Here is a 55806-nt window from a genome sequence, read left to right as displayed (position 1 = left end):
GCAACTGGGCCACGAGGACTGAGAACGTGCCCCCGCGAGTGCTCCGGAGGCGCCCCCTCGGCGAGCCAATTCGCCGATAGCGCCGCACCGCAACCCGATGCGGCCGTACGGTGGTTGGGGGGCGTTGCAGATCTTTCCGTGCCGAGGGAGGGAGCCGAGGCCATGGAGCGTGACATCCCGGACGGCGAGCCGGTGACCCGCGGCGGCATGTCCGGCCGCGTCCCCCTGGCCGTGGTCGTCGTCGACGGGGACGGGCTCGTCTCCCACTGGAGCACCGGCGCGCGCCGCCTGTTCGGGTACGCCAAGGAAGAAGCCGTGGGCCGCCCGGCCGGTGACCTGCTGCCCGTCTCCGGAGCCCTGCCGCAGGACGGCGGAGCCCGCGGGGAGTACGACGCGCTCGGCCCCGACCTCGGCAGCTCCCTGGACGGACGGCTCTCCTACCCCACCGCGGGCCGCGCCCGCCTGACCGCCTCGACCCGTGAACGCGAGCGCATCGACGTCCTGTGGTGGGCCTACCCGCTCGTCGGACCGGGACCGGAGCGGCTGCTCGTGCTCGCCGCCGACGCCGCCCGCCTCGCCGTCGAGGGCGACCCGGACACCGACCGGGTCGAGCGCATAGCGCCCGGGTTCGCGCTGCACACCGACTTCCCCGGGTCCGACGAACTCGCGCGCCGCCTCCCCGAGATCCTGCCGAGCATGAGCGTCGGCGAGAGCGCCCGCATCGCCGCCCAGGTCCTCGAACTGGGCTATCCGGTGCTTGAGTTCAGCCAGCACGACCGTGTGCCCGTCACCCCCGACTGGGGCGTCCCGCGCCGCGCCGAGCGCCGGGCCCGCAGGCGGCGCGCCGAAGAGGCGACCGCCGCCGGGCAGGCGCCGCCGCCCGACGCCGAAGACGGCGAGGACCTCGAATACGCGGCGGTGCGCGAGCGCCTGGAGTTCCTGAACGAGGTCAGCGGCCGCATCGGCACCTCCCTCGACCTGTCCCGCACCATCGTCGAGGTCAGCAAGGCCGTCGTGCCGCGCTTCACCGACGTCGCGGGCACCTATCTGCGCGAACAGGTCGTCGCGGGCGAGGGCTTCCCCGAGGGCCCGCCCGACGAGACCACCCTCTGGCACCGGGTCGCCGTCGAGCACACGGACGAGCCGGGCCGCTGGGACGACGTCGTGCCGGTCGGCGAGTCCATGCCGTTCCCGGCGCACACCCCGTTCTTCCAGTGCATGACGTCGGGCGACCCCGTCCTCGTACCGCGCATCACCGAGGAGATGGGCAACGCCATCGCCTCCCAGTTCGAGAAGCGCGACATCCGGCCGCTGATCAACCACCGCTCGATGCTGGTCGTGCCCCTGAAGGCGCGCAATGTCGTCCTCGGCTTCATGATCCTGCTGCGCCACCGCGAGCGGCCCGTCTTCAACGACATGGACCGCGTCACCGGCGCCGAACTGGCCGCCCGCGCCGGTCTCGTCCTGGACAACGCCCGCATGTACACCTACCAGGAGTCGGTCGCCGACACCCTCCAGGACAGCATGCTGCCGCACATACAGCCCCGCATGTCCGGCTGCGACATCGCCACCCGCTACCTCCCGGGCACCCTGCTCGGCCGCGTCGGCGGTGACTGGTTCGACTCCGTGAAACTCCCCGGCGCCCGCACCGCCCTCGTGGTCGGCGACGTCATGGGACACGGCCTGAACTCCGCGGCGATGATGGGCCAGTTGCGTACGGCCGTGCAGACCATGGCCGCCCTCGACCTGCCGCCCGCGCAGCTCCTGCGCAACCTCGACGACCTCGCCCAGCGGCTCGGCGAGCACTACTTGGCGACGTGCCTGTACGCGGTGTACGACCCGATCGCCGGTGAGCTCCAACTGGCCAACGCCGGCCACATCCCGCCCGTCCTGGTGCGCGCCCTGGACGGCCGCAGCGAACTGCTCGACCTGCCCACAGGGGCGCCCATCGGCGTCGGCGGCGTGCCGTTCGAGTCGGTGCGGGTCCGCGTCGCGCCCGGCGACCGCCTGTTGATGTGCACCGACGGTCTGGTCGAGGTGCGCGGCGAGGACATCGGCGTGGGCCTCGCCACCCTCGTCGAGTCGGCCGCCCACCCCGCCGCCTCCATGGACGACGCCTGCGACACGATCATCCGCGCCCTCGCCGCGACGTTCTCGGAAGCGGGCCGCGGCGGCCGCAAGGACGACGTCGCCCTGCTGATGGCCCGGCTGAACGGCGTGGCCTCCACCGACGTCGGGCACTGGCGGCTCGCGCCCGACCCCAGCGAGGTCAGCAGGGCCCGCGACCTGGTCCGCCGCCAACTGCGCGACTGGGGCCTCGACGCCATCAGTGACATCGCCGTGCTCCTGGCCAGCGAACTCGTCACGAATGCCGTACGACACGCGCGCGGCGGCCGCATCGGCCTGCGCCTGGTCCGCTCCGGCCAGCTCCTGTGCGAGGTCGAGGACGACGACGCGACCCTGCCGACGCTGCTCAGCGCGAGCCCCGCCGACGAGTTCGGACGCGGCCTGCGCATCGTCACCAGCCTCGCCAAGGAGTGGGGCACCAGCCGGACGAGCACGGGCAAGACCGTGTGGTTCGAGCTGTCCCCGCCGCGCCGGTAGCCGCGCGTCCCGGGCCGCGTCGCCCAGCCGGGCGACGAGCCGCGCCAGGGGCCGGGCGGGCGGGCCGCACGCCGGGGCAGCGGTGCCGCGCAGGCGCACGCGGGGGGAACGCGCCTCGAAAGCGCCGTGAAGGTGCGCGCGTGCGGCTTGTCGGGCGCTTCCCCGAGCGGTAGACCGATCTTGTCGCCGGGTTCGGCGGCGCTTGTCGCACCCCGGGGAGCTGGCATGGGCGTCACTAGTCGGTACCAGGAGGCCTGGGAGGGCTTTTGGAGCGAGGCCCCCGCGGAGGCGGGCGGCGTCTTCTGGGACTCCGAGCCCGCCCTCACCGTGGGCATCCATCTGGCCCTGTTCGAACCGCACTTGACGGCACCCGACCTGCCGATGGTGGACCTCGGCTGCGGCAACGGCACCCAGACCCGCTTCCTCGCCGACCGCTTCCCGCGCGTCCTCGGCGTCGACCTGGCGGCCGCCGCCGTCGACCACGCCCGGCACGCGGACCCCGCGGGCCAGGCCGAGTTCCGCCAGCTCGACGCGGCCGACAAGAGCACGGCCGAGCAACTGCACGCCGAACTCGGCGACACCAACGTCTACATGCGGGGCGTACTGCACCAGTGCGAGCCCGCCGACCGGCAGCCGCTCATCGACTCCGTCGCGGCCCTGACCGGGGAGCGCGGGCGGGCCTGCCTGGTCGAACTGGCCGAGGCCGCGGGGCCGGTGCTGCGCGGCCTCGCTGAGGACGCCGGGGGGCCGCCGCCCAAGCTGGCGCCCGTGTTCGCGCACGGCATCGCGCCGGGCGAGGTGGCCGACGCCGCCGTCCCGGAGCTGGTGCGCTCGGCGGGCCTGACCGTGCTGGCCGCCGGTTCGCTGCCGCTGACCACGACCGAGTACAGAGCGGACGGCACCCGCATCGAACTGCCGTCGAAGTGGCTGGTCGTGGGCCGCGCCGGGGCCACCTCATAGCGCTGGGGCGCCTCGTGGGGAGGGGAGCCACCTCATGGCGCTGGGGCCACCTCGCGACGGCGGGACGCTCATCGCGGCCGCGCCACCTCATGAGGCCCGCCCGAGCGCGGCTCACGCGGGTGCGGGCGAGTCCGGGTGCCGGGACTCCGTGCGCATGCCCATGACCACCACGGTGATGCCACAGAACGCGATGACCGTCTCCGCCCAGAGGAAGGCGATGTAGTCGAGGAGGGATCCGATGGGCGGCGCGCCCGGGGCGGTGTCGCGGAAGGCCGCGAGGGCGAAGAGCGTCGCGGCCGTCCAGCCGACCGCGGGCCACGTCAGGCCCTTCTTCCTGCTCAGCAGGAACCACGCCCCGATGAGGACGGCGACGGCTAGCGCCCACATGGCGGCCCTCATGAACACCGCGAAGAGTGAGCACGCTGGTCGGGCGCGCGAGGCCGAGGTCGAACACCGTGACGCCGTCCTCCTCGGACGCCTCGACCGAGGTCGTGAACAGCGCGTCGTTGTTGGACAGCGCCATCCGGACCGGGACGGCCTCACCGCCCTGCACGGCGCCGAACTCCAGCGCGGCGTCATAGGCGTCGAACGGATAGTCCGTGATGGACCCCGCCGTCAGGGCGACGGGCACGTCCACGATCGAGATCCGGCTGTGGGCAGGGAAGGCGAGGTCCCCGCCCGTCGAGGTCGACGTCTGGAGTGTGAGGTTCTCGGCGGGGGAGATCCCGCCGGCCTCCGCGAGGCCGCCGCCACAGCGAGCAGGACGAGCCCCGCGATCAGGGCCCTGCCGCGGGACGGGGGCGGCGGATGACCACAGCCGCTCCGGGGGTGGGGCGGACGGTCAGTCGACCGGCTCGCCGGGCTGGTCGTGCGTGGAACAGTGGATGCCACCGCCGCCGGAGGCGATGGTGTCGATCTCGACCTGCACGATGTCGCGCTTGGGGAAGTGCTCCTGGAGGATGCTCTTGGCGCGCTTGTCGGCCTTGCGGTCGCCGAACCTCGGCAGGAACACGGAGTCGTTGGCGACGTAGAAGTTGGCGTACGTCGACACGAAGTCGTCGCCCTCGCCGGTGATCCGGTCCAGGTCGGGCTGCGGCAGGTCGATGATCTCGAAGCGGCGGCCCCTGGCGTCCGTGGCCTCGCTCAGGACGGACTTCGCCTGGTCGGCGGAGCGGGACCAGGAGTCGGCGGGCATCCCGGGGAACGCCCGGTCCAGGAGCACCACGCCGGGTGCGGTGAACCGGACGAGGCTGTCCACGTGCGCGTCGGTGATGTCCTCGCCGCGCACGCCCGCGAGCCAGATCACCTTCTCGACGCCCAGGGTCTCCTTGAGCTCGGCCTCGATCCGGTCCCGGCTCTTGCCGCGGTTGCGGTTGCCGTTGACGATCGAGCTCTCCGTGATCAGGAGCGTGCCCTCGCCGTCGGTCTCGAACGAGCCGCCCTCGGAGACCAGGGGCGCCTTCTCGCGGGGGACGTCGTACTTCGACAGCAGAGTGCGGCCCACCCGGGCGTCGTTGGTGTGCTCCTGCTTGTTCCCCCACCCGTTGAAGTTGAAGTCGACGCCGACGACCTCGCCGTCCTCCTCCACGAACACGGGCACGGTGTCACGTGCCCACAGGTCGTCGACCGCCAGGGGGATGACCTCGACGTCGCGCCCGCAGGCCCGCTGGGCGGCCTTCTGCTGGTCGGGCCGCGCCATCATCACCACGTACTCGTACTCCGCGATGGCGCGCGCGACGCGGGCGATGTCCTCCCGTACGTAGGGCAGGTCCTCCTCCCACACCGACTCCAGGGCCGGCCACGACATGAAGGTGCGCGCGTGGCTCTCCCACTCGGCGCCGAGGCGCCGCCCCTCGGTCGCGGTGTCCGCACCGGCCGTGCCCGCGGCCTTCGTCACGCCCGAGCCGCCGGGCCCGCAGGCCGCGGAGCCGAGGGCGACGGCGCCGACACCGGCGAGCACGCGCAGGGCGGAGCGGCGGGAGGGGCGCATCGAGGCGAGGGGGGACGCAGGGGTGAGGGAGGGGAGGCGGGAGTGGGGGGTGCGGGGCGACACGGTGAACTCCGATCATCGTGGTGGTCACAAGCTAGCCGTCGGCAGGGTGGGGCGCTCGACGAGAGCGACGCGGACGGCGCGTGCTGTACCGGGAGCGGCCGGGTGGCGCACCGCGCCTGGGGTGCGACCGTGCTGCCCCGTCGCGGTGGCCGGGATGCCACTCTGGCATGGACTGAAAATTCAGTCAAAGAGAAGTGTGGTGTGTCCGGGGTCGACGGTGGGGCTGGTGTCGGCGACGTGTTCCAGGCGGGCCAGCTTCACCGTCATGGCCTCGCGCATCAGTCGGCGGGCGTGCGCCAGGGGTGGCACTTCGCTGAGTCAGTGCAGGTAGAAGCCCTCCAGTGCGGCGACGAGCCGTTCGGCGACCAGGGCGAGGGTGGGTGCTGCCGGGTGGCTTCTGGATATATTGACTGAAGCTTCAGTTGGTAGCGTGATCGTCCCCAGGGCGGCCCGCGGTCGCCGCGTCAGCACGCGCGGGTGCGGCCACCGACACACCGCACGCTCTCGACGCCGAACTCACCGGCCCCGACCCCGACTACGAGTTCGGCCTGATGGCCGGGAAGGAGGGGCCGGTCGCGGTGGTCGTGAGCCGCCGTCGCAAGAGCGGCTGACCTGCTCCGACCCTGCTGCCCGGTCCAGATCACCGGGCCCGGACCGGCCCGGTAGGGTTCGGATCCATGGCGCCTCGCACTACCCAGATCCTCGAAGCGGCCGCACGGCTGATCGCCCGTCGCGGAGTCCGCGGTCTGCGCGTCGAAGAACTCGCCGCCGAGGCGGGCGTCTCCACCGGGCTGATCTACTACCACTTCAAGGACCGCACCGGGATCCTGCGCCAGACCCTGGAGTTCATCAACGGCCGCGCCGAGCGCTACACCGCCGGCCGCGACCCGGAGGCCGCACCCCTCGCTCCCCGCGAGGAACTGGAGGAGATCCTCCTCCTCGAGCTCCAGGACACCCCCGAGGTCAGGGAGAACAGCTCCGCCTGGGGCGAGTTGCGAGCGAGCGCCGTCTTCGACGAGGTGCTGCGCGAGGACCTGGCCCGGGCCACCCTGGTGTGGGTGCAGGAGGTCGCCGCGCTCATCGGGCAGGTGCAGCCGATGACCCCGGCGCCCGCCCTCGCCGCGGCCGGCGAACGGCTCACCGCACTGCTCGAAGGGCTCAGCATGCGCTGGCTCAGCGGAGGCATGCGGCTCGACCACGCGCGGGACCTGATGCGCGGGGCCATCGACGCGGAGCTGACGCTGCTGCGGCGGAAGTAGCGCCCGCGCCGGTTCGTTGCCCGTTGCCCGCTGGTTCGCTCCTGGCCTGCCGCGCCTGCCGCCGACGGCCACGCCTCACCTCCAGCCTCTGGACGCTTCCTCGCCCCCGGCCGCGCCTTGGGGAAGAGGTCTAGGCCGCGGCGTTCCGTACCGCGTAGCGTGACGCCGTGTGAAGATCTTTACCTCGGACCGGCGGTGTCCGTGGGCCGGGTGAGCGATGCTGATGCCGCTCCCCGCGCCCACGCCTCCCACGCACCGCCTCGCACCCAAGGCTGGAGCTCATGAAAATCCTCATCAGCGCCGACATGGAGGGCGCCACCGGCGTCACCTGGCCCGCCGACGTGCTGCCGGGCACGCCGCAGTGGGAGCGGTGCCGGTCGATGTTCACCTCGGACGTGAACGCCGCCGTGCTCGGGTTCTTCGACGGCGGCGCCGACGAGGTGCTCATCAACGAGGCGCACTGGACCATGCGCAATCTGCTGCTCGAACAGCTCGACGAGCGGGCCGAGATGCTCACGGGCAGGCACAAGTCGCTGTCGATGGTCGAGGGCGTCCAGCACGCCGACGTGGACGGCATCGCCTTCATCGGCTACCACGCGGGCGCGGGCATGGAGGGCGTCCTCGCGCACACCTATCTGGCCAACCAGATCACGGGCGTGTGGGTCGACGGCGTCCGCGCCAGCGAGGGCCTGCTGAACTCCCATGTCGTCGCGGAGTACGGCGTCCCCGTGGTCCTCGTCACCGGCGACGACCTGGCCTGCGAGGACGCCCTCGGCTACGCGCCGGGCGCGCTGAAGGTCGCGGTCAAGGACCATGTGTCGCGGTACGCGGCGGTGTGCCGCACCCCCGCGCGCACCGCCGCCGACATCCGGGCCGCCGCCAAGGGCGCGGCGGCCCTCGCCGTGCGGCACGAGCCGGTGGCGGGCGGCCCGCACACCGTGGAGGTCGAGTTCGACGCGGAGCATCTGTCGATGGCGGCGACGGTGGTTCCGGGCGTGCGGCGCGTGGCGGAACGGAAGGTCGCCTACACGAGCGACACCATGTACGAAGGCATCCGCACGTTCAAGGCGGTCACCACGATCGCCTCCGCCGCTGTTGAGGAGCAGTATGGCTGACCAGGTCGACCCTCAAGCACTGGACGAGGTCGTCCGGTTCACCTCCGACCTCATCCGCATCGACACCACCAATCGGGGCGACGGCGAATGCCGCGAGCGCCCCGCGGCCGAGTACGCCGCCGAGCAGCTCGCCGGGGCGGGTGTCGAGCCCACGCTCCTGGAGCGGACAGCGGGCCGTACGAACGTCGTCGCCCGGATCGAGGGCACCGACCCGTCGGCGGACGCGCTGCTCGTCCACGGGCATCTGGACGTGGTCCCGGCCGAGGCCGCCGACTGGCGCGTGCACCCCTTCTCCGGCGAGATCGTCGACGGTGTCGTGTGGGGGCGCGGCGCCATCGACATGAAGAACATGGACGCGATGATCCTCGCGGCCGTGCGCAGCTGGGCGCGGACGGGTGTGCGGCCGCGCCGGGACATCGTGATCGCGTTCACCGCCGACGAGGAGGCCAGTGCCCTCGACGGCTCCGGGTTCCTCGCCGACGAGCACGCGGGCCTGTTCGAGGGCTGTACGGAGGGCATCAGCGAGTCCGGGGCGTTCACGTTCCACGACGGCCGGGGCAACCAGCTCTACCCGATCGCGGCGGGCGAGCGCGGCACCGGCTGGCTCAAGCTCACCGCGCGCGGCACGGCGGGCCACGGCTCCAAGGTGAACCGCGCGAACGCCGTCAGCAGGCTCGCCGCGGCCGTCACCCGCATCGGGGAGCACCGCTGGCCGGTGCGGCTCACCCCGACGGTGCGGGCGGCCCTGGTCGAACTCGCCGGGCTCTACGGCCTGGAGGCCGACCCGGACGCGCCCGGTTTCGACGTCGACGCCTTCATGGAGAAGCTCGGCCCCACCGCCGCCCTCGTCGAGCCCACGGTGCGCAACAGCGCCAACCCGACCATGCTCCAGTCCGGGTACAAGGTCAACGTGGTGCCCGGTGAGGCCACGGCGTATGTGGACGGCCGATATGTGCCCGGCGGCGAGGAAGAGTTCCGCGCCACCCTTGACCTGCTCACCGGACCCGACGTCGACTGGGAGTTCCACCACCGGGAGGTGGCGCTGCAGGCGCCGGTGGACACACCCACGTATGCCAGGATGCGGGCGGCCGTCGAGGAGTTCGCGCCGGAGGGCCGCGTCCTTCCGTACTGCATGTCGGGAGGCACGGACGCCAAGCAGTTCTCGCGGCTCGGCATCCGCGGCTACGGCTTCTCGCCGCTGCGGACGCCGGAGGGCTTCGACTATCAGGCCCTCTTCCACGGAGTGGACGAGCGGGTGCCGGTCGAGGCGCTGCACTTCGGCACCCGGGTGCTCGACCGCTTCCTGCGCACGGCCTGACCGACCTTTGGGGGAGATGAACGACATGGCGAAGACCAAGCCGTACGGCTCGTGGCTGTCCCCGATCGGCGCCGCGCTCGCCGCGGCCCACGACGGCCACCCCGCCTTCGTCGGCTTCGTGGGGGACGAGGCCTGGTGGACCGAGCCACGACCCACCGAGAGCGGGCGGCGGGCGCTGGTGCGGCGCCGCCCGGACGGGACCGAGGAGTCGGTGCTGCCCGCGCCGTGGAACGTCCGCAGCCGCGTCATCGAGTACGGCGGCCTGCCCTGGGCCGCCGCCGCCCGGCCAGGTGATCCGCGCGGACCGCTCGTGGTGTTCGCCGACTTCACCGACCAGCGCCTGTACGCCTACGAGCCCGACGTCCCCGAGGCCGAGCCCAGACCCCTGACCCCGCTGTCCGGCGTCGGCGGCGGGCTGCGCTTCGCCGACCCGCGCGTCCACATGGACCGCGGCGAGGTCTGGTGCGTCCTGGAGGAGTTCACCGGCGAGGGACCCACCGACGTGCGGCGCGTCCTGGCCGCCGTACCGCTGGACGGCTCGGCGGCCGAGGACCGGGCGGCGCTGCGGGAGCTGTCCGACGGGCGGCACCGCTTCGTCACCGGACCGCGGCTCTCCCCGGACGGCACCAAGGTCGCCTGGCTGGCCTGGGACCATCCGCGGATGCCGTGGGACGGCACGGAACTCCTGGTCGCCGACGTCGTGGACGGCGTCTTCGAGGGTGCCCGGGTCCTCGCGGGCGGCCCGGAGGAGTCGATCGCGCAGGCCGACTGGGCGCGGGACGGGCGGCTGCTGTACGCCGGCGACCGCTCCGGCTGGTGGAACCTGTACCGCGCGGAGCCCGACGGCACGGCGAGCGCGCTCTGTCCGCGCGAGGAGGAGTTCGGCGGGCCCCTGTGGCAGCTCGGCCTCAGCTGGTTCGCGCCCCTGGACAGCGGACTGATCGCCGTCGTGCACGGCACCGGAGCCTCCGCGCTCGGCATCCTCGACCCGGAGACCGGCGAGGTCGTCGACGCGGCCGGCCCCTGGTCGGAGTGGTCGGCCTCGCTCGCCGTCCACGGCACCCGTGTCGTGGGCATAGCCGCGAGCCCCCGCAGCGCCTACGAAGTCGTGGAGCTCGACACCCGCACCGGCAGGGCCCGCGTCGTCGGCGCCGCGCACGACGACCCGGTCGACCCCACGTACTATCCCGAACCCCAGATCCGCACCTTCCTCGGTCCCGCCGGACGCGAGATCCACGCCCACATCTACCCGCCGCACCACCCCGGCCACGTCGCCCCCGGCGACGAACTGCCGCCCTACGTGGTGTGGGCGCACGGCGGCCCCACCTCCCGCGCCCCCCTCGTCCTCGACCTGGCCATCGCCTACTTCACGTCCCGTGGCATAGGCGTCGCCGAAGTCAACTACAGCGGCTCCACGGGGTACGGCCGGGCCTACCGCAACCGGCTGCGCGAGCAGTGGGGCATCGCCGACGTCGACGACTGCGCGGCCGTGGCGCTCGCCCTCGCCGACGAGGGCACCGCCGACCGCGCGCGGCTCGCGATCCGCGGCGGCAGCGCGGGCGGCTGGACCACGGCGGCCTCCCTGACCACGACCGACGTGTACGCCTGCGGCACCATCATCTACCCCGTCCTCGACCTCGCCTCCTGGCAGGACGGCGAGACCCACGACTTCGAGTCGCGCTACCTGGAGACCCTGGTCGGCCCCTACGCCGAGGTGCCCGGCCGCTACGAGGAACGCTCGCCCGCCCGGCACGCCGACCGCATCACCGCGCCGTTCCTGCTGCTCCAGGGCCTCGACGACGTGATCTGCCTGCCCGCGCAGTCCGAGCTGCTCCTGGAGCGGATGCAGCGGCGCGGGGTGCCGCACGCGTACATCGCCTTCGAGGGCGAGGGGCACGGGTTCCGGCGCGCGGACACCATGATCCGGGCCCTGGAGGCCGAACTCTCCCTGTACGCGCAGGTGTTCCGCTTCGACCCGGCGGGCGGCACGCCCACGCTGGAGCTCGCCAAGTGACCGGATCCGAGGAGCCCGTGGACCGCCCGAAGCTCACCGTGCCGCCGCCCGCGCCCGCCCCCGGGCCCGCGGTCGCCATGCCGCCCCTGGTCCGGCCGCCCCGCCTGGCCCCCGGCGACCGGGTCGCCGTCGTCGCGCCGAGCGGGCCCGTGCCCGAGCACCGGCTCGAAGCGGGCCTCGACATCCTGCGCGGCTGGGACCTGGAGCCCGTCGTCGCCCCCCACGTCCTGGACGTGCACCGGGAGTTCGACCACCTCGCGGGCGAGGACGCAGACCGGGCGCGGGACCTGGAGCGGGCCTGGCGCGATCCGTCGGTGGCGGGCGTGTTCTGCGCGCGCGGCGGCTATGGGGCCGCGCGGATGGTGGAGCTGATCGACTGGAATGCCCTGCGGGCCTTTCCGCCCAAGGTGTTCCTCGGGTACAGCGACATCACCACGCTGCACGAGGCGTTCGCGCGGCGCCTCGGGGTCGTCACCCTGCACGGGCCGATGGTGGCCGCGGCCGACTTCCTCAAGAACGCCCGCGCCCAGGAACACCTGCGGCTCACCCTGTTCGAGCCGGAGGCGGTCCAGGTCATCGACTCGCCCGGGCGGCCCCTCGTCGGCGGCCGGGCCCGCGGGGTCACCTTCGGCGGCTGCCTGTCCCTGCTGGCCGCGGACCTCGGTGTGCCGGGGACGCGGGTGCCCGCGCGCGGCGGGCTGCTGTTCCTGGAGGACACGGGCGAGGAGCCGTACCGGCTCGACCGGTGCCTCACGCAACTCCTGCGCGCCGGACAGCTCGACGGCGTCACGGGCATCGCCCTCGGCTCCTGGGAGGAGTGCGGCCCCTACGACGCCGTGCGCGCGGTCCTGCGCGACCGGCTCGGGGGCCTCGGCGTGCCGGTCGTGGAGGAGTTCGGGTTCGGCCACTGCGAGGGGGCGCTGACGATCCCGTTCGGGGTGCCGGGGGAGCTGGACGCGGAGACGGGGACGCTGCGGCTCGACACGGCGGCGCTGGGGGAGCGCTCGGGCTGAGGCGCGGGCGGGGCGGGCGGGACCGTCCGCCCCGCCCGCGTCACCCGAATGGCCCACACCGTCCCGCCCCCGGCGACACCCACCGCGCGGGATCCCGTACCACTGCCCATCCTGGACCCGGGGGAGCGGCCGACGCTCCGACGGAACGGAAGGGTCCAGACATGAGCCCCAAGAGCTCCACGGGCGGCTCCACGAGCCCCTCTCAGGGCGGCGTGGGTGCGCTGATGACGCCCGGCAGAGTGACCGTCGCGGTGATCGCCCTCCTCACGCTGGTCTTCATCTTCGAGAACACCCGCAGCACCAAGATCCGGCTCCTGATCCCGGAAGTCACCGTGCCGCTGTGGATGGCGCTGCTCGGCACCGGCCTGATCGGCGCCCTGTGCGGGGCGTTCTTCGTCAGCCGGCGCAAGTGACGGGGCCCTGGACGCGGCGCCTGGGCGGGAGCGTCCGCGTGCGGTGACGTCGCGGACCGCCGGGTAGCGTGGCCGGATGTCGCACATCCGCCCCGCCCCGCTCGCCGAAGGCCCCCGCGTGGGCATACGCCCCTACTCGTACGCGGACGCGGCCGAGTTCACCGCCCGGGCCCGGGAGAGCGCCGAACTGCACCGGCCCTGGCTGTTCCCGCCGACGACGGACGAGAGCTACGCGGCGTACGCGCGCGTGCTCATCGAGGACCCCACCAAGGCCGGTTTCCTCGTGTACGAGCGGTCCGACGGCGCCCTCGCGGGGTTCATCAACATCAACAACATCGTCGAGGGCGGCTTCCGGTGCGGGGCCCTCGGCTACGGCGCGTTCGCGCACGCCGCGGGGCGCGGACTCATGGGGGAGGCGCTCGGGCTCGTCGTGGGCCACGCCTTCGGGGAACTGCGGCTGCACCGTCTGGAGATCAACGTCCAGCCGCGCAACACCGCCTCCATCGCGCTCGCCCGCCGCGCGGGCTTCCGCCTCGAAGGGTTCTCCCCCCGCTTCCTCTTCATCGACGGCGGCTGGCGCGACCATCAGCGGTGGGCCCTCACCACCGAGATGACGACGGCCGGGGGCCATTGAAAGCGGCCGCGCCGGTCACGGAGGATGAGCGCCATGCGAACTGTTGTGATCATCGACGCGCCCTCCAACCTGGGGCTGCGTCCGCCCGCTCCCGGCACCGTACCCGGTTGCTACAAGCTCGCCGGAGCGCTGCGCGAGCGCGGCATCCTGCGCCGCCTGGACGCCGTGGAGGGCGGCGTCGTCGTACCGCCGCGCTATGACCGCGGCGACTGGAAGGAGGGCGACGGCGTCTTCAACGCCGCCGCCATCGCCGCCTACACACCGATGCTCGCCGACCGCATCGAGACGCATGTGCGCGCCGGTGACCTGCCCGTCGTCCTCGGCGGCGACTGCTCCATCCAACTCGGCGCGTCCCTCGCGCTGCGCCGGATCGGACGCTTCGGCCTCGCCGCGATCGACGCCTCCGCCGACTTCCGGCACCCGGGCAACTCCGAGGGCGTCGGCGCCGCGGGCGGCGAGGAACTGGCGCTCGCCACCGGGCGCGGCCAGCGCGACCTCTCCGACCTCGAAGGGCTCGGCCCCTACCTGCGCGACGAGGACGTACGGCTCTTCGGGATGCGCGACGAGGACGAGGACCGGGCCGAACTCGGCGAGCTCGGCATACCCACCGTCACCGTCGGCGAACTGCGCCAGTGGGGCGCCGACGAGGTGGCCCGCTCCGCGGCCCTGAGCCTGGAGCACGAGGCCCTGGAGGGCTTCTGGGTGCACCTCGACGCCGATGTCCTCGACCCCTCCGTGATGCCGGCCGTCGACAGCCCCGACGCGGACGGCCTGCACCCCGACGAACTCCTCGCGCTGCTCCGCCCGTTGGTGCGCTCCCCGCGCTGCGTCGGCCTCAACGTCACGATCTACGACCCCGACCTGGACCCGGACGGCACCGCGGGCGACGTCCTCACCGATGTGATCGTGGCGGCCTTCACGGAATCCTGACCCTTCTGTGCGAAACGCGTGCGCAATCCTGACCGGTGAAGGCCCTGGCAGGAGCGGGGCCGAGCGTGTTCCATGGTCAACGGGGCCCGGGGACGCGCGGCGTCCTTGAACTGAGGAGGACGCCTTGGCGACGACCGTGCGACGTGACGTGACGACCCTGTCGGCGGCCGAGTTGGGGCCGGAGAACCCGCTGCCCCCGCTCAAGCCGCTCGACACGGCGCACGGCCTCGACGACCGGGACCGGCAGGAGCTGCCGCGCGACATGGCGCGGCAGCTCACGTACGAACCGCTGCGGTCGGTGCTGCCCGCGCGCATCCGCGACGGCTACGGCCGCGAGCGGACCCCCACGTCCTTCGACGCCCTCGTCATCGAGAACACCCGGCTGCGCGTCACCGTCCTGCCCGGCCTCGGTGGCCGGATCCACTCCCTCTTCCACAAGCCGACCGGCCGTGAACTCCTCTACCGCAACCCGGTGTTCCAGCCCGCCGACTTCGCCCTCAACGGCGCCTGGTACTCCGGCGGCATCGAGTGGAACATCGGCGCCACCGGTCACACGGCACTGTCCTGCGCGCCGCTGCACGCCGCGCGCCTGACCGCGCCCGACGGCGGCGAGATGGTGCGCCTGTGGGAGTGGGAGCGACTGCGCGACATCCCCTTCCAGGTCGACCTGTGGCTGCCGGAGGACTCCGACTTCCTGCACGTCGGCGTCCGGATCCGCAACCCCCACGAGCGGCCCGTGCCCGTCTACTGGTGGTCCAACATCGCCGTGCCCGAGGACCGCCGGATCCTCGCCCCCGCCGACGAGGCCTGGCACTACGGGTACGCGCGCACCCTGCGGAAGGTGCCGGTGCCCGAGCACGACGGCGTGGACCGCACCCGCCCGCCGCGCGCCGAGTTCCCCGCCGACTACTTCTACGACGTCCCCGACGGGGAACGCCGCTGGATCGCGGCCCTCGACGCCGACGGGCACGGCCTCGCGCAGACCTCCACCGCCCTGCTGCGCGGCCGCAAGCTCTTCGTGTGGGGCACCGGCGCGGGCGGGCGGCGCTGGCAGCGGTGGCTCACCGAACCCGGCACCGGCGGCTACGCCGAGATCCAGGCCGGGCTCGCGCGCACCCAGCTGGAGCATGTACGCCTGGACGCGGAGAGCGAGTTCGCGTGGCTGGAGTCGTACGGGCCGCTGACCGCCGCCCCGGACGTCGTGCACGGCGCCGACTGGACGGCGGCCCGCGGCGAGGCGCAGACGCGGCTCGACCTGGCGCTGCCCGCCGCCGTCGTGGACGCCGCCTTCGCGCAGTGGCGGCCCTGCGCCGACACCGAGCCGGAGGAGACGCTCGCCGTCGGGTCGGGCTGGGGCGCCCTCGAAGTCCTGCGCGGGCAGTACAAGGTGCCCGGCACGCCCTTCGCCGAGTCCACGCTCGGCCCCGAACAGGAGCCGTGGCTGGAGCTGTTGCGCAGCGGGGCCGTGCCGGAGCCCCGGCGGGTCGGGCCGCCCGGGCCCACTCTGGTCGCCCCGCACTGGCGGGACATGCTGGAGACCGCGCCCGCGCAGCCGCACGCCGAGTACCACCTGGGCGTCGCCCAGTGGCACGCCGGGGATCTGGCCCAGGCGGTGCGCAGTTGGGAGCGCGGCCTGGAACTCGCTCCGTCGCGCTGGCCGTTGCTGCGCTGCCTCGCCGTCGCCGACCAGGAGTCCGGCCATGTGGAGCGCGCCGCCGACCGGTACGCCGAGGCCTTCGACGACCTGTGCGCCGAGCGCCGCGACGACGGCGTGGTGTGGTCCGCGGCGACCGCGGCCCTCGGCCGTGAGGCCATCGGCGCCCTCGTGGCCGCGGGGCGCGCCGAGGCGGCGCGGGGCGTGTGGAACCGTGTGCATCCGCACACCCGGCGCACGGGTCGATTCCGGCTGATCGAGGCCCAGTTGCTCCTCGCGGAGGGCGATCTCACCGCCGCCCGCGCCGTCTTCGACGAGAACTTCGAGGTGGCCGACCTGAGGGAGGCCGACGAGGTCATCGGCGAGGTGTGGGCGGCGGTGTCGGAGGAGCCCCTGCCGGGGAGGTACGACTTCCGGATGCGGCCGTGAGAGGGCTTGTGCGGTGAGTGGGGTGTGCCCTGCCTGACTGTGCTTCACGTCGGCCTGAACCGGCCGACCTTCACGCCTTCACCCTCGTTGGCCCGCCCTCGCACCCTCGCGCCCTCGCCCGTCCCGTCCGCCCCGGTTCGGTGCCGGGGCGACGGTGACGGGTGGGCGCTGTCGGGTCGGGGCGGGGCCGGGTCAGTGGGGGGCGGGGGCGTTGCGGTCCACGTACTCGAAGACCGCGCCGTCGGGGTGCATCGCGATGAGGTTGCGGCCGGCGGGCGTGGGCACGGGGCCTGCGACGATGTGCGCGCCGGAGGCGGTGAGGGTCGCGTGCGCCTCGTCGACGTCCTTGACGGCGATGGTCGCCGCGACCTTGCGCAGGACCTCCAACTCCGCCTCCGGCCCGCTCATGAGCAGGAAGCAGCCGACCGAGGCGACGGCCACGCCGCCCCGCTCGAAGCGCATCGCGGTGCTGCCCGTCAGCCGTTCGTAGAACGTGACGGACGCCTCCAAGTCGCTGACGCACACGCGCAGCACGGTTCCCAGGATCTCCATGGGGACGAGCCTAGTTGGCGCCGCGCGGACACGAGATCGTTTCCGGTTCTCGGGGCACCGGGGCCCGATGCCGTTACGCGCCGCGGGCGCCGGGTACCCGTCCGCCCCGACCGCTTCGGACAGGAAGGACGAGAAGATGCCGGTCCAGGACAAGAACGTACCGCTGACGGACAGGACCCTGGGCGACGCCCTGTCGCAGGTCGTCCGCGACGCGGTGCACGAGTCCCTGCGGGAGACGGTGCGGCAGTCGCTGCGCGAGGAGCTGCGCCACGAGTTGCGCGAGGAACTGCGCGCGGAGGTCTCCGGGGTGGCGCGCAAGCAGCGCCGCAAGGCCGCGCTGTACGCGTCGTCCGGCGTCGCCGCCCTGTACGCGGGCGCCGCCGCCGCGCTCGCCCTCGGCCTGGTCATCGCCCTGGGCCTGCCCGGCTGGGCGGCCGCGCTGATCGTGACCGCGCTGCTCGCCGTGGCCGCCGTGGTGATGCGCAACGCGGCCCGGTCGCCGGGGAAGGCCTCCGGGGCGCGTGAGGCTCCCAGGGCTCCGGCGGTCCCTGAGGCACCCGTGGCCCGCGCGGACGCCGCTGCCCCCGAGGCTCCCGCGGTCCCCGAGGCACCCGCACCCTCCGCGCCGGCCGGGTCCCCGGCGGCGACGAAGCCCCCGGCCGCCCCGAACTTCCCGGCAACCCCGGTGAAGCCCGCACCTCCGGCGGAGCCCGCCCGTCCGGCGGAGCCCGCCCCTCCGACAACCCCGCCCACCGGCACCGGCGGCACGCCCCCGACCGGCGGCACCGCCGACTTCCCGACGGTCCCGCCGTCCCGCGCGCCCCTCAGGAGGCCCAACCCGCCCGGCTGATGACCTCCGCCGCGATGTCGCCCACCGTCCGGCCGTCCGTCGGCACACGGTGGGCGTCCGGCGGCACCAGTTCGTCCAGGTGCCGGGACATGAGCGCGCTGCGCCGCAGCTGCCGCTCCAGCTCCGAGCCCAGCTCGCGCTGCTTGAGGCGCTGTTCGGCAGTGGCGTCGGTCGCCGTGAGCAGGATCCGGATGATCCGGGGGCGGCCCAGGGCCTCGGTGAACAGCCACTCCTCGGAGGGCAGGACGCTCGCCGTGTTCGTGTAGACGAGGCGGCGGCAGCCGAGGTCGGCGTAGTTCGCCCAGAGGGCGGCGAGGTTGCGGCAGGTGAGCCGGGAGCGGTGCGGGTCGCCCGCCGGGGTGGGGTGGACGGCGTCCAGGAAGTCGCCCTCGATCAAGGCGTGGCCGACGTCCGCGGCCACCAACTGCGCCGCGACCTCCCAGCCGACGGACGACTTCCCCACCCCTGAACGCCCCCCGATCAGCACGACGTCCGGTCCCACGTGCCGCCCGGCGCCGTCCGCGGTGCCCGGCCCCGGGGTGGGCACCGCGGACGACGCCGAGTCCCCGGTCGACCCCGCGTCCCTCGTCGACCCTGTGGTCGACGTAGCCGACCCCGCATCCCTCATCGCGTCCATGACCGCCGAGCATGCCCACGCCCCGCCCCCTCACGCGACCGATATTCACCGCACCTCACGCGACCCCTCGACGCGCCCTCACGCGATCCGGTACTCCTCCACGTCCGGCGTGCGCAGCAGCAGCCCGTGGCCGGTGCCGACGCCCGGGCGGACCGTGCCGCCGGTCGGGTCGAGGACGCCGTCGAAGAGGATCGACTCGACCCGGACGTGGTCGTGGAACCATTCGACGTGCCGCAGGTTCGGCACGCACGCCGCGACCGCCGCGTGCGCGTGCGGGGCGCCGCGCGCCGACATCTCCAGGCCGTGGGCCTCGGCGAGCGCGGCGGCGCGCAGCCACGCGGTGAGGCCGCCGCAGCGGGTGGCGTCGGCCTGGAGGCAGTCGACGGAGGGGACCATCCGGGCGAAGTAGGGGAGGCCGTGCCCGTACCCGCCCGCCGCGACGTCGCAGACGAGGGCGTCACGCACCAGCGCGAGCCCCCGCAGGTCGTCGGAGGACACCGGCTCCTCGAACCAGCCCACGCCGTGCTCGGCGAGCACCCGGCCGATCCGTACCGCCTGCTTGCGGGTGTAGGCGCCGCCCGCGTCGACGTACAGCTCGGCCTGCCGCCCGATGACATCGCGGGCCCGCCGCACCCGCGCCACGTCGCGCGCCGCGGCCCGCCCCCAGCTCTCGCCGACCTTGATCTTGACGCGCGGTATCCGCTGGCCGTGCACCCAGCCGTTGAGCTGGGCCGCCAGATGCGTGTCGTGGTACGTGGTGAAGCCGCCGCTGCCGTAGACCGGCACGTCGTCGCGGGCCGCCCCGATGAGCCGGACCAGCGGGACCTCGAAGAGACGGGCCTTGAGGTCCCACAGGGCGATGTCGAGGGCCGAGATCGCGCGGGCGGCGAGCCCCTCGCGGCCGGCGTCGCGCACCGCCTTGGTGAGCGCGTCGTGGGCGGCGGGGATGTCGAGGGCGTCGCGGCCCGCGAGGACGGGCGAAAGCTGCTCCCGTACGAGGTCGACGGTGGCGGCGGGCGCGTAGGTCCAGCCGGTGCCGGTGGCGTCGCCCGCGGAGACCTCCGCGACGACGATCGTCGTGGTGTCCCACGCGAACGTGCCGTCGGCCTCGGGGGCGTCCGCCGGGATCGTGTACGCCGACACCACGGGTGGCTCCACGCTGACGTATCCGGACTCGGCCATGGGGCACACGCCCTTCGCTGTGGTGTGAAGGTCGGGTAACCCGGGGGCGCGGCGGCAAACGGCGGGCGTTTCACCGGGGGCGGGCCAGGGCACGCGGGAGGTCCGTTCCGGAACACACCGGACGTACCGGACCACGCCGGAGGCACACTGTGAGCCGAACTGCCAGCCGACCGCACGTCGTCATCGTCGGTGCCGGCTTCGCGGGGTTCCAGGCCGCCCGCGCCCTGTCGCGACTGACCCGAGGCCGGGCCGACATCACCCTGCTCAACCCCACCGACTACTTCCTGTACCTGCCGCTGCTTCCCCAGGTCGCCGCGGGCGTCCTCGAACCGCGCCGCGTCACCGTGTCGCTCGCGGGCGCGCTGCGCCACGTACGCCTCGTGCTCGGCGAGGCCGACGGCATCGACCTGACGCGGCGCGCCGTGCACTACGCCGACCCCGAGGGCCAGGACGGCGAACTCTCCTACGACCGCCTGGTGCTGGCCGTCGGCAGCGTCAACAAACTGCTGCCCGTGCCCGGGGTCGCCGAGCACGCGCACGGCTTCCGCGGCCTGCCCGAGGCCCTGTACCTGCGCGACCACGTGACGCGGCAGATCGAGCTCGCCGCGGCCGTGGACGATCCCGCCGCGTGCCGGGCGCGCTGCACGTTCGTCGTGGCGGGCGCCGGTTACACGGGCGTCGAAGTCGCCGCGCACGGCCAGCTGTTCACGCGTTCGCTGGTACGGCGGCAGCCGCTGCGGACCGGGATCGAGCCGCGCTGGGTGCTGCTCGACATCGCCCCGCGGGTCCTGCCGGAGCTGGACCGGCGGCTGTCCGACACCGCGGACCGGGTGCTGCGCCGACGCGGCGTGGAGGTCCGCACGGGGACGTCCGTGAAGGAGGCGACCCGCGAGGGCGTGCTCCTCTCCGACGGCGACCATCTGCCCACGCGCACCCTGCTGTGGTGCGTGGGCGTGCGGCCCGACCCGCTCGTCGCCGGGATCGGCAGTCCGCTGGAGCGGGGCCGGCTGCTCGTCGACCCGTTCCTGAACGTGCCCGGCCACCCCGAGGTGTTCGCGTGCGGCGACGCGGCGGCCGTGCCCGACCTGACCGAGAAGGGGCAGTACACGGCGATGACCGCACAGCACGCCTGGCGGCAGGGGAAGACCGCGGGCCACAACGTCGCCGCCTCCCTCGGCCTCGGCAAGCGGCGCCCCTACCGCCACCACGACCTCGGCTTCACCGTCGACCTCGGCGGCGTCAGCGGCGCCGCCAACCCGCTGGGCGTCCCGCTGTCCGGCCCCCTCGCCGGGGCCGTCACCCGCGGCTACCACCTGGCCGCGATGCCCGGCAACCGGGTCCGGGTCGCCGCCGACTGGCTCCTGGACGCCGTACTCCCGCGCCAAGGCGTGCAGTTGGGCCTCGTCCGGTCCTGGTCGGTGCCGCTGGACACGGCGTCACCGGAGACCGCGAGGGTGGCGGGGGCGCCGGAGCGGACGCGGGACGCGGCCGAGCGGACCGGGGAGTAGCCACGACGGACGGCGGGACCCGTCGTGGGGCGCGGGGCGGCGCGTCTCGGCGGTGCGGGCCCCGCACCCCACCGGTTTGGCCCGCGCCCGTGGGGTCACTCGGACCAGGAGGTGGCCATGACCCAGACGTCAAGAAAGCAGAGCGCCAACAAGACCCAGGCCGACACCGACGACCTGCCCGGGCCCGTCGCCGTGCTGCGCTGCGCGCGTGAGCAACTGGCGGAACTCACCGGCCTGACGGTCGAGTCCGTGTCGTCCTTCGAACGGACCGAAGAGGGCTGGGACCTGGCCGTCGAGGTCGTCGAACTGGTCCGCGTGCCGGACACGATGAGCCTGCTCGCGACCTACGCCGTGACCCTCGACCCGCAGGGCGACCTGACCGGGTACCGGCGCGTGCGGCGCTACGAACGAGGGCGGGCCGACCCGCCCCGGCCGGGCGGCGGCTGACCCCCGCCCCGCCGGACGACGACCGACCCGCCCCGGACATCCGCGGCGCGCCCGAACGGCCCGGCTCCCCCGCCGGGCCCCCAGCCGTTCCCGACAACCCCCGACACTCCCCACGCAAGGAGGGCAACTCGGCATGACCGTAGTCCCAGCACAGCAGTCCGGCGGCGCAGGCGGCACCAGCGGCCTGTACGACGTCATCGAACTCATCCTGGACCGCGGGCTCGTCATCGACGCCTTCGTCCGTGTCTCGCTCGTCGGCATCGAGATCCTGAAGATCGACGTGCGGGTCGTGGTCGCGAGCGTCGACACGTATCTGCGGTTCGCCGAGGCCTGCAACCGCCTCGACCTGGAGGCGGGCCCGCACAAGAGCCCCGGCCTGCCCGACCTCGTCGGCGAGATCACCGAATCCGGCGCGCGCGGCAAGTCCAAGGGCGCGCTCTCCGGCGCCGCGGAGACCATCTCCGACGCGTTCCGGCAGGCCCGCGACGAGGGCCGCGGCGAGGAGGAGCCCGCCCGGCCGCGTGCCCGGCGCGCATCGTCCCGCACCCGGAAGGAGGAGCAGGAGTGACCACGTACATCTACGGCATCGCCGCCACCACGCACCCGGCGCTTCCCGAGGGCATGGGCGGCATCGGCGACCCCGCGCACAAGGTCCGCGTCGTCCGGCACGACGGCCTCGCCGCGCTCGTCTCCGACAGCCCCGAGGACCTGCGGCCCAAGCGGCGCGACCTGCTCGCGCACCAGAGCGTCCTGGACGAGGCGGGCGCGGGCGGCCCGATCCTTCCGATGCGCTTCGGCAGCATCGCGCAGGACGACGACGCCGTCGTCGCGGTGCTCGCCGACCGGGCCGAGCACTACGAGGAGCGGCTGCGCGCCCTCGAAGGCAAGGCCGAGTACAACGTGAAGGCCGCTCACGACGAGCAGGCCGTGCTGCACCAGGTGCTCGCCGAGAACCCCGAGCTGCGCTCCATGGTCGAGGCCAACCGGCGTGCGGGCGGCGGCAGTTACGAACAGAAGCTGCGCCTCGGCGAGCAGGTGACCGCGGCCGTGCGGGCCCGCGAGGCCGGGGACGGCGCCGAGGTGCGGCGCGCCCTGGAGCCGTGCGCCGACTCCGTGAGCGCAGGACCCGAGGGCACCGGCTGGCTCGCCAACGTGTCGTTCCTGGTGAGCCGCGACCGAGCCGACGGATTCGTCGCCGCCGTCGAGGAACTGCGCCGCAGCCAGCCCCACCTGGAGCTGCGCGTCCACGGTCCGCTGCCCCCGTACAGCTTCGTCGACCCGGGCCCGGCGCGGCCCGCGGACGACGCGGCGGGCGTGGGCTGAGGCGTCGAGGCCCGGCCATGGGACTCATCGGCGAACTGCTCGCCCTGCCACTGGCACCGGCCCGGGGCACCCTGTGGGTGCTCCGGCAGGTGGCCACGGAGGCCGAGCGGCAGTACTACGACCCCTCGGCCATCACCGAGGAACTCGCCCTGCTAGCCGAGCGGTTGGACGCCGGTGAGATCGACGAGGACGAGTTCGACCGCCGCGAGGACGAACTCCTCGCCCGTCTCGGCCACGGACCCGTCGGCGACGTGGCGCGGGCGGACGACCGACCGCCGGCACCGTCAGGGCAGTGAAGTGAGGACAGGAACGTCATGAATCGACTGGCAGTGGGCCTCGCCGTGGGCGCGGGGTACCTTCTCGGACGCACGAAGAAGGCGAAACTCGCCTTCGCCGTGGGCACGATGGTGGCGGGCCGCAGGCTCCAGCTGAGCCCCGGCGCGCTCGCCGGCGCCGTGACACGGCAACTGGAGAACAATCCGCAGTTCAAGGAGATCGGCGACCAGCTCAAGCAGGACCTGCGGGGCGTCGGCAAGGCGGCGACCGGCTCGCTGCTCGACCGGCAGCTCGAAGGCATCGCCGACCGGCTGCACGACCGCACCCTGGACGTGCGCGACCGGCTCTCGGGGATCACCCCCGACACGGATGCCGTGCCCGGCGCGGACGAGGCGTCCGACAAGGCCCGGGACACGGGCAAGAGCGCGGGCGGTACGGCCAAGTCGGGTACCCGCAAGGCGGGTTCGGCGACGAAGAAGGCCACGTCGGCCGCCCGGGGCGAACGCAAGACGGGCCCGGACCGCAAGGCGAGGACCGCGCGCGGCACGGACGGCGCGCGCGGCTCGCAGCAGCGCGGCACGCAGCGGCGCACCGCGAAGAAGGCCACCCGGGCGCGGGGAGGCAGCGATGACTGACACCCGCGAACAGACCCGCGAGGACACCGGGAACGGCGGCCGGTCCGAGGCCCCGAACATGCTGCGGTCCGCCGTCAACAGCCCGGCGGCGGACCGCCTGAAGGACGAGGCCAAGGCCTATGCGATGGCGCAGGCCGAGCGCGCCCTGATCGGGGTCGGCCGCAAGCTCGGCGAGACCACCGTCAAGCTCAACGACATCGCCGACGGCCGCAGCCCCGGCTTCGGCAAGCTCGCCCTCGAAGGCGGCCGCAAGCTCGCCCAGGGCAAGGGCCCGCTGCGCGGCGCCGTGGAGCTGGGCGGCAGCCGCCTCAAGGACTCCGTCAAGGGCGCCCTGAAGAACCTCACCGGGCGCCGCAAGAAGGGCGGGGGCGGCCAGAAACCCACCGTCATCCTGGAGTACGTCGACGTCGGCGTGCCGGTCCGTGAGGCCTACGACCAGTGGACGCAGTTCCAGGAGTTCGCCACGTACGCCAAGGGCGTCAAGAGCGCGAGCGCGGCGGGCGACACGGACTCCGACTGGCAGCTCAAGGTCTTCTGGTCCAGCCGCAGTTGGAAGGCGCACGTCACCGAGCAGGTGCCGGACCAGCGGATCTCCTGGACGTCGGAGGGCGCGAAGGGCACCACGAAGGGCGTGGTCACCTTCCACCCGCTCGGCGAACAGCTGACCCGCGTCCTGCTCGTCATCGAGTACTACCCGAAGGGCCTGTTCGAGAAGACCGGCAACATCTGGCGCGCCCAGGGCCGCCGGGTCCGCCTCGACCTCAAGCACTTCGCCCGGTATCTGTCGATGCGGGGCGAGGCGAGCGACGGCTGGCGCGGAGAGATCCGTGACGGCGAGGTGGTGCGCGGCCACGACGAGGCGGTCGCGGACGAGGAGGACGAGGAGCGCGCGCACGAGGAAGAGCACCAGGGCGCGTACGAGGAGGAGGACGAGGACGACGAGGGGGCCTACGACGAGGACGGCGAGGACGGCGAGGGGGCCTACGACGAGGTCGACGAGGACGCGCGCGCCGAAGAGGAGGACGAGGCCGACGTGGACCCGGAAGCGGTTGACGACGGCGAGTACGCGGACGCCGATGGCGCCGATGACGAACTCGTCGCTGCCGACGGCGGCCGGAACCGCCGATGACGACCGCGAGCCGGTTGCCCGAGCCCTACCCGCAGGGCGGCGCGAACCTCGCCGACATCCTCGAACGCGTCCTGGACAAGGGCATCGTCATCGCGGGGGACATCCGGATCAACCTGCTCGACATCGAACTCCTCACCATCAAGCTCCGCCTCGTCGTCGCCTCCGTGGAGCGAGCCAAGGAGATGGGCATCGACTGGTGGGAGGACGATCCGGCGCTGTCCAGCGGTGCGCGCCGGACCGCGCTCGCGCGGGAGAACGAGGAACTGCGCCGCCGCGTCGAGCAGTTGGAGACGGACGCGGAGGGCCGCGGCATCCTTGACCGTGGCGGCAGCACCGCACCTGACGGCACCGGGCAAGACGGCCGAGGAGAACGTGAACGTGAACGATGACCTGCGCTATGTGTACGCCGTGTGCCGCCCGCCGGCCGCGCCGCTGCACGCCGACCTCATCGGCGTGGGCGGCGCGCCGCCGCGCCAGCTCGCCCACGAGGACCTGGTGGCCGTCGTCAGCCCCGTCCCCGAACGGGACTTCGGGCGGGAGGCGCTGCACGCGCACCTGGAGGACCTGCACTGGCTGGCCGCGACGGCCCGCGCCCATCAGAACGTCGTCGCCGCCCTCGCGACCGTGACCTGTCCGCTGCCGCTGAGGCTCGCGACGGTCTTCCACGACGACAGCGCCGTACGCGCCATGCTGGAGGACGAGTCCGAGCGGCTGCACCGGATCCTGGACCGCATCGACGGCCATGTCGAGTGGGGCGTGAAGGTGTGGCTGGGCGCCGCGGCCGACGACGGGGGCGCGGAGGGGGGCAGGGGCGCCGACGGGGCCGCCGCACCGCCGCCCTCGCGTGCGCCGAGGTCAGGGCGGGACTATCTGCGCCGCCGCAGGGCCGGGAACGCGGCGCGCGAGGAGGCCGTGGCGCGGGCCGAGGTGTTCACGCGGCGCCTGCACGGCGACCTCGCCCGGTACGCGGCCGACGCGCGGCTGCACCCCGTGCAGAGCGGGCCGCTCACCGACGCCGGATCGGGCCGGAACATCCTCAACTCCGCCTATCTGGTGCCCCGTACCCGGTCCGAGGAGTTCCTGGAGCTGATCGGCCGCACCGAGGGCACTCGGCCGGGGCTGCGTGTGGAGGTGACCGGACCGTGGGCGGCGTACTCCTTCACGGACGACCCCGACGTCATGGACGACCCCGACGTCATGGGCGACCCCGGTGCGGGGGAGGGGGCGCACGGCGGGGAGGGCGCGGTACGCCAGGACGCGGGCGGGTCGCCGTGAGCGCGTCGGCCGACCGTGCCGGGCGTGCGTCCGTCGAGCCGTTCGCGCGGCGGGAGATCGCGCTCGTCGACGTCCTCGACCGGCTGCTGGCCGGTGGTGTGGTCATCGCGGGCGACATCACCCTGCGCATCGCGGACGTCGACCTCGTCCGCATCGACCTGAAGGCGCTGATCAGCGCGGTCAACGCGCGGGTGCCTCCGCCGTGGCCGACGGCCGATGAGGACGACCGGACCGGAGGTGGGCGAGCCGGTGGCGAGCGGTGGGCTGCCCCGGAGAGGCCATGAAGCCGGGGCCGACATGAAGCCGGAGCCGACCATGAAGCGGGAGCCGTCATGAAGCTGGACCTGGAACCGGACACCGTGGAGCGCGACCTCGTCGCCCTCGTCCTGACCGTCGTCGAGCTGCTGCGCGAGCTGATGGAGCGCCAGGCCATCCGCCGATTCGAGTCGGGGGAGCTGACGGAGGATCAGGAGGAGCGGGTCGGCATGACGTTGATGCTCCTGGAGGACCGCATGACGCGGCTCCGCGAGCGCTACGGACTGCGCCCCGAGGACCTGAACCTGGACCTCGGCCCCCTGGGCCCCCTGCTGCCACGGGACTGAACCCCCGCGCTGCCCGGAGGCCGAGCCTGCCGCGCTGCCTGGAGGCCGAGCCCGCGGCGCTGCCCGGAGACCGAGCCTGCCGCCGCCCCCCCGCCGACCGCGTCAGGTCACCTCACGCCCGGCACAGCAACTCCCCGTGCAGCACCACGAACCAGCCGTCCTCCGCCCGCCCCCACTCCCGCCAGGCCGCCGCGACCGCCGCAAGCTGCTCCTGGTCCGCGTGCCCGCCCGCCGTCGCCCGCTCCGCGTACGCGGACGCCACCGTGCGGTCCGCCCACAGCCCGCTCCACCAGGCCCGTTCCTCGGGCGTGCTGTAGCACCAAGTGCCCGCGGACGCCGTGACCTCGGTGAAACCGGCCTCCCGCGCCCAGGACTTGAGGCGCCGCCCGGCGTCCGGCTCGCCGCCGTTGGCGCGGGCGACCCGCCGGTACAGATCGAGCCAGTCGTCCAAGCCCGCCACGCGCGGGTACCAGGTCATCGCCGCGTAGTCGCTGTCGCGCACCGCGACGACGCCGCCCGGGCGGCACACCCGGCGCATCTCGCGCAGCGCCCGCACGGGATCGCCGACGTGCTGGAGCACCTGGTGGGCGTGCACGACGTCGAAGGTGTCGTCGGGGTGGTCGAGGGCGTGCACGTCGGCGACGGCGAACGTCACGTTGCCGAGGCCGCGTTCGGCCGCCGTGGCGCGCGCCCGGTCCAGGATGTCGGGCGCGCGGTCGACGCCGGTGACGTGCCCGTCCGGGACCAGCGCGGCCAGGTCGGCGGTGATGGTGCCCGGGCCGCAGCCGACGTCGAGGATCCGCAGGTGCGGCCGGAGCGAGTCGAGGAGGTAGGCCGCCGAGTTGGCGGCGGTGCGCCAGGTGTGGGAGCGGAGGACGGACTCGTGGTGCCCGTGCGTGTAGACGGCGGTCTCGGCGTGGGGCTGCTGCGGTGCTGACATGACGGCACTGTAAGCCGCTCATGCCGAATAATGAGACCCGCGTCTCGTCATGTGGTCAACCAGGGTGGGAAGCATACGGTCGGCCGGGTTGGGCGGCATACCGGCAGCCGGGCTCGGCGGCGCGGGGCCCGTAGCCAGCGACGGCGGCGCGGGTCACGTCGCCAGCGACGGCCGATACACGGCCAGCGCCTCCGGCAGCTTGTCAAGCAGCAACTCACCCTCCGCCGAAGCGAGTTCGCCGTCGTAGGCGATCTTCGTGCCGGGTGCGAGGCCGTCGATGCGCAGGCGTCGCGGGCGGGCCGTGGTCTGGATGGGGGAGCGCTCCAGCGGAGCCGTCAGCGCGGCCGCGAGGAGCCGGGAGCCGGGCCTGCGGCCGCCGTGCACGACGCGCACGTCGAGCAGGCCGTCGGCCAGGTCGAAGCGCCGCGTGGGCGCCGGGCCCAGGCGGTTGTACGTGCAGTTCCCGGCGAAGAGCAGCCACAGGGCCCGCTCGGTGCCGCCGATCTCGGCGCGCAGCGGGTGCTGGTCGGAGCGCAGGACGCGCGCCGCGGCGAGGACCCCCGCGGGCCAGCCGCCGATCCGGGGCGACCACCGCTCCCGCTCCCGCACCAGCTCGGGGTAGACGCCGAGGCTGAAGGTGTTGACGAAGTGCCCGGAACCGGCGTGGGAGCGGAAGCGGCCGACGTCCACCGCGACCGCGTCGCCCACCTCCACGGCCCGCGCCAGCTCGCGGGGCCCTTCCACCCCGAGGTCGTGCGCGAAGTGGTTGAGCGTGCCGCCGGGCAGCACCGCCAGCGGCACGCCGTGCCGCAGGGCCACCGAGGCGGCCGCGTTGACGGTGCCGTCACCGCCGCACACCCCGAGGGCGCGGGCGCGGGCCGCCGCCTTCTCCAACTCGGCCACGAGGCCGTCCGGCGCGCACGTCACCACCTCGGCGTGCGGCAGGACGTCGAGCAGCTCACGCACCCGGTCGGAGGTCTTCGCGCCGCTGTTGGCGACCACGACGAGGCCGCGCCCGCCGGGCAGGGCGGGGGCCTCGGCGCGCGGCCGCCCCGGCAGCGGCAACTGGGACCGGGTCGGCACGAGGCCGCGTACGGCGAACGCGGCACCCGCGCCCAGGGCGGCACCGGCGAGGACGTCGCTCGGGAAGTGCGCGCCCGTGTAGACGCGGGACAGCGCGACGGCGCCCGCGAGCGGGGCGACGGCCGCGCCGAGCCGGGGCGACTCCAGGGCCACCCCGACCGCGAAGGCCGCCGCGGACGCGGCGTGCCCCGAGGGGAACGACGTGGTGACGGGCTGCCGCTTCAGCCTGCGCATGAGCGGCACGCCGTCCAGGGCGGGCCGGGGCCGCCGCACGGAGCGCTTGCCGAGCGTGTTGATCGTCACGGACGCCAGCGCGAGGGACGCCACGCCCCGGGCGGCGGCGCGCTTGGCCCGCGGGCCCCGGGTCGCGGCGAGCACGCCCGCCGTGGCGAACCACAGGCGCCCGTGGTTCGCGGCGTGGCTGAGCCGCGGAAGCAGCCGGTCGGGGCCTGGCCAGTGCCGGGCGGCCACGGCGTCGAAGACCTGGCGGTCCAGCGCGATCAGCCGGTTCCGGGGCCCGCGGGCCGGGGACAGGGAGCGGTCGGCATCTGAGGTCATATGTGTCGCGTACCCCCCGGCGGCGATCTGCAACGGATCAAGGCGATCTGCAACGGATCAACCCGCCAAGCGCCCCCGACACCGCCCTGGCGGCTCGGCCGCCCCGAGGATCCGCTCGGCCGCACCGGCCCCCTCCCGGGAAATCGTTTGCCGTCACCGAACGGTGCCCCGGACAATCGCCCCCATGGGACATCTGGAAGCCGCACACCTCGAGTACTACCTGCCGGACGGGCGAGCGCTGCTCGGTGATGTCTCGTTCCGGGTGGGCGAGGGCGCGGCGGTGGCGCTGGTCGGAGCGAACGGCGCGGGCAAGACGACGCTGCTGCGGCTCATCGCGGGGGAGCTCAAGCCGCACGGCGGCACCGTCACGGTGTCCGGCGGCCTCGGCGTGATGCCCCAGTTCGTCGGCTCCGTGCGCGACGGCACGACCGTGCGCGACCTCCTGGTGTCCGTGGCGCAGCCCCGCATCCGCGAGGCCGCCCGGGCCGTCGACCGCGCCGAGCACGCCATCATGACGGTCGACGACGAGGCGGCCCAGCTCCAGTACGCGCAGGCGCTCTCCGACTGGGCGGAGGCCCGGGGGTACGAGGCCGAGACGCTGTGGGACATCTGCACGACGGCGGCGCTCGGCGTCCCGTACGACAAGGCCCAGTGGCGCGAGGTGCGCACGCTCTCCGGCGGTGAGCAGAAGCGCCTGGTCCTCGAAGCGCTGCTGCGCGGCACCGACGAGGTGCTGCTCCTGGACGAGCCCGACAACTACCTGGACGTCCCCGGCAAGCGCTGGCTGGAGCAGCGCCTGGAGGAGACCCGCAAGACCGTCCTGTTCGTCAGCCACGACCGGGAGCTCCTCGCCCGCTCCGCCGAGAAGATCGTCAGCGTGGAGCCCAGCCCCGGCGGCTCGGAGGTGTGGGTGCACGGCGCGGGCTTCGCGACGTACCACGAGGCGCGCCAGGAGCGCTTCGCCCGCTTCGAGGAGCTGCGCCGCCGCTGGGACGAGAAGCACGCCCAGCTGAAGAAGCTCGTCCTGGACATGCAGCAGTACGCCGCGCGCAGCGACGAGATGGCGTCCCGCTACCAGGCGGCGAAGACCCGGCTGCGCAAGTTCGAGGAGGCCGGACCGCCGCCCGAGCCGCCGCGCAAGCAGGACATCACCATGCGCCTGCACGGCGGCCGCACCGGCGTCCGGGCCGTCACCTGCAAGAACCTCGAACTGACCGGCCTGATGAAACCCTTCGACCTGGAGGTCTTCTACGGCGAGCGGGTCGCCGTCCTCGGCTCCAACGGCTCTGGAAAGTCGCACTTCCTGCGCCTCCTCGCGGGTGACACCGACAACCCGGTGGCACACACGGGGGGGTGGAAGCTCGGCGCCCGTGTCGTGCCGGGTCACTTCGCGCAGACCCACGCCCACCCGGAGCTGCTGGGCCGCACCCTCCTCGACATCCTGTGGCGCGAGCACGCCAAGGACCGGGGCGCGGCGATGTCCCGGCTGCGCCGCTACGAACTCACCGGACAGGCCGAGCAGCGCTTCGAGAAGCTCTCCGGCGGCCAGCAGGCCCGCTTCCAGATCCTGCTCCTGGAGCTGGAGGGCGCCACCGCCCTGCTGCTCGACGAGCCCACCGACAACCTCGACCTGGAGTCGGCCGAGGCACTGCAGGAGGGCCTCGAGGCATACGAGGGCACGGTGCTCGCCGTGACCCACGACCGCTGGTTCGCCCGCTCCTTCGACCGGTACCTGGTCTTCGGCGCCGACGGCCGCGTCCGGGAGACCCCGGAGGCCGTATGGGACGAGCAAAGAGTGGAACGGGCCCGCTAGCGCTGCGGGTAGCGTGGTCAAACCACGCCGTACGCTGTGCAGTTGGAGAGACCGTGGCCGCCAGGACGCCTTTTCGGACCAGTGATGTGGACGAGGCCCGGGAGGTGTTGGTGGCGGCCTACTACAGCAACTTCCTGGACGTCCTCGACCGGCAGCGGTCCTTTCGCGCGGAGTTCACCATCGGGCACCTCGGCGCGCTCACCGTCGGAGGCCTGACCTGCGGCACGGACGTGCGCGTGCGCCTCGGGGAACTCGGGGCGTACCACGTCAACATCCCGCTCAGCGGCCACATGGTCTGGCACCAGGGCTCCGGCGCGCGCACACTCACCACGTCCGACAGCGCCGCCGTCTACCAGCCGTGCGGCGACACCGCCGTCGACCGCTGGTCGGGCGACTGCCGGGTGCTCGCCGTGAAGCTGGACCGGGTGGCCCTGGAGGACAGCCTGGAGACGCTGCTCGACCGGCCCACCCGCGGCCCGCTGCCGCTCGACCCGGGCTTCGACACCAGCCGGGGGCCCGGCCGGAGCTGGACCCGGCTCGTGCGCGCGGTCGCGGACGACCTCCTCGACGAGTCCGCGACGCTGAGCGGGTCCCTGGTCGCCGCGCCCCTGCAGGAGGCGCTCCTGAACGGCCTGCTGCTCGCCGCCGGACACCGCTACCGCGACCAGCTCACCGACCCCGTCGCCCGGTTGCGGCCCGCGCCGGTCAAGCGCGCCATGGACGCCGTGCAGCAGCGCCCCGAGCACCCCTTCACCGCCGCGACGCTCGCCGCCGAGGCCCGGGTCGGGGTGCGCTGGCTCCAGGAGGCATTCCGCCGGTACGTGGGGATGTCCCCGATGGCGTACGTACGCGACGTACGGCTGCAGCGCGTGCGGGACGAACTGCGCGCGGCCGTGCCCGAGGAGCGGTGCGTGAGCGACGTCGCCCACCGCTGGGGCTTCACGCACCTCGGCCGGTTCGCGGAGCAGTACCGGGCGCGCTTCGGGGAACTGCCGTCGCAGACGCTGCGCGGGTGAGGGTGCGCGGCGGGTCGCGGGGTGGTGCGGCGCGGTCCGTGACGCGGAACGGCGTGTCGCGGTGCGTTATTCGGACACCCGCCGCGTCGAGCGGATCGTGGGCCCGGGGGCGCCCGCCTAGGGTGTCGTGGTGCCGGGCGGACCGGTCGCCGTCGCGGGAGCCCTAGCCTTCTTCCGGGGCGTCGGCCGTGGACGGAACCTCGGCGCTTCCGGCCCGGCGGAGCCCGCCGGGCCGGCTCGGGCCGCGGGCCCGGTCGCTCCCCCTCGGCACCCGCGCGGTGTCATCGGGCCCGCCCTTCCGGCCTCATTTCCGGCCTTCCGGCTCGCTCCCGCTGCCCGGCACGCACGGCGGGGTCACACTCGAAGGTGCGCGCACAGCGGTGCCGCGCACCGGAGACGGACCGGAGGCGGCATGAGCGCGACCGACACCACCCACCTGCTCCGGCGCCACGGCCGGGCCCTCGACCTGTTCACCGACCGGGTGCACGCCGTCCGCGCCGACCAGTGGGACGCGCCGACACCCTGCGCACAGTGGACGGTACGGGACCTCGTCGGCCACCTCGTCGTCGAGCAGCTGTGGGTGCCGCCGCTGGTCCGCGACGGCGCGACCCTCGCGTCCGTCGGCGACAGCTTCGACGGCGACGTCCTCGGCCCCGACCCGGTCGCCTCCTGGGACACCGCGGCCGACGCCGCCCGCACCGCGTTCGGCGAGCCCGGCGCCCTGGACCGCGCCGTGCACCTCTCGTACGGCGAGACACCCGCGCCCGACTACTGCGCGCAGATGGTCACCGACCTCGTCGTGCACACCTGGGACCTGTCCCGGGCGATCGGCGCCGACGAACGGCTCCCGGACGACCTCGTCGCCGCCGCCCTGCGCGAAGTGACGCCGTACGCGGCCGAGTTGAGCAAGAGCGGCCTGTTCGGCCCCGCCGTGCGGCCCCCGGCCGGGGCGGACGCGCAGACCGAGCTCCTGAACCTGCTGGGACGAACTCCCTGACGCCCGGCCCTTGACGCCTTGCCCTGTGAACGCCCGGCCCCTTCATGCGGGACCGCTCAGCTCCAGGCCCCGCCGCCCCGCTCGGCCGACAGATCGCCGATGCTGACCATGCCGACGGGCCTGCCGTCCTCGACGACGGGCAGTCGGCGCACCGCGTGGGCCCGCATCAGGCCGACGGCCTCCGACACCGCGTCGTCGGGGGCGACCACCACGGGGTTCGGCGTGCACACGGACTGGGCGCTGACCGTCAGCGGGTCGGCGCCGTCGGCCACGGCCCGCAGTGTGATGTCCCGGTCGGTGAGCACCCCGAGGAGCCGGCCGCCGCCCGTGACGACGACACCGCCGATGTCCTCGGCGCGCATCACCTGCGCGGCCTCCACCAGTGACGCGTCGGGCCTGACCGCCGCCACTCCCGGTGTCATGACGTCCCTCACGTAGCGCTCCATGGCGTCGAGCCCCTCTTTCCGCTCCGTCCGGCCTTCCGTCCGAGCCACCGCTGTCCGGGTGCCCATCCGGCGGGGGTTCTCACATCGAGGTTTCGGGAGGGCCGGGGAGGGGCGCGGGGCGCGAGGTCAGCCGAAGGCGAGGCCCACGTCGTGCGTGACGCAGTGCTCCAGGACGGCGACCGGTTCGCGTACGTCGTCCACGCGCCGTCGGTGCGCCGGATCGGCGTCACCCTCGTGCCGCTGGCCGGTGATCTCCCGCAGGCGCGGCAGCATCGCGGCGCACTGGCCCGGGGTGAGGTCGGGGCCGCCGTCGTCGGCGTGGTCGAGCAGCGGCGTGAGCGGGCCGGAGACCTCGCTCCGGGGGCGCTGGCCGCCGAAGCCGCGCATCGAGTCCGGCGCGAAGCCCTCGGCCCGCGCCAGCCACTGCCGGAACATCGAGAAGCCGGTGTACGGCCACGAGACGTCCGGGCTTTCGGCGGCAGCACCCGCCGGGCACAGCATCAGCCCCACCGCGCCCTCCTCTGCCTGGTCGGCGGCCGGACGCACAGGATACGGAGACGTCCTCCCCCCGGCCGGTGCGGACCCGGTGCGTCCGGGCGGGTGTTTGCCCCGCGGCGCGCGGGGCAGGCGGAAAGACAGTGCTTCGGACCGGAGGCACGTCCGTGGGAGCGGTATCGCTCGCCCGGGTGTGCCCAGGTGCGATGAGCGCACGCCCTCCCACGGTGACCGTCCACACCAGGCACCGGCTCAAAGGGAGTTGCACGCATCATGCGATCCGATGCAGCACGATTCCAGGACACGACCCGCCACCACGGCGCCGTACGCCCCGCACACCCCCAGCCCCCGCGCCCGCAGCGCACGCGGTCCAAGCGGCACCCGCACGACGACGCCCCCGACACCGCCGCGGCCTTCCGGCGGCTCTGCGAACTGCCCCACGGACCCGAACGTGACGCCCTGCGCGAGGAGTTGGTGCGGGCCTGGCTGCCCATGGCCGACCGGCTCGCGGGCCGCTTCCGCAACCGCGGCGAAGCCCTCGACGACCTGCGTCAGGTCGCCGCCCTCGGCCTCGTCAAGGCCGTCGACCGCTACGACCCCGAGCGCGGCAACGCCTTCGAGAGCTACGCCGTGCCGACCGTCACCGGCGAGATCAAGCGCCACTTCCGCGACCACATGTGGACGCTGCACGTGCCGCGACGCGTGCAGGACCTGCGCAACCGCGTGCGGTTCGCCTGCCAGGACCTGACCCAGACCACGCCCGGACGCACCCCCAGCGTCCCCGAGATCGCCGAGCGGGCCGGGATGAGCGAGGAGGACGCGGCGACCGGACTCGAAGCGCTCGACAGCTTCACCGCACTGTCCCTGGACGCCGAACTCCCGGGCGGCGACGACGGCTACGCCCTGCGCGACACCCTCGGCGGCCCCGACCCCGCCCTCGACGTCGTCGTCGACCGCGAGGCCGTCAAACCCCGCCTCGCACAACTGCCGGAACGCGAACGGACCATCCTCTACCTGCGGTTCTTCCGCGACATGACGCAGAGCCGCATCGCCGAGCACCTGGGCATCTCCCAGATGCACGTGTCGCGCCTGATCAGCCGCTGCTGCGGGCGGATGCGCGAGGAGGTCCTGCGCGAGACGACCCACCACGCGGGCGCCGCCCGGCGCGAGGAGCGGGCCCGCGCCGCCCGGGTCACCCCGAGCGCCGCATAGCCAGGGCGATGTGCCGGGACATCACATCCACGGCGCGCGCCTCCGCCATCGAGAACGCGAGGCGCGCGCCGGTCCTGAACAGGCTCAGCACCCCCTCGACCGGACCGCCGGGCCCCGGCGCGATCGGCACGCACAGCAGGGACGTGACATGCGCGCGCACGAGGACCGGGGCGCCGCTCGCGTCCCGGCCGAAGCTGTCCGGCGGATCCGGCCGCACCTGCAGCGTCGGCGCCCCGCAGCGCGCCGTCTCCATGACCAGCGGGCAGTCGGCCGGATCCTGCGCGAGGACGTCGGCGACCGGGCCGCCCTCGGGGCCGAGGACCGTGCGCCGCCGCGGCCGCTCGGCGCCCTCGTCGGCGATCACCCAGTCGGCGAACCGGCCGTGCAGCACCTCGGGGACCCGGGCGAGCACCCGGGTCGGGTCCCCGCTCGGCGCGGTGAGCAGCGTGACCGTCATGGCGTCCGTGAGTTCGACGAGTTCGGCGTTGCGGGTCGCCTCGGCGAGGTCCGGCGTCCGGTCCCGCACGCTCCGCGGCAGCGGGTCCCGGGTGCCCGGCGGCTGCAGGACGACGAGGACGACGGTGCGGGGCTCGGTGCCGGGCCGCAGCGCGGTCAACGTGGCCCGCACCGGAATCCGCGGCTGGTGCTGCAACCGGACCGTCAGGCTGCGGTCGCCCTCCCTGCGGGCCACCGCCGCGGCCTGCGAGCGGAACGCGGTCCGGTCGGACGGCGTCAGGAAGCCGGCGAACGGCCGCCCCGTCGCGTACCCGCCGCGCACCCCCGTGAGATCCGCCGCCGCGGTGTTCAGGCGCCGCACCACCGTCTCGCCGTCGACGAGCGCCACCGGCAGCGGGAACCGCTGGAACACGGTGCGCAGCAGCCGCTGTTCGTCCCGCACGGCCGTCGTGCCCGGCGCCGGGCCGTCCGCGGCGAGCCGCTCGAAACCGGGCCACAGCCGCTCCGCCACGTGGTCGAGCTCGAACAACGCCGCGTCGAGCATGGTGCGCAGGTCACTTGAGGGAACCGTGCGCGAAGCCTTCAACTCCGCGACCCGGCGCACGAAGTCCGCCAGGTCCTCGCCGAAACGGTCGGTGTCCGTCATGCCATGAACGTATCGGCTGGGGCCGTTTTCCGGGGGTGTCAGAGGGAACCCGACAGAGAGGAAACGAGGAGGCGTGTCACCATGCCGATGCTGCTCGGAACGGACGGGCCGGAATCCGCCCTGCCGGCCCGCAGGCTCTCGGAGCTGGCCGAACAGGCGCTGCGCTGCACCGCCGAGTGCTGCGGCGCGGGCGCGACCGTCAGCGAGGGCGGCCAGGTGCACCCGGCCGCCGTCACCCACCCCGACCTGTCCGGCCTCGTCTCGGCGCAGTTGCGCTCCGGCGACGGGCCCATCCCCGCGGCCCAGGAGCGGGGCGCGCCGGTGGACGCGGAGGACCTCCTGCACGACGACCGCTGGCCGGAGTACCGCGCGCTCGCCCTGGACTCCGGAGTCCGCGCGAGCATCACGCTGCCCTTCCGGCGCTCCGGGCTCACCCTCACCCTCAGCCTGTTCAGCTTCCGCCCCGGCACCCTCGACGACGCGGGCTGCGGCCCCGCGCAGGCGCTCGGCGACCTCGCGGCGGCGGGCCTTGTCCGCGACCGCCACTACCGCGCCGCGCTCACGGAACTCGACCACCTGGGCGAGGCGCTGCGCACCCGCCCCGTCGTCGATCAGGCCTGCGGCATCATCATGCACATCGTGACCTGCGACGCCGACCGTGCCTTCACTCTTCTGCGCCGCGTCTCCCAGCAGTCCAACCGGAAACTCGCCGAGGTGGCGGCGGCGCTGGTGGAGACGCGGGGCAGGGGTCTGGAGGCCGAGCTGACGGCACTGGCCGAGTGAGGCACGGGGCCCGGCCCCGATCACCCGGCCGGAGGTCACACCGCGCGGATGACGCACCCCCACGCTCGAATGACCTCATGCGCACTTCCGTCCCGCACCTCGCCCTGACCCTCACCACGGCCGCCCTCTGCACCCTCGCCGCAGCCCCGTCCGCGTACGCGGGAGACGCCACCGCCGAAGTCACCCCCAAGCACCTCGCCCCCGGCGAACAGATCACCGTCTCCGTGTCCTGCCCGGACACCGGCGGCACACCCCCGCAGACCATGACCGCCAGCTCCCAGGCCTTCGAGCAGGGCAGCGTCCAGCTCCAGCGCGTGCAGAGCGGCCAGGGGCTGCCGAACGAGCGGCAGCAGCACGAGCAGGGCGACCCGTACGGCCTCACCGACCCGCAGGGACTCGAACCCGGCGGCGAGCCGGGCCTTGAGCCCGGTCTGGAGTCCGACCTCGGGACCGTACCCGGCGAGGAGTCCGGCACCGGGACGGGAACGGACTCGGGGACGGACTCAGGGACGGGAACCGGCACGGGGACCGGGACCGGGACCGGGACGGAAAGGGGGGCGGGGGCGGGCGACGAGGCCGGGCTCAGGGGCGACGCGGAGAACGGGGACTACGCCGGGGGCCGGAGCGACGCCGAGAACCCGGGCGGTGCCGGGAGCCGGGACGACGCCGAGAACCCGGGCGGCGCCGGGGCCGCCTATCAAGGCACGGCCCGCATCGCCGCCGCCGCGTCCTTCGAGGGCGGCGGCCCCGACACCGTGGGCACCGAGTCGCAGTGGGCCGTGGACGGCGCCTGCCACGACGACGGCCAGTGGAAGGCGACGTTCACCGTCACCCGTACCGCCCACACCCCCACCCACCGGCCCACCCACGACCCCACCCATACGGCCCCCGCCGCCCACGGCGTCCACGCCGGGCGCGACGGCGGCTTCACCGACTCCCCGGCGGCCCTCGCCGCGGGCGGCCTGCTGGTCAGCGGGGCCCTGGGCGCCGCCGTGCACCGGCTGCGCCGCGACCGGACGTCCGCCCGCTGACCGCCGGTCAGGTCAAGCGGCCGACCACCGGGACGTGGAGCGGCGCCGCCGTGGGTACGGAGACACCCGACGGCACACGAAAGGTCACGGGAGCGCACGGAGGTACCCATGCGGCGGACGGACCACGAGGGTCGCGGCCGCGTCCGGTACGGCCCGCCCCTGCCGGAGCCCGGGCTCCCAGTCCTCGCGGAGCTGACCGCCGCCCTCGCGTCCGCCGCGGGCCGCTCGCACGCCCAGCCGCCCGGCGGCGACCCGGCGCTGCTCGACGCGGCCTGCGGCTACTGGACCCGGCGCGGCCTGCCCGCAGAGCGCGACCACGTCGCCGCCGCGCCCGGCGCCGCGCCGCTGCTGCTCGCCCTCACCGCGGCCGTCGGCGGCGACGTGCTCCTGCCGCGCCCGTGCGCCGCCTGGTGGGAGCCCCAAGTACGCCTCCTGGGCCGGTCGGTGTACCACGTGCCGACGCCCGCCGAGTGCGGCGGCGTGCCCGATCCCTACGCCCTCCTCGAAACCGTCCGCCGCGTCCGCGCCGAGGGCGGCTCGCCGCGTCTGCTCGTGATGTCGGTCGCCGACGACCCGACGGCCACGGTGCCGCCGCCGGAGGTCGTGCACGAGGCCGTCGAGGCCGCGGCGGGCGAGGGCCTGCACATCGTCAGCGACGAGACCTGGCGCGACACCCTGCACCGCCCGCGCGAGACCGTCCTGGTCGGCCCCGCCGAGATGGCGCCCGACCGGGTCACCGTCGTCTGCGACCTGTCCGGCGCCTTCCTGCCACCCGCCCTGCCCGCGGCCATCGCCCGGTTCCCGGCGGGCGGCCCCGCGGCGGCCCTGCGGGCCCGCGTCCTGGACGTCCTCACCGCGCTCGGCGCGTCCCCGGCCGCGCCGGTCGCCGCCGCGGCCGCGTACGCCCTGGGGGAACCGGACGAGATCACCGCCCGCCTGACCGCAGCGACCCGGCTGCACGCGCGCGTGGCCGCGGCTCTCCGGCGGGCGGTGGTCGCGGCGGGCGGCTACGCCCGGCCGCCGCGGGCGGGGCGGCACCTGTACGCCGACCTCGGGCCGCTGCGGTCCGAGCTTGCCGCGCGCGGGGTGACCGACGCGCAGGAACTGGAGGACTTCCTGGCCACCCGGCTAGGCATGCCGGCCCCCGGCGGCCACCGCTTCGGCGACGACATCGCCGCGCTGCGCGTCCGCCTGTCCACGGGGCCGTTCCTCGGCACGGACCCCGGGCAGCGGATGGCCGCGCTGGCCGCCCCCGACCCCCTGCAACTGCCGCACGTGGAACGGGCGCTGACCCTGTTCGGAGCGGCCTTCGACGACCTTCGTGCCGAAGCACAGCGATGGGAGCCTCCTCGGTGACGCAGCAGACGCAGCAGCAGCCACGGGACAGCGAACAGGCGGAGCAGACGCAGCCGGTACGGCGGGGGCGGGACGCCCCGGAAGGGCGGGACGCGCAGGACGTCCGAGGCAGTGGTGGGGGAGGGGCGGAGGCGCGGGGTGTGCTGGAGGTGCGGGACGCGCGGGGTGGTCGTGGCGGGCGGGCCGTCCGGACCGGTGCCGTTCCGGTCGCGCCCCGCACGCCCGGCACCGTCCGGCTGTGGCCCAAGTCCTTCGCCGACCGGCTCACCGCGCCGCTGCCCGGGCTCCGGGCCTTCGCCCGGTTCGCCCGTGAGGGGGTGCTCAGGCCACCGCCCGCGGCGCTCGCCGACGTCCCGCGGCTGCCGTACGAACCGGGCCCGCTGCCCCGCGTCGACGCCCGCACGGTCGCGGTGACCTGGGCCGGGCACGCCAGCTGGGTGGTGCGCGTCGGCGGGCTCACCGTCCTCACCGACCCCGTCTGGTCCCGCAGGATCCTCGGCACCCCCGCCCGGGTCACCCCCGTCGGCGTCCCCTGGAGCGCGCTGCCCCGCGTCGACGCGGTGGTCATCAGCCACAACCACTACGACCACCTGGACGCGCCCACCCTCAGAAGGCTCCCGCGCGACACCCCCGTCCTCGTCCCCGCGGGTCTCGCCCGGTGGTTCACGCGCCGCCGCTTCACCCGGGTCGTCGAGCTCGACTGGTGGGAGGGCGCCGAACTCGGTCCGGGAGTGCGCTTCGACTTCGTACCGGCGCACCACTGGTCCAAGCGGGGCTTGCGGGACACCTGCCGGAGCCTGTGGGGCGGCTGGGTGCTCACCGACGCGGACGGGCAGCGGGTGTACTTCGCCGGGGACACGGGGTACGGGCACTGGTTCGAGCGGATCGGGGAGCGCTACCCCGGGATCGACCTGGCGCTGCTTCCCATCGGGGCGTACGAGCCGCGCTGGTGGCTGCGGGACGTGCACTGCGACCCGGAGGAGGCGGTGCGGGCCGCGCTGGACGTGGGGGCGCGGCGGATGGCGCCCATGCACTGGGGGACGTTCCTGCTGTCGGCGGAGCCGGTCCTCGAACCGCTGGTGCGCGTGCGGGACGCCTGGGCGGCGGCCGGGAGGGAGCGGGGGGATCTGTGGGATCTGCCGGTGGGCGGGTCCCGGGTGCTTCCCGGCTGAGGTGCCGGTGCGTTCACGTGGCCGTTGAGCGGGCCCTGTGGAAGCGGCGCCACGCCGTCGGGGCCAGGCTGATGACGACCGTGAGGCCGACGGCCAGGGCCACGCCCTGCCAGGGCTCCTCGAACAGGGAGCCGCCGAGAATGCCGATGAGCTGGTACGTCACGGCCCAGGCCAGGCAGGCCGGGAGGTTGCCGCGGGCGAACCGGCGCAGGGGCAGCTTCGCGAGGAGGCAGGCCAGCATCACCGGGAGGCGGCCCGCAGGGACGAGCCGCGACAGGACGAGCACCAGGACGCCGTGGTCCTGGAGTTTGTCCTGGGCCTGGGCGAGCCGCTCCTCCGGAGCCCGGTCCCGGATGGCCTCCAGCCAGCGCGAGCCGTTCTTGGACCGCATGCCGCGCTGCCCGAGCCAGTACAGGCCCATGTCCCCGGCGAACGCCGCGAGCGACGCCACCCCGAACACGATGAGCAGCGCGAAGGGCGAGGTGTCGGTCTGGTGGAAGGCCACCACCGCCGCCGAACTCACCAACGCGCCCGTCGGCACCACAGGCACCAGCGCGCCGAGCACCACGAGGAGGAACAACGACGGATAGCCCACCGCCTGCTGCGTGGAGTCCGGCGTCACCGCCGCCGCGGCGGCGAGGATCATCGAGCGACCTCCGGCCGTACGGACTCGCCGTGCCCGAGCCGGTGCACGGCGACAGCCGGCGCGCGGCGGGCCGCCTGGCGTACGAACTCGTCCCCCGGCCCGTGGAATTCGTGCGGCCGCACCGCGTCCATGCCGATCGGCCAGTACGTGCCGTAGTGCACCGGCACCGCGCTGCGCGGCGCGATCCTGGCGAGGGCCTCGGCGGCGAGGGCCGGGTCGAGGTGGCCGTGGCCGAGGTAGGGGCCCCAGCCGCCGACGGGAAGCAGTGCCACGTCGACGGGACCCACCTCGTCGGCCATCGCGTCGAACAGGCCCGTGTCGCCCGCGAAATACGTGCGGGCGCGGCCCTCGACGACATAGCCGAGGGCGGGGGAGCGGTGCGGGCCGAGGGGGAGGCGACGGCCGTCGTGGAGGGCGGGCACGACGCGCACGACGACGCCGCCACCGCCGCTCTCGACGGGCACCTCGTCGCCCGGAGCGACCTCCGTGAACCGCAGGTGGGACAGCTTGCGCAGGCCCGGCACGGAGCGGGGGGCGCCGCGCGGGACCAGGACGCGCGTGCCCGGGGCCAGGCGGGCCAGGGACGGCACGTGCAGATGGTCGGCGTGCAGATGCGACAGCAGGACGACGTCCGCGACGGCGGCCCGCGCCGGCGGTAGCGCCCCCCTGCGCCGGCGCAGGTGCGCGAGACGGCGCACGAACAGCGGATCCGTCAGCACGCGGGTGCCCGAGTCCTCCACCGTGCACGTGGCATGGCCCCACCAGGTGACCGTGACGTCGGCCCGCACCCGTTCCTCCTTCGTGTGACTGTCTCCGAGCCTACGGCCAGGAGTAGTGTCGTCGGCTGACGGCAGAGGTGAGGGGGACGCCATGGGAGATGCCGGCGGGGGGACCGCCCGCGCGGTGCGGGTCGCGGCGATCGCCAGCCTGACGCCCCTGGAGGAGCTGGACGCCGACCCCTTCCTCGTCGACTCGCGCAGCCAGCACGCCATGTGCGCGAAGTGGGCTGCCGCCCAGGGGTACGTGGTGACCCGCGAGCTCGTCGTCCGCGGTCTGCGCGCCGACCACGCCGTCCTCTGGGGCGACGTCGACGCCGGACTCGTCGACCTCTTCGTCGTCCCCTGCCGCCGCGTGCTCGAACTGGCCCTCCAGTCCGCCGACGAGTTCACCGCGGAGTGCGCGCGGCGCGGCGTGCGCATCGAGACGGCGGGGTTCGCGGAACCGGCGTACGACTCGGGGATGAAGGCGCGGGTGCACCGTCGGCTGTCTATGCCTACGGCGGGCTACGACGGCTGCTGAGCCTGGCCCCGGGGCCCTCACCATCCTCCCTTCGCCTCCGGTCACCCCACGCCCTGGGGCAAGCACCGCCCGAGCCCCGTGCGGCAACCCCACCCGCCCACCCCTTACTGTCGTCCCCGCCTCACCCTCGGCGGCCTGGCCCGGCCGTGCGTTGCTGTTGTCCCCGGCTCGCCCTCGGCGGTGCAGCGCAGCGCCCAGCGGTCGTCCTCCTCCGCCGCCCTTCGCGTTCCCGGGGAGCCGGGGGCACGACGGGTCCGGGAGCAACGGGTGGGTGGGGAAAACCGCCGCGGAGCGGCGGAGGTTGCCGTCGAGGGGGGCACGCGGGGACCGCGGCTACGGGTGGGTGGGTGGGGAGAGCCGCCGCGGAGCGGCGGGGAGGGGTGCCGCCCGGGGCGCACGGCCGTGGCGGGGGCGGGGGCGGGGGCGGGGTGGACGGTTGAGGTCCACGGCCTGTGACACGCTGGGGGCAAGGGCAGAGCATGTGAGGTGGGCGGACGCGGTGCGCGACGGACGATGGCGGGCAGTGGGACGCGCACTGTGGCGTGTGATCGCCGTGTGGGCGGTGAGCACGGTCACGATGCTCGCCCTCGCCGGGATCCTCCCGGACTTCAAGCTCCAGTCGGACGACGGCGACAGCGCCACCCGCATCGCGATCACCGCGGCCCTGGGCGCGGGCGCCTTCGGCCTCCTGTCGGCCCTGGTGTGGCCGCTGCTCGTACGCGCGCTGCTCCTCGTACCCGCCCTCGTCCTCGGCCTGCTCAACTTCTTCCTCAACGGCTCCCTGCTGCTGCTCGCCCTGCGCCTCATCCCCGACGGCCGCGGCGACGCCAACGCCGAGACCGCCGTGGTCGTCGCGGCCGTGATGTCGGCCGTCGCCTCCGCGACCGGCGGCGCCCTGGCCGTCCGCGACGACGACGCCTACCGCCGCCGCCTGTACCGCCTCGCCGACCGAAGACGCCGCCGCGCCGCCGGGGCCCAGGGACCGAGCACCCCGGGCATCCTCTTCCTCCAGCTCGACGGCGTCGGCCACGACGTCCTCCGCGACGCCGTCCGCAAAGGCCTCATGCCCACCGTCGCCCGCTGGCTCGGCGAGAGCGGGGGCGGGAGCGGGAGCGTCAAGGAGGGCGCGAACGACGAGGCGGGCGAGGGCGCGCCTGCGAGAGGGAGCAGCCCCCGGACGCCGGGCGCGCCCTCCGTGCCCCCCGCACCTCCCACCCACCGCCTCACCCCCTGGCGCACCGACTGGTCCAGCCAGACCGGTGCCAGCCAGCTCGCCATCCTGCACGGCAGCAACTTCGACGTCCCCGCCTTCCGCTGGTACGAGAAGGACACCGGCGAGGTCATGGTGTCCAACCGCCCCGCCTCCGCCGTGGAGCTGCAGCGTCGGGCCGTCGCCCGCACCGGTGCCCCGGGGCTGCTCGCCGACGACGGCGCCAGCCGTGGCAACCTGTTCAGCGGGGGCGCCGACCAGCTCGCCCTCGTCCTGTCGATGGCCGCGCGGCGCGACAAGCGCAACCGTTCCCGCGCCGGGTACTTCGCCTACTTCTCCGACCCCGCGAACGCCGTCCGCACCGCGCTCTCCTTCGTCGCCGAGGTCGGCCGGGAGATCGGCGAGTCCACGCGCGCCCGGCTCTGCAGACGCCGCCCCCGAGTGAGCCGCGGCGGGCTCTACCCCTTCATCCGTGCCTTCGCCACCGTCGTGGAGCGCGACGTCGTGGTCGCCGCCGTCATCGGCGACATGCTCGCCGGGCGCGCCGCCGTCTACGCCGACCTCGTCGCCTACGACGAGGTCGCCCACCACTCGGGGCCCACCAGCGGCGACGCGGAGCGGGTGCTGCGCCGCCTGGACCGCTCCCTCGCCCTCATCGAGCAGGTCGCCGACCACGCGCCCCGCCGCTACCGCATCGTGCTGCTCTCCGACCACGGCCAGAGCCCCGGCGAAACCTTCCGCGCCCGCTACGGCCTGTCCCTCGCCGACCTGGTGCGGGCCGGGTGCGGGCTGCCCGTGCCCCGCAGGGCGCGGCGTACGCACAGCGGTGCCGAGGCCCGTTCGGCGGTGCGGGCCGCGCTGCGCCGTCCCGTCGAGGAGGGCGCGGGCGAGCACAGGCCGGGCCGCCGCGCCGAGCCGATCGTCCTCGCCTCCGGCAACCTCGGCCTCGTCTCCTTCCCCGACGTGCCCCACCGCATGACCCGCGAGGAGATCGACCGCCGCCACCCGGCGCTCCTGCCGACCCTCGCCAACCACCCCGGCGTCGGCTTCCTGCTCGTCCGCAGCGCCGAGCACGGCCCGCTCGTCCTCGGGGCGCGCGGCACGGAGCTCCGCCTCGACGACGTCCCGGTCGGCGCCGGTCCCGACGGCCCCGGTCCCCTCGACGACTTCGGGCCCGGCGCCGCCGACGCCGTGCGCCGCACCGACTCCTTCCCGCACACCGCCGACATCATGGTCAACTCCTGGTACGACCCCGAGGACGGCGAAGTCCTCGCCTTCGAGGAACAGATCGGCTCCCACGGCGGGCTCGGCGGCGCCCAGTCCCGCCCGTTCCTGCTGTCCCCGCTCGCGCTTTCCCCGGCCGTCGAGGACGGCGGCGAACTCGTCGGCGCCGAGGCCGTGCACGCCGTACTGCGGCGGTGGCGGGAAGAGGAGTGCGGACACGGGGCGGGGATGAAGGCCACGGCGGCCGCAGCCGAGCCCGTGGCCGCAGCCGACCCCGCGGTGACCGCCGACCCGACGGTCACCGACCCCACCGCCCCCGCGGACAATTGCCTCCCCCAAGCCCCGCCTCCGACAGCTTTTCCTGCCGCCGACCACGCCGTACAGGACAAAACTTCTTGATTTTGCGCAGCGTGTGCCGTGCCCGACCATGGGCGGGCTCCCGGCGATCCCGGGCGCACGGCACAACGAGAGGCGCACCACCCCATGCACGACACCGGAACCGTTTCCTCGTCGGCTCCGGCCCCTGACCTGGGGGAACTTCCGGCCGAGCGGGGCCAGGACGGCGGCGACAAGCACGCCCGCCGCTTCGGGCTCCCCGTCGCCACCTGCCTCGTGATGGGCAACATCATCGGTGGCGGCATCTTCCTGCTGCCCGCCTCCGTCGCGCCGTTCGGCACCATCAGCCTCGTCGCGTTCGCCGTGCTGACGGCGGGCGCGATCTGCCTGGCGCTGGTCTTCGGGCGGCTCGCGAGCCGTGACCCGCGCACCGGCGGGCCGTATGTGTACGCGCGTGCCGCGTTCGGCGACTTCGCGGGGTTCCTCGCCGCCTGGTCGTACTGGATCACGACGTGGGTGTCGAACGCGGCGCTCGCCGTCGCCGCCGTCGGCTATCTCGACGTGCTGATACCGGTGGCGGACCACAAGTGGACCGCCTGCCTCGCGGCGCTGACGCTGCAACTGCTGCCCGCGCTCGCCAACTTCGCCGGGACCCGCTATGTCGGCGCCGTCCAACTCGTCGCCACCGTCCTGAAGTTCCTGCCGCTGCTTCTCGTCGCCTTCGGCGGTCTGTTCTTCTTCGACAGCGCGAACCTCGGGCCGTTCCGGGCGGGCGACGAGAGCCCCGTCGGCGCGGTGTCCGCGTCCGCCGCGATCCTGCTCTTCTCGTACTTGGGCGTGGAGTCCGCCGCCGTCAGCGCCGGTGAGGTGCGCGACCCCCGGCGCAACGTCGGCCGCGCCACCGTCCTCGGCACCCTCGGCGCCGCCCTCGTCTACCTTCTGGGCACCCTCGCCGTGTTCGGGACGGTCGCGCACGACAAGCTCGTGGCCTCCACGGCGCCGTTCTCGGACGCCGTGAACGCCATGTTCGGCGGCTCCTGGGGCGGCACGGCGGTGGCGCTCGCCGCGCTCGTGTCGATGGTAGGCGCCCTCAACGGGTGGACGCTCCTGAGCGCCCAGACACCGTACGCCGCCGCGCGCGACGGTCTCTTTCCGAGCGCGTTCGCCCGCAAGCGGCGCGGTGTGCCGACCGTCGGCGTCCTGGTGACCGTCGTCCTCGCCTCGCTGCTCACGGTCTACAACTACACGGCCGGTTCGGCGGGCGTCTTCGAAGTCCTCGTGCTCGTCACCACGTTCACCGCCACCGTGCCGTACCTCCTCGCCACCGCCGCGCAGATCTACTTCCTCGCCTCCGGGCAGGGCGAGCGCGTGCACCGGGGGCGCCTCGTGCGCGACGCGATCCTCGCCGCGCTCGCGTTCGGCTTCTCGATGTGGCTGGTCGCGGGCGCCGGGTACGCGGCCGTCTACCAGGGTGTGCTGTTCCTCTTCGTGGGTGTCCTCGTGTACGCGTGGATGGCGGCCCGCAAGCAGCGGACCGCCACCCAGTAGCGCCCTCTCTCCGTCACCCGGCTGCCCGGTCGACTCGTTACCTCGCCAGGGGCGCGATCACCCAGCGCTGCGTCTTGAAGCCGCCGTCCCGCGGGCCGATCTCGACCAGCTTGCGGGCCGCGAGGTAGGCCTCGTTGCCCTCGACCTCGTAGCCGACCTGGAGCGTGCCGGGCACGTCCCTGATCTCGGGCCGCTGTTCCCGCCCGACCGCCGCGGGATAGTCGCCGTCCTCGGGTGTGCCCCGGACCGCCAGCTCGGCGAGCAGCCGCTCCTGGGCCGCGGCGAGCGCCTCCTGCGGGTCACGCGGGGCCGGTGCCACGGCGCCCTCGGCTCCGGGAGGCGTCACGAGGGCGCCGGCCTCGCGCGTCGTGCCCGTCGCGGTACGCGTGGACAGCTGGGCCTGCACGACCGTGCCGTCGTTGTCGAGGCCGACCCGGATCACACCGCGGTCCGGCGTGATGATCGGCACGCCGTCGAAGGCCTGCCGGAACGTGACGTGGGTCTGCAGCGACACCGGCGCGCCGATCTCCGAGCCGTCCTTCGTGCCGGAGTTCTGCATCAGGTCGTGCACGCTGTCGACGATCAGTTCGGCGCCGTCGGCGTGCTGCTCGGCGAAGGCGCGCGCCAACTCGACGGCGCGGTCGGTGGGCAGCGCCGTGGTGTTGCGGTGGTTGGGTTCGGCGAGCCGCACCCAGCGCACCGCGTGCGGGCCCGTGGACGCGACGCGGTCCCCGGAGGTGGCACTGAGGACGCCCTGCCGCTCGACGTGCACCTCTTCGAGGGCCGCCGTCGGGAAGCTCGCGATCCGGCCGGCCTCGGCCAGCTCGGCGCTCGGGTCGCGCGGCGCGAGCTGGATCACCTGCGGGTTGTCCGGGGCGGCCGTGAGCTGCTCGGCGAGCGACTCGCGGGCGTTGTACCAGCGCCACGCGTACCAGTTGTCCGGCACGGCGGCGCGGTAGAAGTTCCGCTCGGTGTTGAGCCGGTTCACGGCCTCGGCCTGGGTCGCGCCGACCGCGCACACGGACGGGGCCTGGCCCTTGTGGATGTCCCAGCTCGCGTTCAGCCAGGCGTCGCAGTACGTCTGCCCGGACCGCCACTTGTCCCAGAACTTCCGGCCGTAGTCCGGGTGGTCGATGCTGGTGGTCTCGAAGCCGAAGAGCATCCGGAAGCCGACGTTCGGCCCGGCCCAGGTGCGGATCGGGGAGTGCCCGGAGAGGACCCGCAGCGAGAAGCAGGTCGACCAGAAGATGTACCGGCACTTCTCGTTGCCGAGTGCCATCCGGTTGGAGGTCGCCTCGGTGCGCCCGTCCCAGGCCGCGCCGAGCGGCGCGTGGAAGACGCCGTTGCCGTCCATGTCGCCGTGGCCCGAGTGGTACACGGCACACACCGCGTCCATCCCGTAGCGGTCCTGCCAGTTGTCGTAGGTCTCCTCGTACGCCCAGACCTGCACGCCCCCGTCGGCGAACCAGAAGTTGCGGTCGTAGAACTGCTGGAGGTACGCCAGCCAGCCGGTGGCGTCCTCGTGGGTGTAGAACAGCGGCGACGCGGTGGCGAACTTCTCGATGCTGAAGGCGCCCCACCAGCCGAACGTCGAGTCCCGTTCCCCGGCCGCGCCGGGCTTGTCGGGCTCGAGCGGCGACGGACCCCTGTCCGTGTAGATCATGCGCATGCCTAACCCCCTGAGTGGTGCCCCCGATGTGCCCGGGCGTTGCGCCGCGCAGCCGTCACGTGGCTGGGTCCGCACGGTCGAGGGGGCCTAAAAGTGTCACCCCGTGGGGGCCTTGCCCAGTTGCCATTTCGGCCATAGGTACCCCGTACCGCCCATGTCGCGTGCCCCACGCGCCCCGGTGGCGGGAGCGCGTGGGGTGGTACAGGGCCGGGTGGCCGAGGGGGATCGGCGCGAGGCATGGAACGCGCCACGGTGCCTCACTGTTCGTACCGCACCCCGCGCACCAGCGCGGCCCCCTCGAACACCCTTGGTGCTACTTGCCGTAGTACGCGTGGAGGACGGACAAGGTCGACTTGTTGCCCTTCCTGTCGGTGATCTTGGCGTGGAAGGAGATGCCCTTGCCCGCGGCGGGGTTCTTCACCGTGACGCGGCCGTCGGTGACCTTCAGCTCCTCCCAGTGGCGGCCGTAGTCGTAACTGGCGTACACGTGCAGCGACTTCAGGTTCGCCCCGGCCGCCGCGCCCTGCACGGTCACCGGCATCCGCTGCTTCTCGCCCGCGGGCGCCCGGCTGGTCAGGTCCAGCTTGGGCGCGAACCGGGCGGTGGACACCGGGAGTTCCTTCGGGCCGCCCCGCTTGGAGCGGAACGTCCAGGAGGCGTCGACGCGGGTGGAGGCCGCCGAGAGGGCGACCGAGCGCTTCACGGAGGTGGTCAGCCGGTATTCGGCGTCCGTGTCCGGAACGTCGAAGGCCCCGTCCTCACCCGAGAGCGGGTCCTCGTTGGCGCCGATCCTCCTGCCGTCGCGGTACAGCTCCGTCTTCGCCGACGTGAGGTCCGTCCAGCCGACGTTGCCCTTCCCGTCGGCGAACAGAGGCAGGTTTCCGTACAGCTTCGAGCCGTCCCGGAACACACCCGCGCCCGCGCCGAGGCGCGGGCCGAACACGCCGACGCCGAACGATTCGCGATAGCTCCGCCCCGCCTTGTAGGCGCGCGGCTCGGCGAACCGGTAGTAGCTCTCGATGAGCGGGTTGCCCTCCTCGTCGACGCCGCCGTACTGCTCGAAGCCGAGGTCCCACTTGACCTTGCCGAGCGCCGACAGGTGCAGTGTCTTGGTGCGCGGCAGCGTCTGCACCGGCGGGATCATGGAGATGCCGCCCGCCTCAGGGAGATATCCCGCCGCGCTGAGGCTGCCCGTCTTCCGCGCCGACGAAGCGCCCATGCTCACCTTGACGGTCGCGAAGTCGGTGGGCTTGAGGTGCTTGACGTAGCCCGTGGCGAGCTTGGTCACCTTGCCGCCGACGAGCATCTCGTACGCGGTGTCGGCGCCCTTGCGCCAAGTGCCGAGCCACTGCTGACCGAGCCCGTCGGGCACCGCGGGGCCGAGGTGGGCGGTGCGCATGCTCTGGAAGGCGCTGACGCGCAGGGCGCCCATCTCGTAGCCCGCGTAGGTGTAGCGCGCGTCCATGAAGGCGAGCTTCGCGCTCCGGTCCGGGACGGTGATGTCGACGGGCTCGGCCTTGCGGGCGTCGAGCGTGACCGTCATCTTCTTGTCGACGGTCAGCTTGGGCCGCACCAGCCAGTCGACGCCCTTGTCCCCGTTCCGCGGGTCGACGTAGACCGCGGAGTCCAGGAGGTAACTCCCCTTGGCCACACGGACCTTGACGGTGCCCGAGGGGTCGTACGGGAAGCGGTTCGTGCCGGTGTCGGCGCCGGTGATCGCCGACAGCATCGTCTCGTGATGCGGCGCGGGCCGCCCGTCCCGGCCGATCGACTTCAGCGTCAGGTCGTACGACTCGACCTCGCGCTGCACGGCTGCGGCCGTGCGGACGCTCTGGCCGCCGCCGGTCGCCACCACGTACGCGGAATAGGCGCCGTCGACAGCCCCGCCGAGGCGCGTGTCGGTGGTCAGGTCGACGGAGGCCGTGCCGCCCGCGGGGACGGTGACCTTCTTCGCGCCGAGGGCGAAGAACCCGGCGGGCGCCGGACGTCCCTTCGGGTCGAGGGCCGACACGGTCAGGTCGAGGGTGACGTCCTTCGTGCCGCGATTCTTGTACGCCACCTTCTTGGTGACCGGCTTGTCGTCGGTGTGCGGCCACAGCTGGGTGCCGTAGTTGAGGGACACCGGGTCGGCGTACACGGTCTGCTTGATGGCCCGGTCCACGGCGATACGGCCCGAACCCTGCTGGAAGGGCGTGTACTTGCCGCCCTTGGTGGACGCGGTGAGCGCGCCCTTCAGCTCCGGCTGCTTCCAGTCGGGGTGCTGCTGCTTGAGGAGGGCGGCGGCGCCCGCGGCGTGCGGGGTCGCCATCGACGTTCCGGAGATCGTCAGGTAGCCCTCGGGCTTCTGGCCGACCTCCTTCTCGATCTCGCTGCCGGGCGCGGCGGCCGCGGTGATGTCGACGCCGGGCGCGGTCACGTCGGGCTTGATGGCGCCGTCGCCGACGCGCGGGCCCTGGCTGGAGAAGTCGGCGATCTTGTCGTTGTCGTCGACCGCGCCGACGGTGAGCGCCGCGTCCGCGCTGCCCGGGGAGTTGACGGACCCCGGATCGCCGCTGTTGCCCGCCGCGACGGCGAACAGGATGCCCTTGTCGGCGGAGACCTTGTTGATCGCGGCCTCCATCGGGTCGACGCCGGGCGTGTCGCCCCCGCCGAGGCTCATGTTCACCACGTCGGCGCCCTGGGCCGCGGCCCAGTCGATGCCCGCGATGATCTCGGAGTCGCTGCCCCTGCCGTCGTCCCCGAGGACCTTGCCGTTGAGGATCTTGGCGCCGGGCGCCACACCCTTGTACGCGGCGTTCTTGGCGCCGGTGCCCGCCGCGATGGACGCCACGTGCGTGCCGTGCCCGTACCGGTCCTTGCTGTCCGGTGACGGCGTGAAGTTCTTGTCCCCGACGACCTGTTCCTTCAGGTCCGGGTGGGTGGCGTCGACGCCCGTGTCCAGGACGGCGATCTTGACGCCCTTGCCGTCGTACCCGGCCTCCCACGCCTTCGGCACGCCGATCTGCTTGACGGACTTGTCCAGGCTCACCCGGCGGGTGCCGTCCAGCCACAGATGGCTGACCCCGGCGGCCGCACCGCCCCGCTCGTCGGTGAGCTCCTTCCACAACGCCGCCGCGTCCCGCTTCGGCGTCGTCACGGCGTCCGCGTTCAGCGACGCGAAGGAGCGGCGGACCGTGGTGTCACCGGCCGCGCGCACTCCGGCGCGGGCGTCGCGGGCCGCGGTGCCCCGGTAGCCGACGATGAGCTTCAGGCCGTTCTTCTGGGCCTCGCGGTTCGCCTTCCGGCTCAGCTCCGTGACGTCGAACAGGCGCTGGTCGACTTTGCCCGCGGCGATGAGCCGCTGCGCGTCGTACGGCAGGACCAGCGTGTGCCCGGCGAAGGCGCGGGTGCGGACGGGTATGTGCTCGCGGCCCTCGGCGGGCCGGAACCCGGTGATCCGCCCCTTGGCGTCGACGGTGACGCGGTCACCGGTGACCAGGGTGAGGCGGTGCCCCGACCCCGGCTTCACGGCGGTCGGGCCGGTGCTCCGGTCGGTGGCGGCCGTGCCGGTGCCCCGGCTGTCCTGCGCGCGGTCCGCGTCCGCCGCCGCCGGGCCGGTCATGCCCGCGGCCAGCGCCACGGCCGCCGCCGCGGCGACGGTCGCCGCGTGCGCTCTTCGCCGCCGGGGCGCTCCGCCCGCCCCTCGTGCCTCTGTCGTTCCCTCGGTGTGATGGTGCAACGTGTCCCTCGCGATCGTCGCGTCCTGGCCGAGGCGCTCGGTCGCGCGCCTCAACTCACCCCTTCAGACGCACGGTTGAGGCCATTGCGTTGCGTGGCGCACCTGGTGTGCACGGGGCGGCCCCGGACCAGGCGGTCCCTCCTTCGGCCGCGCACGGCCGCCCGACGCGCGGACCGGCCCCGGAGTGTGATCGGATGGACCCCAAGGAACTTCACCGAAGGGATTTGGCATCGTGGCTACCACGCGCTCCGCACACACGGTCTGGGAAGGCAGCCTGACCGAGGGCTCCGGCACCGTCACCTTCGACTCCTCGGGCATCGGGCAGCAGGCCGTCTCCTGGCCGTCCCGCGCCGAGGAGGCGAACGGCAAGACCAGCCCCGAGGAGCTCATCGCCGCCGCGCACTCGAGCTGCTTCTCCATGGCTCTCTCCCACGGCCTCACCGGCGCGGGCACCCCGCCCACCAAGCTGGTCACGTCCGCCGACGTGACCTTCCAGCCGGGCACCGGCATCACCGGCATCCACCTCACCGTCGAGGGCGAGGTGCCCGGGCTCGACGAGGCCGCCTTCGTCTCGGCTGCCGAGAACGCCAAGGCCAACTGCCCCGTCAGCCAGGCGCTCACGGGCACGACGATCACCCTCTCGGCCAAGCTGGCCTGAGCCCCGCACGACCGCGGCGAAGCCGCCGACCGGAGCCATCGGTCGGCGGCTTCGCCCTGTCCGGCGCCGCACGCCCCGCCCGGACGCCCGGCCCGCACACCCCGCCCCCGTACGCGGCATTGACAATGGCCCGCTCAAGTTTTGTGCTGGAGGGCGAAGTAGCGCCGCGTCGGAAGGGGTTGTTGGACATGGCACGTGCGGTCGGGATCGATCTCGGGACGACGAACTCGGTGGTGGCCGTCCTGGAGGGCGGCGAGCCAACCGTCATCGCGAACGCGGAGGGAGCCCGCACCACCCCGTCGGTCGTCGCCTTCGCCAAGAGCGGCGACGTCCTCGTCGGTGAGGTCGCCAAGCGCCAGGCGGTCACCAACGTGGAGCGCACCGCCCGCTCCGTCAAACGCCACATGGGCGACGGGAGCTGGCGCTTCCCGGAGAGCGGCTCCGGCATCGACGGCACCCGCTACACCGCCCAGGAACTGTCCGCCCGCGTGCTGCAGAAACTCAAGCGGGACGCCGAGTCCTACCTCGGCGAGGACGTCACCGACGCGGTGATCACCGTGCCCGCGTACTTCGACGACGCCCAGCGCCAGGCCACCAAGGAGGCCGGGGAGATCGCGGGCCTGAAGGTCCTGCGCATCATCAACGAGCCGACGGCCGCCGCCCTGGCCTACGGCCTCGACAAGGGCGACGACCAGACCGTCCTTGTCTTCGACCTCGGCGGCGGCACCTTCGACGTGTCGCTCCTGGAGATGGGCGACGGCGTCATCGAGGTCAAGGCAACCAACGGCGACACCCAGCTCGGCGGCGACGACTGGGACCAGCGGGTCGTCGAGCACCTCGTACGGCAGTTCAAGAACGCGCACGGCATCGACCTCGGCAAGGACAAGATGGCCCTGCAGCGGCTGCGCGAAGGCGCCGAGAAGGCGAAGATCGAGCTGTCCTCGTCCAGCGAGACCGACATCAACCTGCCCTACGTCACCGCGTCCGCGGACGGCCCCCTGCACCTGGCCGAGAAGCTCACCCGGGCCCAGTTCCAGGAGCTGACCGCAGACCTCCTCGACCGCTGCAAGCGCCCCTTCGACCAGGCCGTCAAGGACGCCGGCGTGGAGCTCGCCGCCGTCGACCACGTCATCCTCGTCGGCGGCTCCACGCGTATGCCCGCCGTCGGCGACCTGGTGCGGGAACTCACCGGCAGGGACCCGCACAAGGGCGTCAACCCCGACGAGGTCGTGGCCCTCGGCGCGACCCTCCAGGCGGGCGTGATCCGCGGCGACGTGAAGGACGTCCTGCTGCTCGACGTGACGCCGCTGTCCCTCGGCATCGAGACCAAGGGCGGCATCATGACCAAGCTCATCGAGCGCAACACCACCATCCCCACCCGCCGTTCGGAGACCTTCTCCACCGCCGAGGACAACCAGCCCTCGGTCGGCATCCAGGTCTTCCAGGGCGAGCGCGAGATCGCCGCGTACAACAAGAAGCTCGGCGTCTTCGACCTCACGGGTCTTCCGCCCGCACCCCGCGGCGTGCCGAAGATCGAGGTCACCTTCGACATCGACGCCAACGGCATCATGCACGTCTCCGCCAAGGACGAGGCCACCGGGCGCGAGCAGCGCATGACCGTCACCGGCGGCTCGGCGCTGCCCAAGGACGCCATCGACCGCATGGTCCGCGAGGCGGAGGCGCACGCCGAGGAGGACCGCAAGCGCCGCGAGGCCGCCGAGACCCGCAACCAGGCCGAGCAGCTCCTCTACCAGACCGAGCGGTTCCTGCGGGACAACGGCGGCGAGGACGGGCGCATACCCGCCGACACCAAGGCCGAAGTGGAGTCCGCGGCGGCCGAGTTGAGGCCCCTGCTCAAGGGCGACGACACCCTCGCCATCCGGGCCGCGGCGGAGAAGCTCGCCGCCGTCAGCCAGCGGATGGGGCAGGCCATGTACGCGGCCGCGCAGGCGAACCAGGGCGGTCAGGACGCACAGGAGGGCGGCGGCGCGCAGGACGCCCCGCCGCGGGGGGACGCCGCCGGGCAGGGAGACGGCGGGGCCGGGGCCCGGGGCGGCGCCGACGAGGGCGTCGTCGAGGCGGAGATCGTGGAGGACGAGCCGGAGGGCGGGAAGCGAGCGGACGGTGGCCCGGGGCAGGGCGGCGGCCCGGGGCACAGCGATGGCCCGGGACAGGGCGGCGGCAAGGACGGGCAGCCACCCCGTACCTGACGGCGACCAGCGCCCGTTCAGGCCCCCGGGGCGCCGTTCCCGAGGGTGCGAGGCGCCCCGGCTACGCCTTCGACTGGAGGTACTTGACCGTCGCCGGGTCGGCCGGCAGCAGGGTCTCGATGGCCAGCTCGGCGACGGTCACGTCCATCGGCGTGTTGAACGTGGAGATCGACGACACGAAGGACAGCACCCGGCCCTCGTGCTCGATCCTGAGCGGCAGCGCGAAGTGCGCCACCTGCCCGTCGGCGGCCGTGTCCTCGCCGGGATCGGCCACGGGGTACGCCGCCACCTCGTCGTACAGCGCCTTCAGCTCGGCCGACCGGTGCAGGGCGATCTGCCGCCCCATCTGGTGCAGCAGATGCTCGCGCCACTCCCGCAGGTTGCGGACCTTCGGGGCGAGGCCGCGCGGGTGCAGGACGAGCCGGATCGCGTTCAGGGGCGGTGCGAGCAGGTCCTCGGGGACGTCGTCGAG

Annotated in this window: 52 protein-coding genes and 1 pseudogene (2 of these 53 running past the window's edge); 37 read left to right on the top strand and 16 right to left on the bottom strand. The window is 74.0% G+C overall.

What is annotated here, in order from left to right:
* The 3 genes from ACZ6BG_RS37635 to ACZ6BG_RS37625 form a co-directional block, all read left to right on the top strand.
* Positions 1-22, top strand: partial view of an MFS transporter gene (locus ACZ6BG_RS37635; protein WP_469010494.1) — the 3' end only. It extends 2420 nt beyond the left edge of the window; only the last 22 of its 2442 coding nucleotides appear in the window; its start codon lies off the left edge, out of view; its stop codon occupies positions 20-22.
* Between the two features lie 140 nt (positions 23-162).
* On the top strand, positions 163-2604 hold the full coding sequence (locus ACZ6BG_RS37630) for an ATP-binding SpoIIE family protein phosphatase (protein WP_469010492.1): 2442 nt from the start codon (positions 163-165) through the stop codon (positions 2602-2604).
* A 225-nt stretch (positions 2605-2829) separates the two neighbouring features.
* The gene (locus ACZ6BG_RS37625; RefSeq protein WP_469010489.1) at positions 2830-3564 is read left to right on the top strand and encodes a class I SAM-dependent methyltransferase; all 735 of its coding nucleotides are present in this window, start codon (positions 2830-2832) and stop codon (positions 3562-3564) included.
* A 111-nt stretch (positions 3565-3675) separates the two neighbouring features.
* Here the strand turns inward: ACZ6BG_RS37625 and ACZ6BG_RS37620 are convergent.
* The 3 genes and pseudogenes from ACZ6BG_RS37620 to ACZ6BG_RS37610 form a co-directional block, all read right to left on the bottom strand.
* Positions 3676-4288 (bottom strand): annotated as a pseudogene (locus tag ACZ6BG_RS37620) (DUF4436 family protein).
* 117 nt (positions 4289-4405) lie between these two features.
* Positions 4406-5554 carry an agmatine deiminase family protein gene (locus ACZ6BG_RS37615; RefSeq protein ID WP_469010486.1) on the bottom strand — a complete coding sequence of 383 codons (1149 nt, stop codon included), beginning with the start codon at positions 5552-5554 and terminating at the stop codon, positions 4406-4408.
* Between the two features lie 243 nt (positions 5555-5797).
* Positions 5798-5926, bottom strand: a complete 129-nt coding sequence (locus tag ACZ6BG_RS37610) for a hypothetical protein (protein WP_469010483.1) — start codon at positions 5924-5926, stop codon at positions 5798-5800.
* A 368-nt stretch (positions 5927-6294) separates the two neighbouring features.
* On the opposite strand from ACZ6BG_RS37610, the gene ACZ6BG_RS37605 reads away from it, so the two are divergent.
* The 9 genes from ACZ6BG_RS37605 to ACZ6BG_RS37565 all read left to right on the top strand — a co-directional run bounded on the left by ACZ6BG_RS37605 (position 6295) and on the right by ACZ6BG_RS37565 (position 16396).
* Positions 6295-6876, top strand: coding sequence for a TetR/AcrR family transcriptional regulator (locus tag ACZ6BG_RS37605; RefSeq protein ID WP_469010482.1), 582 nt, complete (start codon positions 6295-6297; stop codon positions 6874-6876).
* 281 nt (positions 6877-7157) lie between these two features.
* Positions 7158-7991 (top strand): M55 family metallopeptidase, encoded by an 834-nt coding sequence (locus ACZ6BG_RS37600; RefSeq protein ID WP_469010479.1) that lies wholly within the window; start codon positions 7158-7160, stop codon positions 7989-7991.
* Positions 7984-9309, top strand: a complete 1326-nt coding sequence (locus ACZ6BG_RS37595; protein WP_469010477.1) for a M20/M25/M40 family metallo-hydrolase — start codon at positions 7984-7986, stop codon at positions 9307-9309. Before ACZ6BG_RS37600 ends, ACZ6BG_RS37595 begins: the two co-directional genes overlap by 8 nt.
* 16 nt (positions 9310-9325) lie before the next feature.
* Complete coding sequence (locus tag ACZ6BG_RS37590; protein WP_469010475.1) at positions 9326-11323, top strand: prolyl oligopeptidase family serine peptidase; 1998 nt, start codon at positions 9326-9328, stop codon at positions 11321-11323.
* A gap of 77 nt (positions 11324-11400) precedes the next feature.
* Complete coding sequence (locus tag ACZ6BG_RS37585) at positions 11401-12336, top strand: S66 peptidase family protein (protein WP_469010558.1); 936 nt, start codon at positions 11401-11403, stop codon at positions 12334-12336.
* 161 nt (positions 12337-12497) lie between these two features.
* On the top strand, positions 12498-12749 hold the full coding sequence (locus tag ACZ6BG_RS37580; RefSeq protein ID WP_469010473.1) for a LapA family protein: 252 nt from the start codon (positions 12498-12500) through the stop codon (positions 12747-12749).
* Between the two features lie 76 nt (positions 12750-12825).
* On the top strand, positions 12826-13383 hold the full coding sequence (locus ACZ6BG_RS37575; RefSeq protein ID WP_469010471.1) for a GNAT family N-acetyltransferase: 558 nt from the start codon (positions 12826-12828) through the stop codon (positions 13381-13383).
* 33 nt (positions 13384-13416) lie between these two features.
* Entirely contained in the window at positions 13417-14313 is an 897-nt protein-coding gene (locus ACZ6BG_RS37570; protein WP_469010468.1) for an arginase family protein, read from the top strand.
* Between the two features lie 124 nt (positions 14314-14437).
* Positions 14438-16396, top strand: a complete 1959-nt coding sequence (locus tag ACZ6BG_RS37565) for a DUF5107 domain-containing protein (RefSeq protein WP_469010465.1) — start codon at positions 14438-14440, stop codon at positions 16394-16396.
* A 192-nt stretch (positions 16397-16588) separates the two neighbouring features.
* Here ACZ6BG_RS37565 and ACZ6BG_RS37560 read toward each other — a convergent pair whose 3' ends face one another.
* Entirely contained in the window at positions 16589-16948 is a 360-nt protein-coding gene (locus ACZ6BG_RS37560; protein ID WP_469010462.1) for a VOC family protein, read from the bottom strand.
* Positions 16949-17015: 67 nt separating this feature from the next.
* On the opposite strand from ACZ6BG_RS37560, the gene ACZ6BG_RS37555 reads away from it, so the two are divergent.
* Positions 17016-17798: a phage holin family protein gene (locus ACZ6BG_RS37555; protein WP_469010458.1), complete on the top strand. Its 783-nt coding sequence runs from the start codon at positions 17016-17018 to the stop codon at positions 17796-17798.
* On the opposite strand, the gene ACZ6BG_RS37550 is transcribed toward ACZ6BG_RS37555, so the two are convergent.
* Together ACZ6BG_RS37550 and ACZ6BG_RS37545 are read right to left on the bottom strand one after the other, a co-directional pair.
* Positions 17773-18261 carry a hypothetical protein gene (locus ACZ6BG_RS37550; RefSeq protein ID WP_469010456.1) on the bottom strand — a complete coding sequence of 163 codons (489 nt, stop codon included), beginning with the start codon at positions 18259-18261 and terminating at the stop codon, positions 17773-17775. The two genes, ACZ6BG_RS37555 and ACZ6BG_RS37550, sit on opposite strands and share 26 nt — an antisense overlap.
* Positions 18262-18513: 252 nt before the next feature.
* Positions 18514-19617, bottom strand: a complete 1104-nt coding sequence (locus tag ACZ6BG_RS37545) for an enolase C-terminal domain-like protein (protein ID WP_469010453.1) — start codon at positions 19615-19617, stop codon at positions 18514-18516.
* A 149-nt stretch (positions 19618-19766) separates the two neighbouring features.
* Between ACZ6BG_RS37545 and ACZ6BG_RS37540 the strand changes: the two genes are divergently transcribed.
* The 11 genes from ACZ6BG_RS37540 (at position 19767) to ACZ6BG_RS37490 (ending at position 26812) form a co-directional block, all read left to right on the top strand.
* Positions 19767-21125 (top strand): NAD(P)/FAD-dependent oxidoreductase, encoded by a 1359-nt coding sequence (locus ACZ6BG_RS37540; RefSeq protein ID WP_469010449.1) that lies wholly within the window; start codon positions 19767-19769, stop codon positions 21123-21125.
* 117 nt (positions 21126-21242) lie between these two features.
* On the top strand, positions 21243-21572 hold the full coding sequence (locus ACZ6BG_RS37535; RefSeq protein WP_469010446.1) for a gas vesicle protein GvpO: 330 nt from the start codon (positions 21243-21245) through the stop codon (positions 21570-21572).
* A gap of 133 nt (positions 21573-21705) precedes the next feature.
* On the top strand, positions 21706-22140 hold the full coding sequence (locus ACZ6BG_RS37530) for a gas vesicle structural protein GvpA (RefSeq protein ID WP_469010442.1): 435 nt from the start codon (positions 21706-21708) through the stop codon (positions 22138-22140).
* Complete coding sequence (locus ACZ6BG_RS37525) at positions 22137-22895, top strand: GvpL/GvpF family gas vesicle protein (RefSeq protein ID WP_469010440.1); 759 nt, start codon at positions 22137-22139, stop codon at positions 22893-22895. The genes ACZ6BG_RS37530 and ACZ6BG_RS37525 overlap by 4 nt, the downstream gene beginning before the upstream one ends.
* Positions 22896-22912: 17 nt before the next feature.
* Positions 22913-23191, top strand: coding sequence for a gas vesicle protein GvpG (locus ACZ6BG_RS37520; RefSeq protein WP_469010439.1), 279 nt, complete (start codon positions 22913-22915; stop codon positions 23189-23191).
* 18 nt (positions 23192-23209) lie between these two features.
* Complete coding sequence (locus ACZ6BG_RS37515) at positions 23210-23806, top strand: DNA primase (protein WP_469010438.1); 597 nt, start codon at positions 23210-23212, stop codon at positions 23804-23806.
* The gene (locus ACZ6BG_RS37510; RefSeq protein ID WP_469010436.1) at positions 23799-24935 is read left to right on the top strand and encodes an SRPBCC family protein; all 1137 of its coding nucleotides are present in this window, start codon (positions 23799-23801) and stop codon (positions 24933-24935) included. The genes ACZ6BG_RS37515 and ACZ6BG_RS37510 overlap by 8 nt, the downstream gene beginning before the upstream one ends.
* Complete coding sequence (locus ACZ6BG_RS37505) at positions 24932-25324, top strand: gas vesicle protein (RefSeq protein ID WP_469010434.1); 393 nt, start codon at positions 24932-24934, stop codon at positions 25322-25324. Before ACZ6BG_RS37510 ends, ACZ6BG_RS37505 begins: the two co-directional genes overlap by 4 nt.
* Positions 25314-26210 (top strand): GvpL/GvpF family gas vesicle protein, encoded by an 897-nt coding sequence (locus ACZ6BG_RS37500; protein WP_469010432.1) that lies wholly within the window; start codon positions 25314-25316, stop codon positions 26208-26210. The genes ACZ6BG_RS37505 and ACZ6BG_RS37500 overlap by 11 nt, the downstream gene beginning before the upstream one ends.
* Positions 26207-26494 (top strand): gas vesicle protein, encoded by a 288-nt coding sequence (locus ACZ6BG_RS37495; RefSeq protein ID WP_469010430.1) that lies wholly within the window; start codon positions 26207-26209, stop codon positions 26492-26494. Before ACZ6BG_RS37500 ends, ACZ6BG_RS37495 begins: the two co-directional genes overlap by 4 nt.
* A 48-nt stretch (positions 26495-26542) precedes the next feature.
* Entirely contained in the window at positions 26543-26812 is a 270-nt protein-coding gene (locus ACZ6BG_RS37490; RefSeq protein WP_469010428.1) for a gas vesicle protein K, read from the top strand.
* A 112-nt stretch (positions 26813-26924) separates the two neighbouring features.
* On the opposite strand, the gene ACZ6BG_RS37485 is transcribed toward ACZ6BG_RS37490, so the two are convergent.
* Both ACZ6BG_RS37485 and ACZ6BG_RS37480 read right to left on the bottom strand, forming a co-directional pair.
* Entirely contained in the window at positions 26925-27752 is an 828-nt protein-coding gene (locus ACZ6BG_RS37485) for a class I SAM-dependent methyltransferase (RefSeq protein WP_469010425.1), read from the bottom strand.
* A gap of 153 nt (positions 27753-27905) precedes the next feature.
* Entirely contained in the window at positions 27906-29393 is a 1488-nt protein-coding gene (locus ACZ6BG_RS37480; RefSeq protein WP_469010421.1) for a phosphatase PAP2 family protein, read from the bottom strand.
* A gap of 184 nt (positions 29394-29577) precedes the next feature.
* Here ACZ6BG_RS37480 and ACZ6BG_RS37475 point away from each other — a divergent pair, with 184 nt between their 5' ends.
* The 3 genes from ACZ6BG_RS37475 (at position 29578) to ACZ6BG_RS37465 (ending at position 33219) form a co-directional block, all read left to right on the top strand.
* On the top strand, positions 29578-31206 hold the full coding sequence (locus tag ACZ6BG_RS37475) for an ABC-F family ATP-binding cassette domain-containing protein (RefSeq protein ID WP_469010417.1): 1629 nt from the start codon (positions 29578-29580) through the stop codon (positions 31204-31206).
* An 86-nt stretch (positions 31207-31292) separates the two neighbouring features.
* Positions 31293-32222 carry an AraC family transcriptional regulator gene (locus tag ACZ6BG_RS37470; RefSeq protein WP_469010415.1) on the top strand — a complete coding sequence of 310 codons (930 nt, stop codon included), beginning with the start codon at positions 31293-31295 and terminating at the stop codon, positions 32220-32222.
* Positions 32223-32634: 412 nt separating this feature from the next.
* Positions 32635-33219: a TIGR03086 family metal-binding protein gene (locus ACZ6BG_RS37465; RefSeq protein WP_469010413.1), complete on the top strand. Its 585-nt coding sequence runs from the start codon at positions 32635-32637 to the stop codon at positions 33217-33219.
* A 56-nt stretch (positions 33220-33275) separates the two neighbouring features.
* On the opposite strand, the gene ACZ6BG_RS37460 is transcribed toward ACZ6BG_RS37465, so the two are convergent.
* Positions 33276-33665: a CBS domain-containing protein gene (locus tag ACZ6BG_RS37460; RefSeq protein ID WP_469010410.1), complete on the bottom strand. Its 390-nt coding sequence runs from the start codon at positions 33663-33665 to the stop codon at positions 33276-33278.
* Between the two features lie 126 nt (positions 33666-33791).
* Positions 33792-34166, bottom strand: coding sequence for a hypothetical protein (locus tag ACZ6BG_RS37455; protein WP_469010556.1), 375 nt, complete (start codon positions 34164-34166; stop codon positions 33792-33794).
* Positions 34167-34433: 267 nt separating this feature from the next.
* Here ACZ6BG_RS37455 and ACZ6BG_RS37450 point away from each other — a divergent pair, with 267 nt between their 5' ends.
* Complete coding sequence (locus ACZ6BG_RS37450) at positions 34434-35372, top strand: RNA polymerase sigma factor SigF (RefSeq protein ID WP_469010408.1); 939 nt, start codon at positions 34434-34436, stop codon at positions 35370-35372.
* Here the strand turns inward: ACZ6BG_RS37450 and ACZ6BG_RS37445 are convergent.
* Complete coding sequence (locus ACZ6BG_RS37445) at positions 35353-36474, bottom strand: PAS domain-containing protein (RefSeq protein ID WP_469010406.1); 1122 nt, start codon at positions 36472-36474, stop codon at positions 35353-35355. The genes ACZ6BG_RS37450 and ACZ6BG_RS37445 overlap by 20 nt on opposite strands.
* A gap of 81 nt (positions 36475-36555) precedes the next feature.
* Here ACZ6BG_RS37445 and ACZ6BG_RS37440 point away from each other — a divergent pair, with 81 nt between their 5' ends.
* The 4 genes from ACZ6BG_RS37440 (at position 36556) to ACZ6BG_RS37425 (ending at position 40816) form a co-directional block, all read left to right on the top strand.
* The gene (locus ACZ6BG_RS37440) at positions 36556-37257 is read left to right on the top strand and encodes an ANTAR domain-containing response regulator (RefSeq protein WP_469010404.1); all 702 of its coding nucleotides are present in this window, start codon (positions 36556-36558) and stop codon (positions 37255-37257) included.
* Between the two features lie 77 nt (positions 37258-37334).
* On the top strand, positions 37335-38288 hold the full coding sequence (locus tag ACZ6BG_RS37435) for a hypothetical protein (protein WP_469010402.1): 954 nt from the start codon (positions 37335-37337) through the stop codon (positions 38286-38288).
* A 108-nt stretch (positions 38289-38396) separates the two neighbouring features.
* Positions 38397-39644 (top strand): aminotransferase class I/II-fold pyridoxal phosphate-dependent enzyme, encoded by a 1248-nt coding sequence (locus ACZ6BG_RS37430; protein ID WP_469010400.1) that lies wholly within the window; start codon positions 38397-38399, stop codon positions 39642-39644.
* The gene (locus ACZ6BG_RS37425; RefSeq protein ID WP_469010395.1) at positions 39626-40816 is read left to right on the top strand and encodes an MBL fold metallo-hydrolase; all 1191 of its coding nucleotides are present in this window, start codon (positions 39626-39628) and stop codon (positions 40814-40816) included. Before ACZ6BG_RS37430 ends, ACZ6BG_RS37425 begins: the two co-directional genes overlap by 19 nt.
* A gap of 13 nt (positions 40817-40829) precedes the next feature.
* Here the strand turns inward: ACZ6BG_RS37425 and ACZ6BG_RS37420 are convergent, their stop codons facing one another.
* Positions 40830-41462 (bottom strand): DedA family protein, encoded by a 633-nt coding sequence (locus ACZ6BG_RS37420; RefSeq protein WP_469010393.1) that lies wholly within the window; start codon positions 41460-41462, stop codon positions 40830-40832.
* Entirely contained in the window at positions 41459-42250 is a 792-nt protein-coding gene (locus ACZ6BG_RS37415) for an MBL fold metallo-hydrolase (RefSeq protein WP_469010388.1), read from the bottom strand. The genes ACZ6BG_RS37420 and ACZ6BG_RS37415 overlap by 4 nt, the downstream gene beginning before the upstream one ends.
* 82 nt (positions 42251-42332) lie before the next feature.
* Here ACZ6BG_RS37415 and ACZ6BG_RS37410 point away from each other — a divergent pair, with 82 nt between their 5' ends.
* The 3 genes from ACZ6BG_RS37410 (at position 42333) to ACZ6BG_RS37400 (ending at position 47079) form a co-directional block, all read left to right on the top strand.
* Positions 42333-42761: a hypothetical protein gene (locus ACZ6BG_RS37410; protein ID WP_469010386.1), complete on the top strand. Its 429-nt coding sequence runs from the start codon at positions 42333-42335 to the stop codon at positions 42759-42761.
* 499 nt (positions 42762-43260) lie between these two features.
* The gene (locus tag ACZ6BG_RS37405) at positions 43261-45594 is read left to right on the top strand and encodes a phage holin family protein (protein ID WP_469010384.1); all 2334 of its coding nucleotides are present in this window, start codon (positions 43261-43263) and stop codon (positions 45592-45594) included.
* A gap of 84 nt (positions 45595-45678) precedes the next feature.
* Positions 45679-47079, top strand: a complete 1401-nt coding sequence (locus ACZ6BG_RS37400) for an amino acid permease (protein ID WP_469010381.1) — start codon at positions 45679-45681, stop codon at positions 47077-47079.
* Between the two features lie 37 nt (positions 47080-47116).
* On the opposite strand, the gene ACZ6BG_RS37395 is transcribed toward ACZ6BG_RS37400, so the two are convergent.
* The gene (locus ACZ6BG_RS37395; RefSeq protein WP_469010378.1) at positions 47117-48748 is read right to left on the bottom strand and encodes a DUF6345 domain-containing protein; all 1632 of its coding nucleotides are present in this window, start codon (positions 48746-48748) and stop codon (positions 47117-47119) included.
* 313 nt (positions 48749-49061) lie between these two features.
* Positions 49062-52349 carry a S8 family peptidase gene (locus tag ACZ6BG_RS37390; RefSeq protein WP_469010554.1) on the bottom strand — a complete coding sequence of 1096 codons (3288 nt, stop codon included), beginning with the start codon at positions 52347-52349 and terminating at the stop codon, positions 49062-49064.
* A gap of 349 nt (positions 52350-52698) precedes the next feature.
* Between ACZ6BG_RS37390 and ACZ6BG_RS37385 the strand changes: the two genes are divergently transcribed.
* The gene (locus ACZ6BG_RS37385; RefSeq protein ID WP_469010374.1) at positions 52699-53124 is read left to right on the top strand and encodes an OsmC family protein; all 426 of its coding nucleotides are present in this window, start codon (positions 52699-52701) and stop codon (positions 53122-53124) included.
* 188 nt (positions 53125-53312) lie between these two features.
* Complete coding sequence (gene dnaK / locus ACZ6BG_RS37380) at positions 53313-55334, top strand: molecular chaperone DnaK (protein ID WP_469010372.1); 2022 nt, start codon at positions 53313-53315, stop codon at positions 55332-55334.
* Positions 55335-55395: 61 nt separating this feature from the next.
* Here dnaK and ACZ6BG_RS37375 read toward each other — a convergent pair whose 3' ends face one another.
* A protein-coding gene (locus ACZ6BG_RS37375; protein ID WP_469010370.1) for a helix-turn-helix domain-containing protein crosses the window boundary here: on the bottom strand, positions 55396-55806 show its 3' portion. 477 nt of this gene lie beyond the right edge of the window; only the last 411 of its 888 coding nucleotides appear in the window; its start codon lies off the right edge, out of view; it ends in the stop codon at positions 55396-55398.

Source organism: Streptomyces sp. NPDC041205 (genome assembly GCF_055591765.1).
The sequence above is the reverse complement of the archived record's forward strand: the minus strand, read 5'-3'. Positions and strand labels throughout refer to the sequence as shown.

Coding starts and splice junctions, on each gene's coding strand:
- ACZ6BG_RS37630 (WP_469010492.1), top strand. CDS start 163: ATGGAGCGTGACATCCCGGACGGCGAGCCGGTGACCCGCGGCGGCATG.
- ACZ6BG_RS37625 (WP_469010489.1), top strand. CDS start 2,830: ATGGGCGTCACTAGTCGGTACCAGGAGGCCTGGGAGGGCTTTTGGAGC.
- ACZ6BG_RS37615 (WP_469010486.1), bottom strand. CDS start 5,554: ATGCGCCCCTCCCGCCGCTCCGCCCTGCGCGTGCTCGCCGGTGTCGGC.
- ACZ6BG_RS37605 (WP_469010482.1), top strand. CDS start 6,295: ATGGCGCCTCGCACTACCCAGATCCTCGAAGCGGCCGCACGGCTGATC.
- ACZ6BG_RS37600 (WP_469010479.1), top strand. CDS start 7,158: ATGAAAATCCTCATCAGCGCCGACATGGAGGGCGCCACCGGCGTCACC.
- ACZ6BG_RS37595 (WP_469010477.1), top strand. CDS start 7,984: ATGGCTGACCAGGTCGACCCTCAAGCACTGGACGAGGTCGTCCGGTTC.
- ACZ6BG_RS37590 (WP_469010475.1), top strand. CDS start 9,326: ATGAACGACATGGCGAAGACCAAGCCGTACGGCTCGTGGCTGTCCCCG.
- ACZ6BG_RS37585 (WP_469010558.1), top strand. CDS start 11,401: ATGCCGCCCCTGGTCCGGCCGCCCCGCCTGGCCCCCGGCGACCGGGTC.
- ACZ6BG_RS37580 (WP_469010473.1), top strand. CDS start 12,498: ATGAGCCCCAAGAGCTCCACGGGCGGCTCCACGAGCCCCTCTCAGGGC.
- ACZ6BG_RS37575 (WP_469010471.1), top strand. CDS start 12,826: ATGTCGCACATCCGCCCCGCCCCGCTCGCCGAAGGCCCCCGCGTGGGC.
- ACZ6BG_RS37570 (WP_469010468.1), top strand. CDS start 13,417: ATGCGAACTGTTGTGATCATCGACGCGCCCTCCAACCTGGGGCTGCGT.
- ACZ6BG_RS37560 (WP_469010462.1), bottom strand. CDS start 16,948: ATGGAGATCCTGGGAACCGTGCTGCGCGTGTGCGTCAGCGACTTGGAG.
- ACZ6BG_RS37555 (WP_469010458.1), top strand. CDS start 17,016: ATGCCGTTACGCGCCGCGGGCGCCGGGTACCCGTCCGCCCCGACCGCT.
- ACZ6BG_RS37545 (WP_469010453.1), bottom strand. CDS start 19,617: ATGGCCGAGTCCGGATACGTCAGCGTGGAGCCACCCGTGGTGTCGGCG.
- ACZ6BG_RS37535 (WP_469010446.1), top strand. CDS start 21,243: ATGACCCAGACGTCAAGAAAGCAGAGCGCCAACAAGACCCAGGCCGAC.
- ACZ6BG_RS37530 (WP_469010442.1), top strand. CDS start 21,706: ATGACCGTAGTCCCAGCACAGCAGTCCGGCGGCGCAGGCGGCACCAGC.
- ACZ6BG_RS37520 (WP_469010439.1), top strand. CDS start 22,913: ATGGGACTCATCGGCGAACTGCTCGCCCTGCCACTGGCACCGGCCCGG.
- ACZ6BG_RS37515 (WP_469010438.1), top strand. CDS start 23,210: ATGAATCGACTGGCAGTGGGCCTCGCCGTGGGCGCGGGGTACCTTCTC.
- ACZ6BG_RS37510 (WP_469010436.1), top strand. CDS start 23,799: ATGACTGACACCCGCGAACAGACCCGCGAGGACACCGGGAACGGCGGC.
- ACZ6BG_RS37505 (WP_469010434.1), top strand. CDS start 24,932: ATGACGACCGCGAGCCGGTTGCCCGAGCCCTACCCGCAGGGCGGCGCG.
- ACZ6BG_RS37490 (WP_469010428.1), top strand. CDS start 26,543: ATGAAGCTGGACCTGGAACCGGACACCGTGGAGCGCGACCTCGTCGCC.
- ACZ6BG_RS37485 (WP_469010425.1), bottom strand. CDS start 27,752: ATGTCAGCACCGCAGCAGCCCCACGCCGAGACCGCCGTCTACACGCAC.
- ACZ6BG_RS37480 (WP_469010421.1), bottom strand. CDS start 29,393: ATGACCTCAGATGCCGACCGCTCCCTGTCCCCGGCCCGCGGGCCCCGG.
- ACZ6BG_RS37475 (WP_469010417.1), top strand. CDS start 29,578: ATGGGACATCTGGAAGCCGCACACCTCGAGTACTACCTGCCGGACGGG.
- ACZ6BG_RS37465 (WP_469010413.1), top strand. CDS start 32,635: ATGAGCGCGACCGACACCACCCACCTGCTCCGGCGCCACGGCCGGGCC.
- ACZ6BG_RS37460 (WP_469010410.1), bottom strand. CDS start 33,665: ATGGAGCGCTACGTGAGGGACGTCATGACACCGGGAGTGGCGGCGGTC.
- ACZ6BG_RS37455 (WP_469010556.1), bottom strand. CDS start 34,166: ATGCTGTGCCCGGCGGGTGCTGCCGCCGAAAGCCCGGACGTCTCGTGG.
- ACZ6BG_RS37450 (WP_469010408.1), top strand. CDS start 34,434: ATGCGATCCGATGCAGCACGATTCCAGGACACGACCCGCCACCACGGC.
- ACZ6BG_RS37445 (WP_469010406.1), bottom strand. CDS start 36,474: ATGACGGACACCGACCGTTTCGGCGAGGACCTGGCGGACTTCGTGCGC.
- ACZ6BG_RS37440 (WP_469010404.1), top strand. CDS start 36,556: ATGCCGATGCTGCTCGGAACGGACGGGCCGGAATCCGCCCTGCCGGCC.
- ACZ6BG_RS37435 (WP_469010402.1), top strand. CDS start 37,335: ATGCGCACTTCCGTCCCGCACCTCGCCCTGACCCTCACCACGGCCGCC.
- ACZ6BG_RS37430 (WP_469010400.1), top strand. CDS start 38,397: ATGCGGCGGACGGACCACGAGGGTCGCGGCCGCGTCCGGTACGGCCCG.
- ACZ6BG_RS37425 (WP_469010395.1), top strand. CDS start 39,626: ATGGGAGCCTCCTCGGTGACGCAGCAGACGCAGCAGCAGCCACGGGAC.
- ACZ6BG_RS37420 (WP_469010393.1), bottom strand. CDS start 41,462: ATGATCCTCGCCGCCGCGGCGGCGGTGACGCCGGACTCCACGCAGCAG.
- ACZ6BG_RS37410 (WP_469010386.1), top strand. CDS start 42,333: ATGGGAGATGCCGGCGGGGGGACCGCCCGCGCGGTGCGGGTCGCGGCG.
- ACZ6BG_RS37400 (WP_469010381.1), top strand. CDS start 45,679: ATGCACGACACCGGAACCGTTTCCTCGTCGGCTCCGGCCCCTGACCTG.
- ACZ6BG_RS37395 (WP_469010378.1), bottom strand. CDS start 48,748: ATGCGCATGATCTACACGGACAGGGGTCCGTCGCCGCTCGAGCCCGAC.
- ACZ6BG_RS37390 (WP_469010554.1), bottom strand. CDS start 52,349: ATGACCGGCCCGGCGGCGGCGGACGCGGACCGCGCGCAGGACAGCCGG.
- dnaK (WP_469010372.1), top strand. CDS start 53,313: ATGGCACGTGCGGTCGGGATCGATCTCGGGACGACGAACTCGGTGGTG.